65 protein-coding genes (1 of these 65 running past the window's edge) are annotated in these 52,705 nt (G+C 71.5%); 58 read left to right on the top strand and 7 right to left on the bottom strand.

Features of this window, described 5'->3' with window-relative positions; all coding sequences use genetic code 11:
* Positions 1 to 235 precede the first annotated feature (235 nt).
* Positions 236 to 835, bottom strand: a complete 600-nt coding sequence (rfbC, locus tag ACIP60_RS23170) for a dTDP-4-dehydrorhamnose 3,5-epimerase (protein ID WP_100837821.1) — start codon at positions 833 to 835, stop codon at positions 236 to 238.
* Positions 832 to 1,710, bottom strand: a complete 879-nt coding sequence (rfbA, locus tag ACIP60_RS23165; RefSeq protein ID WP_400687307.1) for a glucose-1-phosphate thymidylyltransferase RfbA — start codon at positions 1,708 to 1,710, stop codon at positions 832 to 834. Before rfbA ends, rfbC begins: the two co-directional genes overlap by 4 nt.
* Before the next feature lie 82 nt (positions 1,711 to 1,792).
* On the opposite strand from rfbA, the gene rfbB reads away from it, so the two are divergent.
* The 46 genes from rfbB to ACIP60_RS22935 all read left to right on the top strand — a co-directional run bounded on the left by rfbB (position 1,793) and on the right by ACIP60_RS22935 (position 36,600).
* Complete coding sequence (rfbB, locus tag ACIP60_RS23160) at positions 1,793 to 2,770, top strand: dTDP-glucose 4,6-dehydratase (RefSeq protein WP_100837823.1); 978 nt, start codon at positions 1,793 to 1,795, stop codon at positions 2,768 to 2,770.
* Positions 2,767 to 3,699: a dTDP-4-dehydrorhamnose reductase gene (gene rfbD, locus ACIP60_RS23155; RefSeq protein WP_400687305.1), complete on the top strand. Its 933-nt coding sequence runs from the start codon at positions 2,767 to 2,769 to the stop codon at positions 3,697 to 3,699. The genes rfbB and rfbD overlap by 4 nt, the downstream gene beginning before the upstream one ends.
* Complete coding sequence (locus ACIP60_RS23150; protein WP_400687303.1) at positions 3,696 to 5,021, top strand: hypothetical protein; 1,326 nt, start codon at positions 3,696 to 3,698, stop codon at positions 5,019 to 5,021. Before rfbD ends, ACIP60_RS23150 begins: the two co-directional genes overlap by 4 nt.
* Positions 5,022 to 5,023: 2 nt before the next feature.
* Positions 5,024 to 5,788, top strand: a complete 765-nt coding sequence (locus tag ACIP60_RS23145) for a glycosyltransferase family 2 protein (RefSeq protein ID WP_282205975.1) — start codon at positions 5,024 to 5,026, stop codon at positions 5,786 to 5,788.
* Positions 5,788 to 6,183: a DUF2304 domain-containing protein gene (locus tag ACIP60_RS23140; RefSeq protein ID WP_100837827.1), complete on the top strand. Its 396-nt coding sequence runs from the start codon at positions 5,788 to 5,790 to the stop codon at positions 6,181 to 6,183. The genes ACIP60_RS23145 and ACIP60_RS23140 overlap by 1 nt, the downstream gene beginning before the upstream one ends.
* A 3-nt stretch (positions 6,184 to 6,186) precedes the next feature.
* On the top strand, positions 6,187 to 7,101 hold the full coding sequence (locus tag ACIP60_RS23135; RefSeq protein ID WP_400687300.1) for a glycosyltransferase family 2 protein: 915 nt from the start codon (positions 6,187 to 6,189) through the stop codon (positions 7,099 to 7,101).
* A gap of 13 nt (positions 7,102 to 7,114) precedes the next feature.
* On the top strand, positions 7,115 to 9,037 hold the full coding sequence (locus ACIP60_RS23130; RefSeq protein ID WP_400687298.1) for a hypothetical protein: 1,923 nt from the start codon (positions 7,115 to 7,117) through the stop codon (positions 9,035 to 9,037).
* Positions 9,038 to 9,463: 426 nt separating this feature from the next.
* Entirely contained in the window at positions 9,464 to 9,772 is a 309-nt protein-coding gene (rpsJ, locus tag ACIP60_RS23125; protein WP_012785157.1) for a 30S ribosomal protein S10, read from the top strand.
* Between the two features lie 14 nt (positions 9,773 to 9,786).
* On the top strand, positions 9,787 to 10,434 hold the full coding sequence (rplC, locus tag ACIP60_RS23120) for a 50S ribosomal protein L3 (protein WP_100837830.1): 648 nt from the start codon (positions 9,787 to 9,789) through the stop codon (positions 10,432 to 10,434).
* 5 nt (positions 10,435 to 10,439) lie between these two features.
* Positions 10,440 to 11,117, top strand: a complete 678-nt coding sequence (gene rplD / locus ACIP60_RS23115; RefSeq protein WP_100837831.1) for a 50S ribosomal protein L4 — start codon at positions 10,440 to 10,442, stop codon at positions 11,115 to 11,117.
* The gene (gene rplW, locus ACIP60_RS23110; RefSeq protein ID WP_099899929.1) at positions 11,117 to 11,434 is read left to right on the top strand and encodes a 50S ribosomal protein L23; all 318 of its coding nucleotides are present in this window, start codon (positions 11,117 to 11,119) and stop codon (positions 11,432 to 11,434) included. The genes rplD and rplW overlap by 1 nt, the downstream gene beginning before the upstream one ends.
* 44 nt (positions 11,435 to 11,478) lie before the next feature.
* Positions 11,479 to 12,315 carry a 50S ribosomal protein L2 gene (rplB, locus tag ACIP60_RS23105; RefSeq protein WP_100837832.1) on the top strand — a complete coding sequence of 279 codons (837 nt, stop codon included), beginning with the start codon at positions 11,479 to 11,481 and terminating at the stop codon, positions 12,313 to 12,315.
* A gap of 11 nt (positions 12,316 to 12,326) precedes the next feature.
* A complete protein-coding gene (gene rpsS, locus ACIP60_RS23100; RefSeq protein ID WP_014136283.1) occupies positions 12,327 to 12,608 on the top strand; it encodes a 30S ribosomal protein S19 in 282 nt (93 codons plus the stop codon).
* Between the two features lie 59 nt (positions 12,609 to 12,667).
* Positions 12,668 to 13,015, top strand: coding sequence for a 50S ribosomal protein L22 (gene rplV / locus ACIP60_RS23095; protein ID WP_014136282.1), 348 nt, complete (start codon positions 12,668 to 12,670; stop codon positions 13,013 to 13,015).
* Entirely contained in the window at positions 13,015 to 13,851 is an 837-nt protein-coding gene (gene rpsC / locus ACIP60_RS23090) for a 30S ribosomal protein S3 (protein ID WP_100837833.1), read from the top strand. The genes rplV and rpsC overlap by 1 nt, the downstream gene beginning before the upstream one ends.
* Positions 13,852 to 13,856: 5 nt before the next feature.
* Positions 13,857 to 14,276, top strand: a complete 420-nt coding sequence (gene rplP / locus ACIP60_RS23085; protein WP_030457415.1) for a 50S ribosomal protein L16 — start codon at positions 13,857 to 13,859, stop codon at positions 14,274 to 14,276.
* On the top strand, positions 14,276 to 14,500 hold the full coding sequence (rpmC, locus tag ACIP60_RS23080; RefSeq protein WP_014136279.1) for a 50S ribosomal protein L29: 225 nt from the start codon (positions 14,276 to 14,278) through the stop codon (positions 14,498 to 14,500). The genes rplP and rpmC overlap by 1 nt, the downstream gene beginning before the upstream one ends.
* On the top strand, positions 14,500 to 14,772 hold the full coding sequence (gene rpsQ / locus ACIP60_RS23075) for a 30S ribosomal protein S17 (RefSeq protein WP_014136278.1): 273 nt from the start codon (positions 14,500 to 14,502) through the stop codon (positions 14,770 to 14,772). The genes rpmC and rpsQ overlap by 1 nt, the downstream gene beginning before the upstream one ends.
* Positions 14,773 to 14,874: 102 nt before the next feature.
* A complete protein-coding gene (rplN, locus tag ACIP60_RS23070) occupies positions 14,875 to 15,246 on the top strand; it encodes a 50S ribosomal protein L14 (RefSeq protein ID WP_030300391.1) in 372 nt (123 codons plus the stop codon).
* Positions 15,247 to 15,261: 15 nt separating this feature from the next.
* Positions 15,262 to 15,573, top strand: a complete 312-nt coding sequence (rplX, locus tag ACIP60_RS23065) for a 50S ribosomal protein L24 (RefSeq protein ID WP_033214113.1) — start codon at positions 15,262 to 15,264, stop codon at positions 15,571 to 15,573.
* Positions 15,573 to 16,142, top strand: coding sequence for a 50S ribosomal protein L5 (gene rplE / locus ACIP60_RS23060; RefSeq protein ID WP_030457412.1), 570 nt, complete (start codon positions 15,573 to 15,575; stop codon positions 16,140 to 16,142). Before rplX ends, rplE begins: the two co-directional genes overlap by 1 nt.
* Before the next feature lie 3 nt (positions 16,143 to 16,145).
* Positions 16,146 to 16,331 carry a type Z 30S ribosomal protein S14 gene (locus tag ACIP60_RS23055; RefSeq protein WP_008747480.1) on the top strand — a complete coding sequence of 62 codons (186 nt, stop codon included), beginning with the start codon at positions 16,146 to 16,148 and terminating at the stop codon, positions 16,329 to 16,331.
* A 268-nt stretch (positions 16,332 to 16,599) separates the two neighbouring features.
* Positions 16,600 to 17,007 (top strand): 30S ribosomal protein S8, encoded by a 408-nt coding sequence (gene rpsH, locus ACIP60_RS23050; protein ID WP_100837834.1) that lies wholly within the window; start codon positions 16,600 to 16,602, stop codon positions 17,005 to 17,007.
* A 22-nt stretch (positions 17,008 to 17,029) separates the two neighbouring features.
* Positions 17,030 to 17,569 carry a 50S ribosomal protein L6 gene (gene rplF, locus ACIP60_RS23045; protein WP_100837835.1) on the top strand — a complete coding sequence of 180 codons (540 nt, stop codon included), beginning with the start codon at positions 17,030 to 17,032 and terminating at the stop codon, positions 17,567 to 17,569.
* Positions 17,570 to 17,572: 3 nt separating this feature from the next.
* Entirely contained in the window at positions 17,573 to 17,956 is a 384-nt protein-coding gene (gene rplR, locus ACIP60_RS23040) for a 50S ribosomal protein L18 (RefSeq protein WP_014136272.1), read from the top strand.
* 48 nt (positions 17,957 to 18,004) lie between these two features.
* Entirely contained in the window at positions 18,005 to 18,625 is a 621-nt protein-coding gene (gene rpsE / locus ACIP60_RS23035) for a 30S ribosomal protein S5 (RefSeq protein ID WP_014136271.1), read from the top strand.
* Positions 18,625 to 18,807 carry a 50S ribosomal protein L30 gene (rpmD, locus tag ACIP60_RS23030; protein ID WP_014136270.1) on the top strand — a complete coding sequence of 61 codons (183 nt, stop codon included), beginning with the start codon at positions 18,625 to 18,627 and terminating at the stop codon, positions 18,805 to 18,807. The genes rpsE and rpmD overlap by 1 nt, the downstream gene beginning before the upstream one ends.
* Positions 18,808 to 18,809: 2 nt before the next feature.
* The gene (gene rplO / locus ACIP60_RS23025; protein WP_400687289.1) at positions 18,810 to 19,262 is read left to right on the top strand and encodes a 50S ribosomal protein L15; all 453 of its coding nucleotides are present in this window, start codon (positions 18,810 to 18,812) and stop codon (positions 19,260 to 19,262) included.
* 261 nt (positions 19,263 to 19,523) lie between these two features.
* Positions 19,524 to 20,831 (top strand): preprotein translocase subunit SecY, encoded by a 1,308-nt coding sequence (gene secY, locus ACIP60_RS23020; protein ID WP_100837837.1) that lies wholly within the window; start codon positions 19,524 to 19,526, stop codon positions 20,829 to 20,831.
* The gene (locus ACIP60_RS23015; RefSeq protein ID WP_400687287.1) at positions 20,831 to 21,490 is read left to right on the top strand and encodes an adenylate kinase; all 660 of its coding nucleotides are present in this window, start codon (positions 20,831 to 20,833) and stop codon (positions 21,488 to 21,490) included. Before secY ends, ACIP60_RS23015 begins: the two co-directional genes overlap by 1 nt.
* A 115-nt stretch (positions 21,491 to 21,605) precedes the next feature.
* On the top strand, positions 21,606 to 22,442 hold the full coding sequence (gene map, locus ACIP60_RS23010) for a type I methionyl aminopeptidase (RefSeq protein WP_400687582.1): 837 nt from the start codon (positions 21,606 to 21,608) through the stop codon (positions 22,440 to 22,442).
* A gap of 153 nt (positions 22,443 to 22,595) precedes the next feature.
* Complete coding sequence (gene mscL, locus ACIP60_RS23005; RefSeq protein WP_400687285.1) at positions 22,596 to 23,030, top strand: large conductance mechanosensitive channel protein MscL; 435 nt, start codon at positions 22,596 to 22,598, stop codon at positions 23,028 to 23,030.
* 192 nt (positions 23,031 to 23,222) lie between these two features.
* Positions 23,223 to 23,444: a translation initiation factor IF-1 gene (infA, locus tag ACIP60_RS23000; RefSeq protein ID WP_003956442.1), complete on the top strand. Its 222-nt coding sequence runs from the start codon at positions 23,223 to 23,225 to the stop codon at positions 23,442 to 23,444.
* Positions 23,445 to 23,479: 35 nt separating this feature from the next.
* Positions 23,480 to 23,593 (top strand): 50S ribosomal protein L36, encoded by a 114-nt coding sequence (gene rpmJ / locus ACIP60_RS22995; RefSeq protein ID WP_003956441.1) that lies wholly within the window; start codon positions 23,480 to 23,482, stop codon positions 23,591 to 23,593.
* Positions 23,594 to 23,772: 179 nt separating this feature from the next.
* Positions 23,773 to 24,153, top strand: coding sequence for a 30S ribosomal protein S13 (rpsM, locus tag ACIP60_RS22990; RefSeq protein WP_033250918.1), 381 nt, complete (start codon positions 23,773 to 23,775; stop codon positions 24,151 to 24,153).
* Positions 24,154 to 24,225: 72 nt separating this feature from the next.
* On the top strand, positions 24,226 to 24,633 hold the full coding sequence (gene rpsK, locus ACIP60_RS22985) for a 30S ribosomal protein S11 (protein ID WP_014136257.1): 408 nt from the start codon (positions 24,226 to 24,228) through the stop codon (positions 24,631 to 24,633).
* Between the two features lie 133 nt (positions 24,634 to 24,766).
* On the top strand, positions 24,767 to 25,789 hold the full coding sequence (locus ACIP60_RS22980; protein ID WP_030457404.1) for a DNA-directed RNA polymerase subunit alpha: 1,023 nt from the start codon (positions 24,767 to 24,769) through the stop codon (positions 25,787 to 25,789).
* Positions 25,790 to 25,917: 128 nt separating this feature from the next.
* Positions 25,918 to 26,418, top strand: a complete 501-nt coding sequence (gene rplQ / locus ACIP60_RS22975) for a 50S ribosomal protein L17 (protein WP_100837840.1) — start codon at positions 25,918 to 25,920, stop codon at positions 26,416 to 26,418.
* 91 nt (positions 26,419 to 26,509) lie between these two features.
* Positions 26,510 to 27,484 carry a tRNA pseudouridine(38-40) synthase TruA gene (truA, locus tag ACIP60_RS22970; protein ID WP_400687281.1) on the top strand — a complete coding sequence of 325 codons (975 nt, stop codon included), beginning with the start codon at positions 26,510 to 26,512 and terminating at the stop codon, positions 27,482 to 27,484.
* A gap of 42 nt (positions 27,485 to 27,526) precedes the next feature.
* The gene (locus tag ACIP60_RS22965) at positions 27,527 to 29,185 is read left to right on the top strand and encodes an ABC-F family ATP-binding cassette domain-containing protein (protein ID WP_400687279.1); all 1,659 of its coding nucleotides are present in this window, start codon (positions 27,527 to 27,529) and stop codon (positions 29,183 to 29,185) included.
* 237 nt (positions 29,186 to 29,422) lie between these two features.
* A complete protein-coding gene (gene rplM / locus ACIP60_RS22960; RefSeq protein ID WP_014136251.1) occupies positions 29,423 to 29,866 on the top strand; it encodes a 50S ribosomal protein L13 in 444 nt (147 codons plus the stop codon).
* A 47-nt stretch (positions 29,867 to 29,913) separates the two neighbouring features.
* Positions 29,914 to 30,420: a 30S ribosomal protein S9 gene (gene rpsI / locus ACIP60_RS22955; RefSeq protein ID WP_033213973.1), complete on the top strand. Its 507-nt coding sequence runs from the start codon at positions 29,914 to 29,916 to the stop codon at positions 30,418 to 30,420.
* Between the two features lie 136 nt (positions 30,421 to 30,556).
* Complete coding sequence (gene glmM / locus ACIP60_RS22950) at positions 30,557 to 31,921, top strand: phosphoglucosamine mutase (RefSeq protein WP_400687276.1); 1,365 nt, start codon at positions 30,557 to 30,559, stop codon at positions 31,919 to 31,921.
* A 126-nt stretch (positions 31,922 to 32,047) separates the two neighbouring features.
* Positions 32,048 to 33,124, top strand: coding sequence for a hypothetical protein (locus tag ACIP60_RS22945; RefSeq protein WP_400687274.1), 1,077 nt, complete (start codon positions 32,048 to 32,050; stop codon positions 33,122 to 33,124).
* On the top strand, positions 33,114 to 34,316 hold the full coding sequence (locus tag ACIP60_RS22940) for a glycoside hydrolase family 26 protein (protein WP_400687272.1): 1,203 nt from the start codon (positions 33,114 to 33,116) through the stop codon (positions 34,314 to 34,316). The genes ACIP60_RS22945 and ACIP60_RS22940 overlap by 11 nt, the downstream gene beginning before the upstream one ends.
* Before the next feature lie 124 nt (positions 34,317 to 34,440).
* Positions 34,441 to 36,600 carry an acyltransferase family protein gene (locus tag ACIP60_RS22935; RefSeq protein WP_400687270.1) on the top strand — a complete coding sequence of 720 codons (2,160 nt, stop codon included), beginning with the start codon at positions 34,441 to 34,443 and terminating at the stop codon, positions 36,598 to 36,600.
* A 63-nt stretch (positions 36,601 to 36,663) separates the two neighbouring features.
* Here the strand turns inward: ACIP60_RS22935 and ACIP60_RS22930 are convergent, their stop codons facing one another.
* The 3 genes from ACIP60_RS22930 to coaA form a co-directional block, all read right to left on the bottom strand.
* On the bottom strand, positions 36,664 to 37,827 hold the full coding sequence (locus ACIP60_RS22930; protein ID WP_400687268.1) for a glycoside hydrolase family 26 protein: 1,164 nt from the start codon (positions 37,825 to 37,827) through the stop codon (positions 36,664 to 36,666).
* Positions 37,820 to 39,139, bottom strand: coding sequence for a glycosyltransferase family 2 protein (locus ACIP60_RS22925; RefSeq protein WP_111554934.1), 1,320 nt, complete (start codon positions 39,137 to 39,139; stop codon positions 37,820 to 37,822). Before ACIP60_RS22925 ends, ACIP60_RS22930 begins: the two co-directional genes overlap by 8 nt.
* Positions 39,140 to 39,293: 154 nt before the next feature.
* Positions 39,294 to 40,286, bottom strand: a complete 993-nt coding sequence (gene coaA, locus ACIP60_RS22920) for a type I pantothenate kinase (RefSeq protein ID WP_111554935.1) — start codon at positions 40,284 to 40,286, stop codon at positions 39,294 to 39,296.
* Positions 40,287 to 40,424: 138 nt separating this feature from the next.
* Here coaA and glmS point away from each other — a divergent pair, with 138 nt between their 5' ends.
* The 7 genes from glmS to ACIP60_RS22885 all read left to right on the top strand — a co-directional run bounded on the left by glmS (position 40,425) and on the right by ACIP60_RS22885 (position 47,649).
* Positions 40,425 to 42,281 (top strand): glutamine--fructose-6-phosphate transaminase (isomerizing), encoded by a 1,857-nt coding sequence (glmS, locus tag ACIP60_RS22915; RefSeq protein WP_400687580.1) that lies wholly within the window; start codon positions 40,425 to 40,427, stop codon positions 42,279 to 42,281.
* A 61-nt stretch (positions 42,282 to 42,342) separates the two neighbouring features.
* On the top strand, positions 42,343 to 42,711 hold the full coding sequence (locus ACIP60_RS22910) for a holo-ACP synthase (protein WP_100837848.1): 369 nt from the start codon (positions 42,343 to 42,345) through the stop codon (positions 42,709 to 42,711).
* A gap of 166 nt (positions 42,712 to 42,877) precedes the next feature.
* On the top strand, positions 42,878 to 44,317 hold the full coding sequence (locus ACIP60_RS22905; protein WP_400687265.1) for an NAD(P)H-hydrate dehydratase: 1,440 nt from the start codon (positions 42,878 to 42,880) through the stop codon (positions 44,315 to 44,317).
* 115 nt (positions 44,318 to 44,432) lie between these two features.
* Positions 44,433 to 45,617: an alanine racemase gene (gene alr, locus ACIP60_RS22900; RefSeq protein ID WP_400687263.1), complete on the top strand. Its 1,185-nt coding sequence runs from the start codon at positions 44,433 to 44,435 to the stop codon at positions 45,615 to 45,617.
* Between the two features lie 3 nt (positions 45,618 to 45,620).
* On the top strand, positions 45,621 to 46,775 hold the full coding sequence (locus ACIP60_RS22895) for an alpha/beta fold hydrolase (RefSeq protein WP_400687261.1): 1,155 nt from the start codon (positions 45,621 to 45,623) through the stop codon (positions 46,773 to 46,775).
* Between the two features lie 61 nt (positions 46,776 to 46,836).
* Entirely contained in the window at positions 46,837 to 47,346 is a 510-nt protein-coding gene (tsaE, locus tag ACIP60_RS22890) for a tRNA (adenosine(37)-N6)-threonylcarbamoyltransferase complex ATPase subunit type 1 TsaE (protein ID WP_100837852.1), read from the top strand.
* Positions 47,347 to 47,448: 102 nt separating this feature from the next.
* Complete coding sequence (locus tag ACIP60_RS22885; protein WP_400687258.1) at positions 47,449 to 47,649, top strand: hypothetical protein; 201 nt, start codon at positions 47,449 to 47,451, stop codon at positions 47,647 to 47,649.
* A gap of 15 nt (positions 47,650 to 47,664) precedes the next feature.
* On the opposite strand, the gene ACIP60_RS22880 is transcribed toward ACIP60_RS22885, so the two are convergent.
* Positions 47,665 to 48,234 (bottom strand): L,D-transpeptidase, encoded by a 570-nt coding sequence (locus tag ACIP60_RS22880; RefSeq protein WP_400687256.1) that lies wholly within the window; start codon positions 48,232 to 48,234, stop codon positions 47,665 to 47,667.
* A gap of 147 nt (positions 48,235 to 48,381) precedes the next feature.
* On the opposite strand from ACIP60_RS22880, the gene tsaB reads away from it, so the two are divergent.
* The 5 genes from tsaB to ACIP60_RS22855 all read left to right on the top strand — a co-directional run bounded on the left by tsaB (position 48,382) and on the right by ACIP60_RS22855 (position 51,944).
* Positions 48,382 to 49,029, top strand: coding sequence for a tRNA (adenosine(37)-N6)-threonylcarbamoyltransferase complex dimerization subunit type 1 TsaB (gene tsaB / locus ACIP60_RS22875; RefSeq protein ID WP_400687254.1), 648 nt, complete (start codon positions 48,382 to 48,384; stop codon positions 49,027 to 49,029).
* Between the two features lie 132 nt (positions 49,030 to 49,161).
* Entirely contained in the window at positions 49,162 to 49,650 is a 489-nt protein-coding gene (gene rimI, locus ACIP60_RS22870) for a ribosomal protein S18-alanine N-acetyltransferase (protein WP_100837855.1), read from the top strand.
* The gene (gene tsaD, locus ACIP60_RS22865) at positions 49,643 to 50,728 is read left to right on the top strand and encodes a tRNA (adenosine(37)-N6)-threonylcarbamoyltransferase complex transferase subunit TsaD (protein WP_400687252.1); all 1,086 of its coding nucleotides are present in this window, start codon (positions 49,643 to 49,645) and stop codon (positions 50,726 to 50,728) included. Before rimI ends, tsaD begins: the two co-directional genes overlap by 8 nt.
* Before the next feature lie 11 nt (positions 50,729 to 50,739).
* Positions 50,740 to 50,985 carry a hypothetical protein gene (locus tag ACIP60_RS22860; RefSeq protein ID WP_400687250.1) on the top strand — a complete coding sequence of 82 codons (246 nt, stop codon included), beginning with the start codon at positions 50,740 to 50,742 and terminating at the stop codon, positions 50,983 to 50,985.
* A gap of 68 nt (positions 50,986 to 51,053) precedes the next feature.
* Positions 51,054 to 51,944 (top strand): polysaccharide deacetylase family protein, encoded by an 891-nt coding sequence (locus tag ACIP60_RS22855; protein ID WP_400687248.1) that lies wholly within the window; start codon positions 51,054 to 51,056, stop codon positions 51,942 to 51,944.
* Here the strand turns inward: ACIP60_RS22855 and ACIP60_RS22850 are convergent.
* On the bottom strand, positions 51,920 to 52,705 hold the 3' portion of the coding sequence (locus ACIP60_RS22850; RefSeq protein WP_400687246.1) for a methyltransferase domain-containing protein. 393 nt of this gene lie beyond the right edge of the window; only the last 786 of its 1,179 coding nucleotides appear in the window; the start codon falls outside the window, past its right edge — the gene reads right to left on this strand; the stop codon is at positions 51,920 to 51,922. The two genes, ACIP60_RS22855 and ACIP60_RS22850, sit on opposite strands and share 25 nt — an antisense overlap.

The raw sequence follows: 52,705 nt of genomic DNA, 5'->3' as shown, positions 1-52,705 counted from the left end.
TCCTCGGGCGACGCGTACGGCGGGTCGTGAGGCTCCGGACCCGGACGGGCAGCGGGACCGCAGCCGAGCGGAGCGGGTTCCGAGAGCGGTCGGCGAGCCTACCAAGGGCGTCCGGCTCCCCTGCCGACCGGGTCGGCACAGCGCCCGTTCGTGTCCGTCCGCGCCGCCGTGCCTCACCGGAACGGGGAAGGGGACCGACCCGGAGGCCGGTCCCCTTCCCCGTCGGCGCGACGGGTCAGACGGCGCGCAGCGAGGCGTAGTACGCCTGGCACTCGTCCCAGCGCGGCAGCAGGCCGGAGGCCAGGGCCTCGGCCAGGGTGGGGGCCTGCTCGTCCTTGGCGGAGAGCTGCGGGGCCCCGGTCGGCCAGTCGATGCCGAGGTCCGGGTCCAGCGGGTGGATGCCGTGCTCGCCGGTCGGGTTGTAGGTCTCCGAGCAGACGTACGACAGCGTGGCGTCGTCGGTCAGTGCGCAGAAACCGTGGCCCAGGCCCTCGGGGAGGTACACCGCGCGGCGGTCGTCCTCGTCGAGCCGGACGAACTCCCAGCGGCCGAAGGCGGGGGAGCCGACCCGCAGGTCCACCACGACGTCCAGCACCGCGCCGCGCACGCAGCTGACGTACTTGGCCTGGCCGGGCGGCACGTCGGCGAAGTGCACGCCGCGCACCACGTCCTTCGCGGACACCGACAGGTTGCCCTGGGCCAGCCGCAGCGGGTGGCCGACCACCTCGGACAGCTTGTCGAAGCGGTACCACTCCATGAACAGGCCACGGGGGTCGCCGTGCTGCTGCGGGGTCACCTCGAAGGCGCCCGGGATCGACAGCTCGCGGAACTTCACCGCTCGTTCTCCTCCTCTTCCAGCAGACGGACCAGGTACTGGCCGTAGCCGCTCTTCAGCAGCGGCTCGGCGAGCCCGCGCAGCTCGGCGGCGCCGATCAGGCCGGCCCGCCAGCAGGCCTCCTCGATGCAGCCGATCTTGAAGCCCTGGCGCTCCTCGATGACCCGGACGAACTCCGACGCCTGCACCATCGAGACGTGCGTGCCGGTGTCCAGCCAGGCGGTGCCCCGGTCGAGGATGGTGACGTGCAGCTCGCCGGCGTCCAGGTAGGCCTCGTTGACGGCGGTGATCTCCAACTCGCCGCGGGCACTGGGCCGCAGGCCGCGGGCGATCTCCACGACCCGGTTGTCGTAGAAGTAGAGGCCCGGCACCGCGTACCGGGACTTCGGCTCGGCCGGCTTCTCCTCGATGGAGATCGCCTGGCCCCGCTCGTCGAACTCGACCACGCCGTACGCCGTCGGGTCGGCCACCGGGTACGCGAACACCCGACCGCCCTTGGCCTCGGTGTGCTCGGCGAGCCTGGTGCCCAGGCCGCTGCCGTGGAAGATGTTGTCGCCGAGGATCAGCGCCACCGGCTGGTCGCCGATGAAGTCCGCGCCCAGCAGGAAGGCCTGGGCGATCCCCTCGGGCTTCTCCTGGACGGCGTACTCCAGCCGCAGCCCGAGCTGGGAGCCGTCGCCGAGCAGCCGCTCGAACTGGGCTCGGTCCTCCGGCGTCGTGATGATCAGGACCTCGCTGATCCCGGCCATGACCAGGGTGGAGAGCGGGTAGTAGATCATCGGTTTGTCGAAGACGGGGAGCAGCTGTTTCGAGACTGCCCGGGTCAGCGGCCACAGGCGCGATCCGGTGCCGCCGGCCAAAAGGATTCCACGCATGGGTGCACCCTATGCGAAAGCGCCCGACGCCTCCGGGCCCGCCGCCGGGGCCTGCTCCACGGACGGTTAGACTCGCCCCACTATGCGCATCCTCGTGACCGGCGGTGCCGGCTTCATCGGTTCTGAATTCGTCCGCCAGCAGTTCGCCGCGGACGCGACGGCCCAGATCACCGTCCTCGACAAGCTGACCTACTCGGGCGTCGAGGAGAACCTCGCCCCGGTCGCGGGCCTGCCGGGCTACCGCTTCGTCAAGGGCGACATCTGCGATCCGCAGGTGGTCGGCGAGGTGATGGCCGGCCATGACGTGGTGGTCCACTTCGCCGCCGAGTCGCACGTCGACCGCTCGATCGCCGGCGCCGGCCCGTTCGTGATGACCAACGTGGTCGGCACCCAGGTGCTGCTGGACGCGGCCCGCGAGCACGGCGTCGGCCGCTTCGTCCACGTCTCCACCGACGAGGTCTACGGCTCGATCGACGAGGGCTCCTGGACCGAGGAGTGGCCGCTGCGGCCGAACTCCCCGTACTCCTCCTCGAAGGCCGGCTCCGACCTGCTGGCGCTCGCCTACCACCGCACCCACGGCATGGACGTGGTGGTCACCCGCTGCTCCAACAACTACGGGCACTACCAGTTCCCGGAGAAGGTCATCCCGCTGTTCACCACCAACCTGATCGACGGGCTGAAGGTGCCGCTGTACGGCAACGGCGGCAACATCCGCGACTGGCTGCACGTCTCCGACCACTGCCGGGGCATCGACCTGGTGATGCGCGGCGGTCGGGCCGGCGAGGTCTACAACATCGGCGGCGGCACCGAGGTCACCAACAAGGAGCTGACCGGCCTGCTGCTGGACGCGGCCGGCGCCGGCTGGGACATGGTCGAGCACGTCGAGGACCGCAAGGGCCACGACCTGCGCTACTCCCTGGACATCTCCAAGATCCGCACCGAGCTGGGCTACGAGCCGCAGGTCCGGTTCGAGGACGGCCTGGCCGCCACCATCGCCTGGTACCGCGACAACCGCGCCTGGTGGGAGCCGCTGAAGGCGAAGGCGGCGCTGCAGAAGTGACCGCCGCCCCGGACCTCTCCACCACCCCGGACGCCCCGGCCGGCCGCTGGCTGGTCACCGGCGCGGCCGGCATGCTCGGCCGGGACGTGCTCCGCGTCCTGGCCGCCGCCGGCGTCGGGGCCACCGCGCTGACCCGCGCCGAGCTGGACGTCACCGACCCGGCCGCCGTCGCGGCCGCCGTCCGCGGCCACGCCGTGGTGGTCAACTGCGCGGCCTGGACGGACGTCGACGGCGCGGAGGCCGACGAGGCCGCCGCCACCGCCGTCAACGGCACCGCCGTGCGCCACCTGGCCGCCGCCTGCGCCGCCTCCGGCGCCCGCCTGGTGCACGTCTCCACCGACTACGTGTTCCCCGGCGACGGCACCGAGCCCTACGCCGAGGACGCTCCGACCGGCCCGGTCAACGCCTACGGCCGCTCCAAGCTGGCCGGCGAGCTGGCCGTCCTGGAACTGCTGCCCGACACCGGCTACGTGGTGCGCACCGCCTGGCTGTACGGCGCCGGCGGCAACAACTTCGTCGCCACCATGCTCCGCCTCGGCGCCCAGCGCGACACCCTCGACGTGGTCGACGACCAGCAGGGCCAGCCCACCTGGACCTACGCGCTGGCCGAGCGGCTGGTCGAACTGGGGTGCAACCTCCGGGCCCCGGCGGGCGTCTACCACGGTACGGCGAGCGGCCGCACCACCTGGTTCGACCTGGCCCGGGCGGCCTACCGCCTCGGCGGGCTGGACCCCGAGCGGATCCGGCCCACCACCTCGGCCGCCTTCGTCCGGCCCGCCGTCCGGCCCGCGTTCAGCGTGCTGGGCCACGCGCGCTGGGCCGAGGCCGGACTGCCCCCGCTGCCCGACTGGCGGGAGCAGCTCGCACAGGCGCTCACCGACCCCGTCTTCACCGACCTCGCCGCTGCCGCGGGGAAGAACGACAGATGACATCCCTCCTCCGCAAGCTCGCCTCCGTGCTGCCTCCGGGGACCCTCGCGGTCGCCGGGGGCACCGTCGTGCTCGGCGCCGCCTCCTACGTCCACCTCGGGGTGGCCGGGCACAGCCTCGACACCGAGGACATGGCCAACGTCTCGGTGCTGTGGACCATCGTGATGTCGGTCGGCATCGGCGTGTTCTTCCCGATCGAGCAGGAACTCACCCGGATCGTCGCCGCCCGCGCGGTGCTCGGCCACGGCGCCGCCCCGGTGCTGCGCCGGGCCGCCGTGATGACCGCGGCGATCCTCGGCACCGTGCTGCTGGTGTTGGCCGTCGCGGCCGGCCCGATCGCGGACGGCCTGTTCCACGGCGACCGCGGCCTGGTGGCCGCGCTCGGCGGCGCCTTCGCCGGCATGGCGGTCTGCTACCTGACCCGCGGCGTGCTGGCCGGCCTCGGCCGGTTCGGCGCCTACGGCACCCAGCTGGGCGTCGACGGCGGCCTGCGGATGGTGCTGGCCTTCGGCTGCGCGGCGTTCGGCCTGCACTCCGCGCTGGCGTTCAGCCTGGTGCTGGCCGTCGCCCCGGTGATCGCCACGCTGGTCACCCTGCCGCCGCTGCTGCGCGCGGTCGGCCCCGGCGAGCGGATCGGCTGGCGCGAGCTGACCTCCGGCCTCGGCCTGCTGGTGTGCTCCACCCTGCTGTCGCAGGCGGTGGTGAACGCGGCGGTGCTGAGCACCAAGCTGCTGGCCCCGACCGACAGCGTGCTGATCGCCGCCCTGCTGAACGCCCTGGTGCTGGCCCGCGTCCCGCTGTTCGTCTTCGGCTCGCTCCAGGCCTCGCTGCTCAACGGCCTGTCCGCGGCCTTCGCGGCCGGCGACCGGGCGGCGTTCTCGGCGATGCTCCGCAAGATCGCGGTGGTGGTCGGCGGACTGGGCCTGCTCGGCGGCATCCCGGCGACCGCGCTCGGCCCCTGGCTGATCCAGGTGCTGTTCGGCGCCCAGCCGCGGCTCGGCTGCCTGGACTTCCTGCTGCTCTCGGCCGGCACCGTGGCCTACATGTTCGCGATGGTGCTGGGCCAGGCCCTGATGGTGTTCGAACGACACAACCTGCAGCTGGCCTGCTGGGGCCTGGGCACCGCGGTGCTGGTCGGCGTCACGGCCGTCCCCGGGGACGTCGCGACCCGGGTGATCCTGGCCTACGCGCTTGGATCGCTCGCCACCGTGCTCGGTATGCTGGCCGCGCTCAGGAGGAGTTTCCCGAGCGCACCGGAGCGTCGGCCGTCACCCCTCTCGGCGGACCCGGGTCGCCTGGTCGGCAACCCCATGGCGGACTGACCATGCAGAGCGACGCGAACCCCCCGATCAACCCGATCAACCCGGCCGACCAGGCCCGACTAGCCGATGCTGGAGCCACTGTGTCCGACTACGACGACGTCTGGCTGGTCATTCCGGCTTACAACGAGGGCCAAGTGATCGCCGAGGTGGTGGAGGCGGCCCGCAAGACGTTCCCCAACATCGTGGTGGTCGACGACGGCAGCGCGGACAACACCGGCGAGCACGTCGAGGGCACCGGCGCCCACCTGGTCCGGCACCCCGTCAACCTCGGCCAGGGCGCCGCCCTGCAGACCGGCCTGCGCTACGCCCTGGCCCAGCCCGGCGCCGAGTACTTCGCGACCTTCGACGCCGACGGCCAGCACCAGACCAAGGACGTCGAGGTGATGGTGCAGCTGCTGCGCACCGGCCAGGCCGACGTCGTGCTGGGCTCGCGGTTCATCGAGCAGAACGGCCAGGTGCCGTGGATCAAGCGGGTGGTGCTGCGCACCGCCGCCGCGGTCAGCCCCACCGCCCGCAAGCTCAAGCTCACCGACGCCCACAACGGCCTCCGGGTGCTCAACCGGGAGGCCGCCGGACGGCTCCGGATCACCATGAACGGCATGGCCCACGCCTCGGAGATCGTCAGCTTCCTCGCGGGCTCCGACCTGAAGGTCGCCGAGGTCCCGGTGGACGTGCTCTACACCGAATACTCCCGCGCCAAGGGGCAGTCCCTGATCAACGGCGTGAACATCCTCTTCGACATCTCGCTCCGGGAGCGTGGCCGGTAATGAAGTACTTCTGGATCCAGCTGGTCCTCATCCTGGGCTCGCTCTCCCTGGCACTGATGTTCATCCGCCGCTGGGACCGGGCCAACACCCGCGCCTGGAAGCGCATCGCCTTCTCGATCTTCGTGATCGTCAACATCTTCGCGGTGCTCCGCCCCGGCGACGTCACCTGGCTGGCCAAGCAGATGGGCGTCGGCCGCGGCACCGACCTGGTGCTGTACGTGATGGTGCTCGGCGTGGGCTTCCTCACCCTGAACACCTTCCTGCGCTTCCGCTCGCTGGAGAAGAAGATCACCGACCTGGCCCGCACCGTCGCCATCAACGAGGGCGCGCGCGCCAACGACGAGCGCCTCGGGGCCGACGAGGACCCCCGTCCCTCCGGCACCCTCAAGGTCTGAGCGATGGCCGGCTTCGACTTCATGCTCCCCTACTACGGGGACGTCAGGCAGATGCAGGACGCGGTGCGCAGCGTCCTCGCCCAGACCGACCCCGACTTCCGGCTGGTCGTCATCGACGACGGCCGGGAGCCGGAGGTCCCGGGCTGGTTCGCCCGGCTCGGCGACGACCGGGTGGAGTACCTGCGCAACGAGCAGAACCTCGGCATCACCAAGAACTTCCAGAAGTGCGTCCGGCTCTCCGAGGCCGACCACGTGGTGATCATGGGCTGCGACGACCTGCTGCACCCGCACTACCTGGAGACCGTCCGCAAGATCCTCGCCGACCACCCCGGCGTCGGCATGGTGCAGCCCGGCGTCGAGGTGATCGACGGCGACGGCCGGCCGGTCTCCGGCCTGGTCGACCAGACCAAGCGGCGGCTGTACGCGCCCAAGGTCGAGGGCCGGCGGCTGATGGGCGGCGAGGAGCTGGCCGCCAGCGTGCTGCGCGGCAACTGGCTGTACTTCCCCTCGATCACCTGGCGGGGCGAGGCGCTGCGCGCGGTCAACTTCCGCGACGAGTACTCGGTGATCCAGGACCTCGCGCTCGTCGTCGACCTGCTGGAACTGGGCGAGCAGATGGCGGTGGACACCAGCACCACGGTGTTCCAGTACCGCCGGCACGCGGTCTCCGAGTCCTCGGTGCAGGCCTACTCGGGCACCCGCTTCAGCGAGGCCGAGCGCTACTTCGCCGCGGTCGCCGAACGGATGGACGCCCGCGGCTGGACCAAGGCCGCCAAGGCCGCCCGGGTGCACAGCGCCTCCCGGCTGCACGCGATGACGATGCTGCCCGGCGCGCTGCGCCGCGGCCGGTCCGACGGCGTGAAGGTGCTGGCCCGGCACGTGTTCACGGCCGGCGAGCGCCCGTCGCCGCGGGCCTGACTCAAGGATGATGATGACGGACCTGGCCTCCCACCCGGTGGGCTCCCACCCGGCACCCGGCACCCCGGGCGCCGCCGACCCCGGCCGCCCCTGGTGGCGGCGGCGCTGGGCGCCCGTGCTGGGCGAGGCGGTCGTGAGCGTGGGCGCCGCCGGCCTCTACACCCTGCTGTGCACCAGGATCAGCGTCAATCCGATCAACCGGATCGGCCAGGTCAGCGGCCTCGCCAAGCTCCAGGAGTACGTGGCCGTCCTCGGCCTGCCGCTGCTCGCGGTGCTGCTCTTCACCGCCTACCGCGGCAGCGCGCTCCGGCACCAGCTGACCAAGCGCCTGGTCTGCGCCGCGCTGGCCGGCCTGGCCACCGGCGTGGTGGCCGGCGGCGTGGTGGTCGCGCTGCGCGGCACCCCCTGGCCGCTCGGCGGCCAGGAGGGCGACCCGGGCGTCCTGATGGCGATGGCCACCACGATCATGGACGGCAAGGGCCTGCCCGGGGTCTACCCGCCCGGCTTCCCGGCGGTCATGGCCCTCTGGTCGGAGCTGTTCTACGGCGGCCGCACCGGCGCCGGCTTCGCCCTGCACGACCTGCAGATCCTGTTCACCGCGCTGTTCGGCCCGATGGCGTACCTGTCCTGGCGGCTGGTGCTGCGCCCGTTCTGGGCGCTGCTGATCGCGCTGCCCGCCTCGGTGGTCTTCCTCGACCCGATCCGCCCGTACAGCCACATCGTGATGGTCATGCTCGTCCCGGTGCTGGTGGCGTTCTTCCGCGCGATGGGCCGGGCCCCCGAACGCCGGCCGCGCACGGTGCTGCTGCTCGGGGCGGCCTTCGGGGCGGCCTTCGGCGCGCTGTTCCTCTGGTACTCCGGCTGGTTCCTGTGGGCCGCGCCCGGCGTCCTGCTGCTGGCGCTGTTCTGCTTCCCGTGGCGCCGGGGCGGCCGGTCGGCCAAGGCGCGGACCGGGCTGTACCTGGCCGGGGCGGCCGCGGGCTTCGCCGTGGTCGGCTCGCCGCTGCTCTACGAGCTGGCCAAGGCGAGCGGCTCGGTCCCCGACCGGTACGCCTTCCTGGCGGTCTACGCCGACCCGTCCTACGTGCTGAACTTCGTCTCCGACCGCAGCGGCGACCTGACGTACGACACCTGGCCCGGCACCGGCGACCTGGCCGGGCAGAGCGGCATCTCGCTGCTGCTGCTGCTCGGCGCCGGCCTGGCCCTGGGCCTGGCGCTGCGCCAGCTGACGGTGCGGGTGGCGGCGGCGGTGCTGATCGGCTCCTGGCTGCTGCGCTTCTACTACGCGGGCAGGATGGCGCACGACCGGGCGGTGCAGCTGTACCCGCGGACCACCTGGATCATCATGTACTGCCTGATGATCCTGGCGGTGTTCGGCGTGATGGCCCTGGTCAACCGGGGCAGCGGCTGGGGCGACCGGGTGCTCGCGGTGCGCGGCGCGGCGACCGAGGCGATCCCGCGCCGGGTGGTGCGGCAGGTCGCGGCCGGCATGGTCTGCGCGCTCGCGGTGTTCGGCACGATGGCGGCCGGCTGGTCGATCAACCGGTACATGCCGGAGGACCCGGCCAAGAACACCATGGGCATGGATGCCTGGCGGGCCCACCTGCTGCAGAAGCCGGACGGGAAGTGCCCGAAGTACGCCCCGAACGGCAAGTGCGTGGTGCACGAGGTCAAGGACCGCACCCAGTACCCGGACGACGGCGTGCTCTGGTGCGCCGGGATCGTCGCGGCGGAGTGGCCGACGGTCTGCGGCCGGAAGGCGCCCTTCGACGACCTGTCGACCAAGCCGTCCCCGACCCCGGCGCCCGCCCCGCCGGCGGCCCCGTCCGAGTCGCCGCAGCCGAGCGGCGCGGCGCAGGACCCGGCCAAGTCGGGGGAGTCGGCCAGGTCCGCGGAGTCCGCCAAGCCGTCCGCGACGAAGTCCGGCACCCGGTAGGCCCGGTCCGCCGGCCGATCGGCCCCCGACCAGGTGACCTGGCCGGGGGCCGATTGGCGTACGGCCCGCTTTCTGTGGCAGGATGTCCGGGTTGCTCGGTTGAGTACCGATGCTGCGCGCCTCCCGCCGGGAGGACCGGAAGCGAGTCCCATGTACTCGTCGTTCCCGTGAATGGCCGTTCATGTGCCCACGTGCTGTGTGTGGGTGCAGTGGTGTGTAAGCGACACCGCGGCAGCTGCGGGGCGAAAGTACGGGAATCTTCCGGGAAGCGTGTGCGGGGTACCGGCCCGGCTCACCCCATCCCAGCAGTCCGAACCGACGAGATGTCTCGCCGGTTTTTGCAAGCGCAAGGGCGACACGCCCGAGCGCGGGGGTCGGAGGAGGAGTCGTGCAGCAACGGACGACACAAAGGACTACGAAGTAGCCATGGCGGGACAGAAGATCCGCATCCGGCTCAAGGCCTACGACCACGAGGTCATCGACTCTTCGGCGAAGAAGATCGTCGAGACGGTGATCCGTACTGGTGCGCAGGTCGCGGGCCCGGTGCCGCTGCCCACTGAGAAGAACGTGTACTGCGTCATCCGCTCGCCGCACAAGTACAAGGACTCGCGCGAGCACTTCGAGATGCGCACTCACAAGCGTCTGATCGACATCCTCGACCCCACGCCGAAGACGGTTGACTCGCTGATGCGTCTCGACCTGCCGGCGGGCGTCGACATCGAGATCAAGCTCTGAGAGGCGCACCGAAGATGGCTAAGCAGATTAAGGGCATCCTGGGCGAGAAGCTCGGCATGACCCAGGTCTGGGACGAGAACAACCGGGTCGTCCCGGTGACCGTCGTCAAGGCTGGGCCCAATGTCGTGACCCAGGTCCACACCGCCGACAGCCCGGCCGGCTACGACGCCGTCCAGATCGGCTTCGGCGAGATCGACCCCCGCAAGGTGAACAAGCCCCTCCAGGGCCACTTCGCCAAGGCCGGCGTCACCCCCCGCCGCCACCTGGTCGAGCTCCGTACCGCGGACGCGTCCGAGTACACCCTGGGCCAGGAGATCACCGCCGAGACCTTCGAGGCGGGTGTCAAGGTCGACGTGACCGGCACCTCCAAGGGCAAGGGCTTCGCCGGTGTCATGAAGCGTCACAACTTCAAGGGCCTCGGCGCCGGTCACGGCACCCAGCGCAAGCACCGCTCGCCCGGCTCCATCGGTGGCTGCGCCACCCCGGGCCGCGTGTTCAAGGGCATGCGCATGGCGGGTCGGATGGGCCACGAGCGTGTGACCACCCAGAACCTGACCGTGCACGCGGTCGACGCGGAGAAGGGCCTGCTCCTCATCAAGGGCGCGATCCCGGGTCCGAACGGCGGCCTCGTCCTCGTCCGCACCGCGGCGAAGGGGCTGTGAAGGATATGAGCACCATTGACATCCTGTCGCCGGCCGGCGACAAGGCCGGCAGCGTCGAGCTGCCCGCCGAGATCTTCGACGCCAAGGTCAGCGTCCCGCTGATGCACCAGGTCGTCGTGGCGCAGCTCGCCGCGGCTCGCCAGGGCACCCACAAGGTCAAGCGTCGTGGCGAGGTCCGCGGTGGCGGCAAGAAGCCGTACCGCCAGAAGGGCACCGGCCGCGCCCGCCAGGGCTCGACCCGCGCCCCGCAGTTCGCCGGTGGTGGCGTCGTGCACGGTCCCGTGCCGCGCGACTACTCGCAGCGGACCCCGAAGAAGATGATCGCCGCCGCCCTGCGCAGCGCGCTCACCGACCGGGCCCGCCACGAGCGCATCCACGTCGTGACCGGCGTGACCGCGACCGAGGCTCCGTCGACCAAGGCCGCCAAGGTCCTGTTCGGCAAGATCTCCGAGCGCAAGAACCTCCTCCTGGTGGTCGAGCGCGAGGACGAGCTGGGCATCCTGTCCGCTCGCAACCTGCCGAACGTGCACATCCTGGACGCCGGCCAGCTGAACACCTACGACGTGCTCGTCTCCGACGATGTGGTCTTCACCCAGGCCGCCTTCGAGCGTTTCGTGGCCGGTCCGGCCGCGTCCGCCAAGGCCGTTGCTGCTGAGGGCGAGCTCGAAGGGACTGCCGCCTGATGAGCGAGATCACCTCCAAGACGTTCACGGACCCCCGTGACGTCCTGATCAAGCCGGTTATCTCCGAGAAGAGCTACTCGCTCCTCGACGAGAACAAGTACACGTTCGTCGTGGCTCCCGGTGCCAACAAGACCCAGATCAAGCAGGCCGTCGAGGCGGTCTTCTCGGTCAAGGTCGAGGCCGTGAACACGCTGAACCGCCAGGGCAAGCGCAAGCGCTCCCGCACCGGTTTCGGCAAGCGCAAGGACACCAAGCGCGCGATCGTGACGCTGGCCGAGGGCAACCGCATCGACATCTTCGGTGGTCCGGTCTCCTGACGTTGCGTCAGGGACCGCGATCGTCGTAAAGGACGAGGACAGAAATGGGTATCCGCAAGTACAAGCCGACTACGCCGGGCCGCCGTGGCTCCAGCGTGGCCGACTTCGTCGAAATCACGCGGTCCACGCCGGAGAAGTCGCTGGTTCGCCCGCTGCACAGCAAGGGCGGCCGTAACAACGCCGGTCGTATCACCGCTCGCCACCAGGGTGGCGGTCACAAGCGCGCCTACCGTCTGATCGACTTCCGTCGTCACGACAAGGACGGCGTGCCGGCCAAGGTCGCGCACATCGAGTACGACCCGAACCGCACCGCGCGCATCGCGCTCCTGCACTACGCGGACGGCGAGAAGCGCTACATCATCGCCCCCCGCGGCGTCGCGCAGGGTGACCGGATCGAGAACGGCGCGGGCGCCGACATCAAGCCGGGCAACAACCTGCCGCTGCGCAACATCCCGGTCGGTACCACCATCCACGCGGTGGAGCTCCGTCCCGGCGGTGGCGCCAAGCTGGCCCGCTCCGCGGGTGCCGGCATTCAGCTGCTCGCCCGTGAGGGCCGCATGGCGCACCTGCGCATGCCCTCCGGTGAGATCCGCCTGGTGGACGCGCGCTGCCGCGCGACCGTCGGCGAGGTCGGCAACGCCGAGCAGTCGAACATCAACTGGGGCAAGGCCGGCCGTATGCGCTGGAAGGGCGTCCGCCCGACCGTGCGTGGTGTGGCCATGAACCCGATCGACCACCCGCACGGTGGTGGTGAGGGTAAGACCTCCGGTGGTCGCCACCCGGTCTCGCCGTGGGGCAAGCCCGAGGGCCGCACCCGTCGCCCGAACAAGGCGTCGGACAAGCTCATCGTGCGCCGCCGCAAGACCAACAAGAAGCGCTAGGAGCAGGTCAGATGCCGCGCAGTCTCAAGAAGGGCCCCTTCATCGACGACCACCTTCAGAAGAAGGTGGACGTGCAGAACGAGGCGGGCACGCAGAACGTCATCAAGACCTGGTCCCGTCGTTCCGTGATCTCGCCGGCCATGCTCGGCCACACGATCGCGGTTCACGATGGCCGCAAGCACGTCCCGGTGTTCGTCACCGAGTCGATGGTCGGCCACAAGCTCGGCGAGTTCGCTCCCACGCGCACCTTCAAGGGGCACGTGAAGGAAGACCGCAAGTCGAAGCGTCGCTAATCGCTTCCGAGCTGTAGCGCCAGAACGACAAAGTGACTTACTCCATTAAGGGGACAACCATGGAAGCCAGGGCCCAGGCGCGGTACATCCGCGTCACGCCCATGAAGGCCCGCCGCGTGGTGGACCTCATCCGTGGCCTGCCGGCCACGGAGGCCCAGGCGGTCCTGCGTTTCGCTCCGCAGGCCGCCACCGTGCCGGTCGGCAAGGTGCTCAACAGCGCCATCGCCAACGCCGCGCACAACTACAACCACTCCAACGTGGACGACCTCTACATCTCCGAGGCGTACGTTGACGAGGGTCCGACCCTGAAGCGGTTCCGTCCGCGTGCCCAGGGCCGTGCCTACCGGATCCGCAAGCGGACCAGCCACATCACCGTGGTCGTCAGCAGCAAGGAAGGGACCCGGTAATGGGCCAGAAGGTTAACCCGCACGGGTTCCGCCTCGGCATCAGCACGGACTTCAAGTCCCGCTGGTACGCCGACAAGCTGTACAAGGACTACGTCAAGGAAGACGTCGCCATCCGGCGTCTCATGACGCAGGGCATGGAGCGCGCCGGCATCTCGAAGGTGGAGATCGAGCGCACCCGTGACCGCGTCCGCGTGGACATCCACACCGCCCGCCCGGGCATCGTGATCGGCCGCCGTGGCACGGAGGCCGACAAGATCCGCGGCAAGCTGGAGAAGCTGACCGGCAAGCAGGTCCAGCTGAACATCCTCGAGGTCCGCAACCCCGAGATGGACGCCCAGCTCGTGGCCCAGGGCGTCGCGGAGCAGCTGTCCTCCCGCGTCTCCTTCCGTCGCGCCATGCGCAAGAGCATGCAGTCGACCATGAAGGCCGGCGCCAAGGGCATCAAGGTCCAGTGCTCCGGTCGTCTCGGCGGCGCCGAGATGAGCCGTTCGGAGTTCTACCGCGAGGGCCGTGTGCCGCTGCACACCCTGCGCGCGAACGTCGACTACGGCTTCTTCGAGGCCAAGACCACCTTCGGCCGCATCGGCGTGAAGGTCTGGATCTACAAGGGCGACGTCAAGAACATCGCCGAGGTCCGCGCTGAGAACGCCGCCGCCCGCTCCGGCAACCGCCCGGCCCGTCCCGAGGGCGGCCGTCCCGCCCGCGGTGGCGAGCGCGGTGGCCGTGGTGGCGAGCGCGGTGGCCGTGGCCGTCGTCCCGCCGCTGCCGAGGCCCAGGCCCCGGCCGCCGCGGTGGAGGCTCCGGCCGCCGCTGAGAACACCGGAACGGAGGCCTGACCGCAATGCTGATCCCCCGTCGGGTCAAGCACCGCAAGCAGCACCACCCGAAGCGCCGCGGCGCGGCCAAGGGTGGCACCGAGCTGGCGTTCGGCCAGTTCGGCATCCAGGCCGTGACCCCGGCCTACGTGACGAACCGCCAGATCGAGTCCGCTCGTATCGCGATCACCCGTCACATCCGTCGTGGCGGCAAGGTCTGGATCAACATCTACCCGGACCGCCCGCTCACCAAGAAGCCGGCCGAGACCCGCATGGGTTCCGGTAAGGGTTCGCCGGAGTGGTGGATCGCGAACGTGCACCCGGGTCGGGTCATGTTCGAACTGTCGTACCCGAACGAGAAGATTGCTCGCGAGGCGCTCACCCGTGCCGCGCACAAGCTTCCGATGAAGTGCCGGATCGTTCGGCGCGAGGACGGTGAGAGCTGATGTCGGCCGCTACCAAGGCTGCTGAGCTTCGCGAACTGGACAACGAGGGCCTCGTTGCCAAGCTCCGTGAGGCCAAGGAGGAGCTGTTCAACCTCCGCTTCCAGGCGGCGACCGGGCAGCTCGACAACCACGGACGGCTCCGGCTGGTCCGTAAGGACATCGCGCGGATCTACACCCTGATGCGCGAGCGCGAGCTGGGCATCGAGACGGTGGAGAACGCCTGATGACTGAGAACACCAACGAGACGCGCGGCTTCCGCAAGACCCGTGAGGGTCTCGTCGTCAGCGACAAGATGGACAAGACCGTCGTCGTCGCCGTCGAGGACCGCGTCAAGCACGCGCTGTACGGCAAGGTCATCCGCCGTACCAACAAGCTGAAGGCGCACGACGAGCAGAACGCGTGCGGTGTCGGCGACCGTGTCCTCCTGATGGAGACCCGGCCGCTGTCCGCGACGAAGCGCTGGCGCGTCGTCGAGATCCTCGAGAAGGCCAAGTAACAAGGTTGTTCGCGGTACGGCCGTATGTGCACCAGGCCCCCAGGGGCGCGGGTGTGAGCAGCGGCCGGCCCGTCAACACTTGTTGACGATCAGGAGAAAGCTGTGATCCAGCAGGAGTCGCGACTGCGCGTCGCCGACAACACGGGTGCCAAGGAGATTCTCTGCATCCGCGTTCTCGGTGGCTCCGGTCGCCGCTACGCCGGTATCGGGGACGTCATCGTCGCCACCGTCAAGGACGCGATCCCCGGCGGTTCGGTGAAGAAGGGCGACGTCGTCAAGTGCGTCGTCGTTCGCACCGTCAAGGAGCGCCGCCGTCCGGACGGTTCGTACATCCGCTTCGACGAGAACGCCGCTGTGGTTCTCAAGAACACCGATGGCGACCCCCGCGGTACCCGCATCTTCGGCCCGGTGGGCCGCGAGCTGCGTGACAAGAAGTTCATGAAGATCATCTCGCTGGCGCCGGAGGTGCTCTGACCCATGGCGAACAGCATGAAGATCAAGAAGGGTGACCTGGTCCAGGTCATCACCGGCAAGGACAAGGGCAAGCAGGGCAAGGTCATCCAGGCCATCCCCGCCGAGAACAAGGTCCTGGTCGAGGGTGTCAACCGGGTCAAGAAGCACACCAAGCCGGGCCCCGGCACCCAGGGTGGCATCGTGACCGTCGAGGCCCCGGTGCACGTCTCCAACGTCCAGCTGGTCGTGGAGAAGGACGGCAAGAAGGTCGTCACCCGCGTCGGCTACCGCTTTGACGACCAGGGCAACAAGATCCGCGTTGCCAAGCGGACCGGTGAGGACATCTGATGTCTGAGACGACTGTTGAGAAGGTGACCCCCCGCCTCAAGGAGAAGTACCTCTCCGAGGTCAAGGGTCAGCTGCACGAGCAGTTCTCGTACGAGAACGTCATGCTGATCCCCGGCCTGGTCAAGGTCGTGGTCAACATGGGTGTCGGCGAAGCCGCCCGTGACAGCAAGCTGATCGAGGGTGCCATCAAGGACCTGACCGCGATCACCGGTCAGAAGCCGGCCGTCACCAAGGCCCGCAAGTCCATCGCGCAGTTCAAGCTGCGCGAGGGTCAGCCGATCGGCGCCCACGTCACCCTCCGCGGTGACCGCATGTGGGAGTTCGTGGACCGTCTGGTGTCGCTGGCGCTGCCGCGTATCCGTGACTTCCGCGGCCTCTCGCCCAAGCAGTTCGACGGCCGTGGCAACTACACCTTCGGTCTGACCGAGCAGGTCATGTTCCACGAGATCGACCAGGACAAGGTCGACCGTCAGCGCGGTATGGACATCACCGTCGTGACCACCGCTCAGACCGACGATGAGGGCCGGGCGCTCCTGCGCGCTCTGGGCTTCCCGTTCAAGGAGGCGTGAGCCATGGCGAAGAAGGCCCTGATCGCTAAGTCCGAGCGCAAGCCGAAGTTCGGCGTCCGGGCGTACACCCGGTGCCAGCGCTGCGGCCGTCCGCACTCGGTGTACCGCAAGTTCGGCCTCTGCCGCGTGTGCCTCCGTGAGATGGCGCACCGCGGCGAGCTGCCGGGCGTGACCAAGAGCTCCTGGTAGTCACTACCGGTCGTTCTGACATCGGCGAGCAGCGTGCCCGACCTCGACGCTTTTGGGTTCCCGGAGGGGATCCCGTAAGGTGTTGGGGTCGGGCCCCTGCTGCGGCGTCCCCTCCGGGGCGATCCGCGGCCCTCATCCGAGGGTCCGCACACACCCAGTCTTACTACGTCGCAGGTCCCCTGCGCTTGTGCCCCTTTCGCACTCCAGCGAGTGCGCGGAGGGGGACCTGGCGCGGAGAAACCACGGCGGGAGAGGCCTGAGGCCATCCATGACCATGACCGACCCCATCGCAGACATGCTCACTCGTCTGCGTAACGCGAACTCGGCGTACCACGACTCCGTGGCGATGCCGGCCAGCAAGATCAAGGCGCACGTCGCCGAGATCCTGCAGCAGGAGGGGTACATCTCCTCCTACAAGGTTGAGGAGCCCGCCGAGAACGAGGTCGGCAAGAAGCTGACCATCGAGCTCAAGTTCGGCCCCAACCGCGAGCGTTCCATCGCCGGCATCAAGCGCATCAGCAAGCCGGGTCTGCGTGTGTACGCAAAGTCCACCAACCTGCCGAAGGTGCTCGGCGGCCTGGGCGTGGCGATCATCTCCACGTCCTCCGGCCTCCTCACCGACAAGCAGGCCGCCAAGAAGGGCGTAGGCGGAGAAGTTCTCGCCTACGTCTGGTAATTCGGGAAACGGAGGTACAGCAATGTCGCGCATTGGACGGCTGCCCATCCAGGTTCCCGCTGGTGTGGACGTCACCATCGACGGCCAGACGGTCTCGGTGAAGGGCCCCAAGGGTTCGCTCACCCACGTCGTCGCCGCGCCGATCGAGATCGGCAAGGGCGAGGACGGCACGCTGCTCGTCACCCGCCCCAACGACGAGCGTCAGTCGAAGGCCCTGCACGGCCTGTCGCGCACGCTGGTGGCGAACATGATCACCGGCGTGACCGCGGGCTACCGGAAGTCGCTGGAGATCAGCGGCGTCGGCTACCGAGTCACGGCGAAGGGCTCCGACATGGAGTTCGCGCTGGGCTACAGCCACCCCATCCTGGTCACCGCGCCGGAGGGGATCTCCTTCGTCGTCGAGACGCCCACCAAGTTCCACGTGGACGGCACCGACAAGCAGAAGGTCGGCGAGGTCGCCGCGAAGATCCGCAAGCTGCGCAAGCCCGACCCGTACAAGGCCAAGGGCGTCAAGTACGCGGGCGAGGTCATCCGCCGCAAGGTCGGAAAGAGTGGTAAGTAAGCGATGAGCGTCTCTGTCAAGATCGGCAAGGGCAACGCCTACAAGAACGCCGCCCGCAAGCGCCGCGCCATTCGCGTTCGCAAGCGCGTCGTCGGCACCGAGGTGCGTCCGCGCCTCGTCGTGACGCGTTCGAACCGCCACATGGTCGCCCAGGTCATCGACGACGCCAAGGGTCACACCCTGGCGTCGGCGTCCACCCTCGACGTGTCCATCAAGGGCACCGAGGGCGACAAGACCGAGCTGGCCAAGAAGGTCGGAAGCCTGGTCGCCGAGCGCGCCAAGGCCGCCGGCGTCGAGTCGGTCGTCTTCGACCGCGCGGGCAACCGGTACGCCGGCCGCATCGCCGCCCTGGCGGACGCGGCCCGCGAGTCCGGGCTCGACTTCTAAGCCGCTCGTCGACCCTGTCGACGGACGTAAACGAGAGAGGTAATTCCAATGGCTGGACCCCAGCGCCGCGGTAGCGGCGCCGGCGGCGGCACCGGTGGCGAGCGGCGCGACCGCAAGCGTGACGACCGGGGCGGCGCCCCCGTCGCCGAGAAGACCGCTTACGTCGAGCGCGTCGTCGCGATCAACCGTGTCGCCAAGGTTGTCAAGGGTGGTCGTCGTTTCAGCTTCACCGCGCTGGTCGTGGTGGGCGACGGTGACGGCACCGTGGGTGTCGGTTACGGCAAGGCGAAGGAGGTTCCGGCCGCCATCGCCAAGGGTGTTGAGGAGGCCAAGAAGAACTTCTTCAAGGTCCCCCGTATCCAGGGCACCATCCCGCACCCGATCCAGGGCGAGAAGGCCGCCGGCGTCGTGCTGCTGAAGCCGGCGTCCCCCGGTACCGGCGTCATCGCCGGTGGCCCGGTGCGTGCCGTCCTGGAGTGCGCCGGCGTTCACGACATCCTGTCGAAGTCGCTCGGCTCGGACAACGCGATCAACATCGTGCACGCCACCGTGGCCGCTCTGAAGGGCCTCGTGCGCCCCGAGGAGATCGCCGCCCGCCGTGGCCTGCCCCTGGAGGACGTGGCCCCGGCCGCGCTGCTCCGGGCCCGTGCGGCTGGGGTGAGCGCCTGATGGCTCGCCTGAAGGTCACCCAGACCAAGTCGTACATCGGTAGCAAGCAGAACCACCGTGACACCCTGCGTTCGCTCGGCCTGAAGCGGCTGAACGACACCGTGGTGAAGGAGGACCGCCCGGAGATCCGCGGCATGGTCCACACCGTTCGCCACCTCGTCACGGTCGAGGAGGTGGACTGATCATGACGGACTCGCCGATCAAGCTCCACAACCTGAAGCCCGCCCCGGGTGCCAAGAAGGACAAGATCCGTGTTGGTCGCGGTGAGGGCTCCAAGGGCAAGACTGCAGGTCGTGGTACCAAGGGCACCAAGGCCCGCTACCAGGTTCCGCAGCGCTTCGAGGGTGGCCAGATGCCGCTCCACATGCGCCTGCCGAAGCTGAAGGGCTTCAAGAACCCGGCCCACAAGCAGTTCCAGGTCGTGAACCTGGACAAGCTGGCCGAGCTCTACCCGAACGGTGGCGAGGTCACCGTGGCCGACCTGATCGCGAAGGGCGCCGTTCGCAAGAACGAGCTCGTCAAGGTCCTCGGCCAGGGCGACATCGCGGTGGCGCTGCAGGTGACGGTCGACGCCGTCTCCGGCTCCGCGGCCGAGAAGATCGCCGCGGCCGGCGGTTCGGTCACCGAACTGCTCTGACGCGGTAGATCCGACGCACGGAACGACACCGGGCCCCGCGCCCCTCTTGCGAAAGGGGGGCCGGGGCCCGGTGCCGTTCCGGCCGGAGCCGCCGCTCCGTATTTGTGTGTCAAACCCGGGCAAGCCGTACCCCGTGAGTGGGGGAGCGGCCGCACGCGCTTCTTTCCGGGACCCGGGCACTGTTAGAGTCCGTGAAGTTCCCTTTCCCCACATCAGGACCGACCCTTCCGCCGACGACGCGCGGGAGGCGCAGGAGGCACCGTGCTCAGTGCGTTCGCGCGGGCGTTCCAGACGCCCGACCTGCGCAAGAAGCTGCTGTTCACGCTGGGCATCATGGTGCTGTTCCGGCTGGGCGCCCACGTCCCCATGCCCGGAATCAACTTCCAGGCCGTCCACGCGTGCGTCAACGGGCAGAAGGAAGGCCTGTTCGGGCTGGTCAACCTGTTCAGCGGCAACGCGCTGCTACAGCTGACCATCTTCGCGCTCGGCATCATGCCGTACATCACGGCCAGCATCATCCTGCAGCTCCTCACCGTGGTCATCCCGCGGCTGGAGGCCCTGAAGAAGGAGGGGCAGGCCGGCACCGCGAAGATCACCCAGTACACCCGCTACCTGACGATCGCCCTCGCCGTGCTCCAGGGCACCGGCATCCTGGCGACCGCCTCCAGCGGCGCGCTGTTCTCCGGCTGCGCCGAGGGCAACAACATCGTGCCGGACCAGTCGATCTTCCGGATCGCCACCATGGTCATCATCATGACCGCCGGCACCACCGTGATCATGTGGCTGGGCGAGCTGATCACCGACCGCGGCATCGGCAACGGCATGTCGATCCTGATCTTCACCTCGATCGCGGCGGGCTTCCCCGGCTCGATGTGGGCGATCAAGCAGTCCGGCAAGCTGCTGGACGGCTGGGGCGAGTTCGCCTCGGTCATCGCGGTCGGCATCATCGTGGTCTGCCTGGTCATCTTCGTCGAGCAGGCCCAGCGCCGGATCCCGGTGCAGTACGCGAAGCGGATGGTGGGCCGCCGGTCCTTCGGCGGCACCTCGACCTACATCCCGCTGAAGGTCAACCAGGCGGGCGTGATCCCGGTCATCTTCGCCTCCTCGCTGCTGTACATCCCGGCGCTGGTGGTGCAGCTGACCAACTCCCAGTCGGGCTGGGCGGTCTGGATCCGGAACCACTTCGTCAAGGGCGACCACCCGGTCTACATGGCGACCTACTTCGTGCTGATCGTCTTCTTCGCCTTCTTCTACGTCGCGATCTCCTTCAACCCCGAAGAAGTTGCGGACAACATGAAGAAGTATGGTGGGTTCATCCCGGGCATCCGGGCCGGCCGACCGACGGCCGAGTACCTGAACTACGTGCTCACCCGCATCACGTGGCCGGGTTCCCTCTACCTGGGCCTCATCGCGTTGATCCCGATGGTCGCCCTGGTCGCCTTCGGACAGCAGACCAACTTCCCGTTCGGCGGCACCTCCGTGCTCATCGTCGTCGGTGTCGGACTCGAAACTGTGAAGCAGATCGAGAGCCAACTCCAGCAGCGCAATTACGAAGGGTTCCTCCGCTGATGCGAATCGTCCTCGTCGGACCCCCCGGGGCCGGGAAGGGTACTCAGGCGCACGTCCTGGCCAAGACCCTGTCCATTCCCCACATCTCCACCGGTGACCTGTTCCGTGCCAACATCAGCCAGGGCACCCCCCTGGGTGTCGAGGCGAAGTCCTACATGGACGCCGGGCGCCTGGTGCCCGACGAGGTCACCATCGGGATGGCCAAGGACCGCATGCTCCAGCCGGACGCCGCCAAGGGCTTCCTGCTGGACGGCTTCCCGCGCAACCTGGGCCAGGCGGAGGCGCTCGACGCCTTCCTGGCCGAGCAGGGCATCGCGCTGGACGGCGTGCTGGACCTGGAGGTCTCCGAGGACGAGGTCGTCAAGCGGATTGCCGGCCGCCGGCTGTGCCGCAACGACGGCTCCCACGTGTTCCACGTGGTGTACAACCCGCCGAAGACCGAGGGCGTCTGCGACGAGTGCGGCGGCGAGCTGTACCAGCGCTCGGACGACACCGAGGAGGCCGTGCGGGTCCGGCTGGAGGAGTACCACTCCAAGACCGAGCCGATCATCGGCTACTACCAGGAGCAGGGCCTGCTGGTCACCATCCCCGCCCTCGGCAAGGTGGACGAGGTGACCGAGCGCGCGGTCGCCGCCCTGGAGCAGAAGAAGAGCGCCTGACGCCGCACGGCGCCGCGTGAGACGGCCGGGTCGCCCCGAAGCGGGCGGCCCGGCCGTCTCGTGCGTCGTACGGTGGAGGGCAGTCCGAATTCAGAACGTGGAAGGCGTGGACCAGATGGTGGAGATCAAGACCCCCGAGCAGATCGCCAAGATGCGGGCGGCCGGGCTGGTCGTCGCCGAGGCGCTGAAGGCCTGCCGCGAGGCGGTCGCCCCGGGGGTGACCACCGGCGAGCTGAACGAGGTCGCCGACGCGGTCATCGCCAAGCACGGCGCCACCTCCAACTTCCGCGCCGACCACGGCGGTCTCTGGTTCCCGGGCGTGATCTGCGCCTCGGTGAACGAGGAGGTCGTGCACGGCATCCCCGGCGAGCGGGTGCTGAAGGCCGGCGACCTGATCTCGATCGACTGCGGCGCGATCCTGGACGGCTGGCACGGCGACGCGGCGATCACCGTCGCGGTCGGCGGGACCGCCGCCGAGAACGTGATGCTGTCGAAGGTCACCGAGGGCTCGATGTGGGCCGGCATCGCCCAGATGAAGAAGGGCAACCGGCTGGTCGACGTCTCCCGGGCGATCGAGGGCTTCATCCGCCGCCAGCCGCTGCCGCCCAAGGGCAAGTGGGGCATCACCGAGGGCTACGGCGGCCACGGCATCGGCACCGCGATGCACATGGAGCCGCACGTGCTGAACTACGTCGCGGGCCGCGGCAAGGGCATGAAGCTGGTGCCCGGCACGGTGCTGGCGATCGAGCCGATGGTCTCGCTGGGCACCCCGCACACCGCGGTGCTGGAGGACGACTGGACGGTCGTCACCACCGACGGCACCTGGGCCTCGCACTGGGAGCACTCGGTGGCCGTCACCGAGCAGGGCCCGCTGGTGCTGACCGCCTTCGACGGCGGCAGGGCCGAGCTGGCCAAGCTGGGCGTCACCGCGGCGCCGGACCCGCTGGGCTGAGCGCCCCGGCGGGGGAGCGGACGGGTGCGGGCGCGCCGGGCTGAGGGACTTCTCTCACCGCGGCCGGATCGGGGCCCGGGGGTTTGGTCCTCCGGGCCCCTTGTCCTATTTTCGTCAGCTGACACCCGCAGCAACCCCAGGGGAGAGAAGACAGTGCTCAAGGGCTTCCGCGACTTCATGATGCGCGGCAACGTCATCGACATGGCCGTCGGTGTGGTCATCGGTGCCGCGTTCACCGGCGTGGTGACCGGCTTCGTCAGCGCGTTCCTGACCCCGGTGCTCGGCGTGGTGGTCGGCGCGGCCGGCGACTTCAGCGCCTACAAGTTCCACGTCGCGGGCGTCATCTTCCCGTACGGCCAGTTCCTGAACGTGCTGATCGCGTTCGTGCTGACCGCCGCGGTGCTGTACTTCTGCGTGGTGCTGCCGGTCTCCAAGGCCACCGCCCGGTACCTGCCGAAGAAGCCCTCGGTGCCCAAGCGCCCCTGCCCCGAGTGCCTGACCGAGATCCCGGAGGCGGCCCGCCGCTGCTCGGCGTGCACCGCCGTGGTCGAGCCGGCCGTCCCGGTCCAGGTCGCCGCGAAGCGCTGAGCCGGTGCGCGGCGCCGCCGGGCGCTGATTTCGCTCCGGCGCGGTGCTTGGTTTACGATGGTGCGTCGGCTCTCTCGTAGCGTGTTCCCGCACGCCCTCAGCCCAGGGGAATCCCCCGGGCGGAGGTGAAGCCTGGTTCGCACGAGCGTTCCGCATACGGTAGCCGGACCCGAAGGGTGGATCTCGCAGTTCATGGCTAAGAAGCAAGGCGCCATTGAGATCGAGGGCACCGTGATCGAGTCTCTTCCGAACGCGATGTTCAAGGTCGAGCTGCAGAACGGTCACAAGGTCCTCGCGCACATCAGCGGCAAGATGCGCATGCACTACATCCGCATCCTCCCGGATGACCGGGTCGTGGTGGAGCTCAGCCCCTACGACCTGACCCGCGGCCGGATCGTCTACCGCTACAAGTAACAACCGCCAGATCTAGACCCCGGAGAACCTGAATCATGAAGGTCAAGCCGAGCGTCAAGAAGATCTGCGACAAGTGCAAGGTGATCCGCCGCCACGGCCGGGTCATGGTGATCTGCGACAACCTGCGCCACAAGCAGCGCCAGGGCTGACGCCACCCCCCCAGCATTTCTCGTAGGACCTTCGCGCGACGCGCACCAACGTCATACGCGGGCCGCCCGATCCGTCCGATGGACGGACTGCCACCCCCGGTCAGAGGCCGGGGCTCCCTGTCGAGAGACAGCGAGTAGGCGGCACGTCAGACCTCTGAAAAGAACCACAGGAGCCTTGAATGGCACGCCTTTCCGGCGTTGATCTCCCCCGCGAGAAGCGGATCGAGATCGCCCTCACCTACGTCTACGGCATCGGCAAGACCCGCGCCCAGCAGGCGCTCGCCGAGACCGGCGTGAGCGGTGACATCCGCGTCCGCGACATCAGCGAGGACGACCTCGTCAAGCTGCAGAAGTTCGTGGACGCGAACTTCGAGGTCGAGGGTGACCTCCGCCGCCAGGTCGCCGCCGACATCCGCCGCAAGGTCGAGATCGGCTGCTACGAGGGCCTGCGCCACCGTCGCGGTCTGCCCGTCCGCGGCCAGCGCACCCACACCAACGCGCGTACCCGCAAGGGCCCGCGTCGCGCGATCGCCGGCAAGAAGAAGCCGGGCAAGAAGTAGTCCGTCCCGTCACCGGACATCCCTCCGGCCCGCGGGTCAGCGGACCGACCACCTCAGTAGGAGAACAGACTTATGCCCCCCAAGGGTCGTCAGGCTGCCGGCGCGAAGAAGATCCGCCGCAAGGAGAAGAAGAACGTCGCCCACGGGCACGCTCACATCAAGAGCACGTTCAACAACACCATCGTTTCGATCACCGACCCCTCGGGCAACGTGATCTCCTGGGCCTCGGCCGGCCACGTCGGTTTCAAGGGCTCGCGCAAGTCCACCCCGTTCGCCGCGCAGATGGCCGCCGAGGCCGCTGCCCGTCGCGCGCAGGAGCACGGCATGCGCAAGGTCGACGTCTTCGTCAAGGGTCCGGGCTCCGGCCGTGAGACCGCGATCCGCTCGCTCCAGGCCACCGGCCTGGAGGTGGGCTCGATCCAGGACGTCACCCCCACCCCGCACAACGGCTGCCGTCCGCCGAAGCGCCGCCGCGTCTGACGCGACGCCTGGGATCACCAGGCGGTCGGTGTTTTAAACCTGGTACGGGGTCCCGTTCTTCGCGGGACCCCGTACGCTTGAGTTCTGTCGGCATCAAATAGTGGGTGCCGAAGACAACTGGAGGATCCAGAACATGCTGATCGCTCAGCGTCCGTCGCTGACCGAAGAGGTCGTCGACGAGTTCCGCTCGCGGTTCGTGATCGAGCCGCTCGAGCCGGGCTTCGGCTACACCCTCGGCAACTCGCTCCGCCGCACGCTCCTCTCCTCGATCCCCGGTGCCGCCGTCACCAGCATCCGGATCGACGGCGTCCTGCACGAGTTCACCACCGTGCCGGGCGTCAAGGAGGACGTCACCGACCTCATCCTGAACATCAAGCAGCTGGTCGTCTCCTCGGAGCACGACGAGCCGGTCGTGATGTACCTGCGCAAGCAGGGCCCGGGTGTGGTCACCGCCGCCGACATCGCGCCCCCGGCCGGTGTCGAGGTGCACAACCCCGAGCTGGTCCTCGCCACCCTGAACGGCAAGGGCAAGCTGGAGATGGAGCTGACCGTCGAGCGCGGTCGCGGCTACGTCTCCGCCGTGCAGAACAAGGCCTCGGGCCAGGAGATCGGCCGCATCCCGGTCGACTCCATCTACAGCCCGGTGCTCAAGGTCACCTACAAGGTCGAGGCGACCCGTGTCGAGCAGCGCACCGACTTCGACAAGCTGATCGTCGACGTCGAGACCAAGCCTGCCATGCGTCCGCGCGACGCGATGGCCTCGGCCGGCAAGACCCTGGTCGAGCTGTTCGGCCTGGCCCGCGAGCTGAACGTCGACGCCGAGGGCATCGACATGGGCCCGTCCCCGACGGACGCCGCCCTGGCCGCGGACCTGGCGCTGCCGATCGAGGAGCTGGAACTCACCGTCCGCTCCTACAACTGCCTCAAGCGCGAGGGCATCCACACCGTGGGTGAGCTCGTCGCCCGCTCGGAGGCCGACCTGCTCGACATCCGCAACTTCGGTGCGAAGTCGATCGACGAGGTCAAGGCGAAGCTGGCCGGCATGGGCCTGGCCCTCAAGGACAGCCCGCCCGGGTTCGACCCGACCGCCGCCGCCGACGCCTTCGGCGCCGACGACCTGGACGACCAGGGCTACGCGGAGACCGAGCAGTACTGAGTTTCGGCACCGGAGGCGGCCCGCTGAGGACCGCCTCCGGTGGCGCGAGAAAGTCGTGCGGACGCGGTGTCCGCACGCCCGCCGCGGTACCTGGTACGGCCGCGGTCGGAGATTCGAGGAGCTAAGTCATGCCCCGTCCCACCAAGGGCGCCCGCCTCGGCGGCGGCCCGCACCACGAGCCGCTGCTGCTGGCCGGCCTGGCCCGCGAGCTGTTCCAGTACGGCCGCATCACCACCACCGAGGCCAAGGCCCGCCGCCTGCGCCCGCTGGCGGAGAAGCTGATCACCAAGGCGAAGAAGGGCGACATCCACAACCGTCGCCTGGTGCGCAAGACCATCACCGACGTGTCGGTCCTGCACACCCTCTTCACCGAGATCGCCCCGCGGTTCGAGAACCGCCCCGGCGGCTACACCCGCATCACCAAGATCGGCGGTCGCCGCGGCGACAACGCGCCGATGGCCGTGATCGAGCTGGTCGAGGGCGAGATCGCCACCAAGGCGACCGTCGCCGAGGCCGAGGCCGCCACCAAGCGCTCCGTCAAGGAGGCCGAGACCAAGGCCGCCGAGACCAAGGCCGCCGAGGCCGAGGAGACCAAGGCCGACGAGGCCGCCGAGACCACCGAGGCCTGAGCCTCCCGGTAGGTCTTCGTCCGGGCCCGCCCTCCCGCTCGTCGGGGGAGCGGGCCCGTTCGCTTTCCGCTTGTCAGACAGGGGAGTTGGAGTGGTGAACGACTGCGCCGAGCTGCCGCCGGTGAAGGACGGCCCGGCGGACGGGCACACCCGGGTCCGGCTGGACCTCGCCTACCACGGCGCGGAGTTCTCCGGCTGGGCCCGGCAGCGCGAACGGCGCACCGTGCAGGGCGAGTTGGAGGACGCGCTGCGGATCGTGCTGCGCAGCGAGGAGAACTTCCCGCTGACCGTGGCCGGCCGCACCGACGCCGGGGTGCACGCCCGCGGCCAGGTCGCCCACGTCGACCTCCCCGACGGGCTGTGGGCCCAGCACGGCGCCAAGCTGCTGCGCCGGCTGGCCGGCCGGCTGCCGGCCGACGTCCGGGTGTACCGGGTCGCCGAGGCGCCGCACGGCTTCGACGCCCGGTTCGCGGCGGTCTGGCGGCGCTACGCGTACCGGGTGGCCGACCACCCCGGCGGGGTCGACCCGCTGCTGCGCGGCCACGTCCTCTGGCACGACCGGCCGCTGGACCTGGAGCGGATGAACGAGGCGGCGGCGCTGCTGGTCGGCGAGCACGACTTCGCGGCGTACTGCAAGAAGCGCGAGGGCGCGACCACCATCCGCACCCTGCTGGAGCTGCGCTGGGACCGGGTGCCGATCGACCCGTACGCGGCCCAGGAGGGCTCGCTGGCGGTGGCCACGGTGCGGGCGGACGCCTTCTGCCACAACATGGTGCGCGCCCTGGTCGGGGCGATGCTGCTGGTCGGCGACGGGCACCGGCCGGTGGGGTTCCCGGGCGAGGTGCTGGCCGGCGGGGTGCGCAACTCCGCGGTCAACGTGATCCGGCCGCACGGGCTGACCCTGGAGGAGGTCGGCTACCCGGCCGACGAACTGCTCGCGGAGCGCAACCGCGTCTCGCGCCGGCTGCGGACGCTGGGCGAACCGGCCGGGAACGCCGCCGGGGGCGCCGTCGGGGACGCGACCGGGGGCGCCGCCGCGCGGACGCCGGGCGAACCGGCCGGGTAATCCGTTTTGTCGCGGGGTGGGGGCTTGGCACAATTCCGTGGCATGGGACACGTCGAGATTTCGCACCTTGAGTACTACCTGCCGGACGGGCGGGTGCTGTTCGACGACGCGTCCTTCCGGGTCGGCGAGGGCGCGGCCGTCGCGCTGGTCGGCGCGAACGGCGCGGGCAAGACCACGCTGCTGCGGATGATCGCGGGCGACACCCAGCCGCACGGCGGCTCGGTGACGGTCACCGGCGGCCTGGGCGTGATGCGCCAGTTCGTCGGCACCACCGGCCGGGAGAGCGCCGCCGACGCCCCGGGCGCGCTGCCCGCCGACGCCTCGGTGCGCGACCTGCTGGTCTCCGTCGCCCCGAAGCGGATCGCCGACGCGGCCCGCGCGGTGGACGCCGCCGAGCTGGCGATGATCGCGCAGGACGACGAGAAGTCGCAGATGGCCTACGCCCAGGCGCTGTCCGACTGGTCGGACGCCGGCGGCTACGAGTACGAGGCCGACTGGGACGTGTGCACCACGGCCGCGCTCGGCATGCCCTTCGACCGGGCGCAGTGGCGCGGCCTGAACACCCTCTCCGGCGGCGAGCAGAAGCGCCTCGTCCTGGAGGCCCTGCTGCGCGGCCCCGACGAGGTGCTGCTGCTGGACGAGCCGGACAACTACCTGGACGTGCCGGGCAAGCGCTGGCTGGAGGAGGCGATCCGGGCCACCTCCAAGACCGTGCTGTACATCTCGCACGACCGCGAGCTGCTCTCCCGCACCGCCGAGAAGATCATCGCGGTGGAGTCCGGCGCGGCCGGCTCCAGCGTCTGGGTGCACGGCGGCGGCTTCGAGTCCTTCCACCAGGCCCGCCAGGACCGCTTCGCGCGCTTCGAGGAGCTCGGCCGTCGCTGGGACGAGGAGCACGCCAAGCTGAAGAAGCTGGTGGTCAACCTGCGGCAGGCGGCCTCGGTCAGCCACGCCCTGGCGACCCGCTACGCCGCCGCGCAGACCCGGCTGAAGAAGTTCGAGGAGGCCGGCCGGCCGGAGGAGCCGCCGCGCGAGCAGTCGATCACCATGCGGCTCAAGGGCGGCCGCACCGGCGTGCGGGCGTTCACCCTGCAGGGCCTGGAGCTGTCCGGCCTGATGAAGCCGTTCGACCTGGAGGTCTACTACGGCGAGCGGGTCGCGGTGCTGGGCTCCAACGGCTCCGGCAAGTCGCACTTCCTGCGGCTGCTGGCGGGCGACGAGTCGGTGGAGCACGGCGGCAGCTGGAAGCTCGGCGCCCGGGTCGTCCCCGGCCACTTCCGGCAGACCCACGCGCACCCGGAGCTGCTCGGCCGGACGGTGCGCTCGATCGTCGAGGAGGAGCACGCGCTCTCCCGCGGGGCGGCGATGTCCGCGCTGCGCCGCTACGAGCTGGACCGGCAGGAGGAGCAGAAGTTCGAGTCGCTCTCCGGCGGCCAGCAGGCCCGGCTGATGATCCTCAAGCTGGAGCTGTCCGGCTCGACCGCGCTGCTGCTCGACGAGCCGACCGACAACCTGGACCTGGAGAGCGCCGAGGCGCTCCAGCAGGGCCTGGAGGCGTTCGAGGGCACCGTGCTGTGCGTCACCCACGACCGCTGGTTCGCCCGCAGCTTCGACCGCTTCCTGGTGTTCGGCTCGGACGGCCGGGTCTACGAGTCCCCGGAGCCGGTCTGGGACGAGGCCCGGGTGGTCCGGGACCGCTGATCCGCGGCTCCGGAACCCGCGCTGCCGGGCCGGTTTGGAATCCGCCCCACCGGCCCGGTATCGTTGGCCGCTGTTGTGCGTATTGGCTCGCTCTATCTCACGTGAGAGGTCGGTACGCCGGAGACGACAGGCCGAACTCCAGCGGCTGCCCGAATTGCGTCCGGGCGGATCGGCTGGAGGCCCCGGGCCTTGGTGCTCCTGTCAGGACCCACTCACTGAAAAGCGAAGGCTACGACCGTGCGTACGTACAGCCCCAAGCCCGGCGACGTCCAGCGTCAGTGGCACGTCATCGACGCGACCGACGTCGTGCTCGGCCGCCTGGCCTCCCAGGCCGCCAACCTCCTGCGGGGCAAGCACAAGGCGATCTACGCGCCGCACGTTGACACTGGTGACTTCGTCATCATCATCAACGCCGACAAGGTGCACCTCTCGGGCAACAAGAAGACCCAGAAGCTGGCCTACCGCCACAGCGGCTTCCCGGGCGGCCTCCGCTCGGTCCGCTACGACGACCTGCTCGCGAACAACCCGGAGAAGGCCGTCGAGAAGGCCATCAAGGGCATGGTTCCGAAGAACAGCCTGGGCCGTCAGATGCTCTCGAAGCTGAAGGTCTACTCGGGCGACCAGCACCCGCACGCTGCGCAGCAGCCGGTGCCGTTCGAGATCACCCAGGTCGCGCAGTAATTCCGGCCACCCGCACCCCGACTGACGTAGAAGAGCTGAGGAACACCGTGGCCGAGACTGCCATCGAGAGCACCCTCGAGGTCGACTTCGACGACGAGAACGTCGACGAGTACACCACCGAGACCGAGTACACCACCGAGTCGCTGGCCGGCCGCTTCGGCGAGGCCGTCCCCGGCGCCGGCCTCGGCCGCCGCAAGGAGGCGATCGCCCGCGTGCGCATCGTCCCCGGCACCGGCCAGTGGAAGATCAACGGTCGCACCCTGGAGAACTACTTCCCCAACAAGGTGCACCAGCAGACCGTGAACGAGCCCTTCAAGCTCCTCGAGCTGGACGGCCGTTACGACGTCATCGCCCGCATCGCCGGCGGCGGCGTCTCCGGTCAGGCCTACGCGCTGCGCCTCGGCGTGGCCCGTGCGCTGAACGAGGCGGACGTGGACAACAACCGCGGCCCGCTCAAGAAGGCCGGCTTCCTGACCCGCGACTCGCGCGCCGTCGAGCGCAAGAAGGCCGGTCTGAAGAAGGCCCGCAAGGCGCCGCAGTACAGCAAGCGCTAATCGCACCCTTCATGCGATCCTCGCCCCGGAGCACTCCCGTGCTCCGGGGCGTTGTGCCTCCCGGACCGGTGCGGAGTCCGCGGGGGCGGCACCACCCGAGCCAAGCACAGGCGCGACAGGACGGACGAACGCGAACATGACACGACTCTTCGGTACCGACGGAGTGCGCGGGGTGGCCAACGAGGGCCTCACCGCGGAACTGGCCCTGGGCCTGTCGGTGGCCGCCGCCCACGTGCTCGGCGACGCGGGCGCGTTCGAGGGCCACCGGCCGGTGGCCGTGGTCGGCCGGGACCCGCGGGCGTCCGGAGAGTTCCTGGAGGCCGCCGTGATCGCCGGCCTGGCCAGCGCCGGCGTCGACGTGCTGCGGGTCGGCGTGCTGCCCACCCCCGCGGTCGCCTACCTGACCGGCGCGCTCGGCGCCGACTTCGGCGTGATGCTCTCCGCCAGCCACAACGCGATGCCCGACAACGGCATCAAGTTCCTCGCCCGCGGCGGCCACAAGCTGGACGACGCGATCGAGGACGCGATCGAGGAGCACTACCGCCGCTACGGCGTCGGCGACGAGACCTGGCACCGCCCGACCGGCGCCGCGGTGGGCCGGGTCCGCCAGTACAACGAGGGCTTCGACCGGTACGTGGCGCACCTGGTCGCGGTGCTGCCCAACCGGCTCGACGGCGTGAAGGTCGTCATCGACGGCGCGCACGGCGCGGCCGCCCGGGTCGCCCCCGAGGCGTTCGCCCGGGCCGGCGCCGAGGTGGTGCACACCCTGGGCACCGAGCCGACCGGCCTGAACATCAACGACGGCGTCGGCTCCACCCACCTGGACAAGCTGCGCGCCGCGATGAAGGAGCACAAGGCCGACCTGGGCATCGCCCTGGACGGCGACGCCGACCGCTGCCTGGCCGCCGACGCCGACGGCAACGAGGTCGACGGCGACCAGATCATCGCCGTCCTCGCGGTCGCCATGAAGGAGGCCGGCACGCTGCGCCGCAACACCGCGGTCGCCACCGTGATGTCCAACCTGGGCTTCAAGCTGGCGATGGAGCGCGAGGGCATCGAGCTGGTGCAGACCGCGGTCGGCGACCGGTACGTGCTGGAGGAGATGAAGCAGCACGGCTACGCGCTCGGCGGCGAGCAGTCCGGGCACGTCATCCTGCTCGACCACGCCACCACCGGCGACGGCACCCTGACCGGCCTGATGCTGGGCGCCCGGCTGGCCGCCACCAAGCAGCCGATGGCCGACCTGGCCGCGGTGATGACCCGGCTGCCGCAGGTCCTGATCAACGTCAAGGGCGTGGACAAGAACCGGGTCGAGTCCTGCGTCGAGCTCCAGGCCGCGGTCGCCGCCGCCGAGGCCGAACTCGGCGCCACCGGCCGGGTGCTGCTGCGCAAGTCCGGCACCGAGCCGCTGGTGCGGGTGATGGTCGAGGCGGTCGGCCACGAGCAGGCCCAGGACGTCTGCCAGCGCCTCGCCGACGCGGTCCGGCTGCACCTGGGCTGAACGGCCGCCGGTCGCGGCTTTGGTGACGGAACGACAACGCTTTACCCGTGCTTCGGACAGGCTGTCGAGGCACGGAGCACTACCGATAGCATTCGGGACTGTGATCGAAGCGTGGAGGGGGCGTTGATGTCCGAGGACCAGCCGCAGCCGCCGGCGTCGGGACCGGGAGTCCCGCCGCAGCCGGGCCCGCCGCAGCCCGCGTACGGCTACCCGCAGCAGGGGCCGCCGCCGGCGCCGGGGCAGGGAGCTCCGCCGCAGTCCGCGTACGGCTACCCGCAGCAGGGGCCGCCGGCCGCCGGCTACCAGCCGCCGCCGCAGCAGCCCTACGGCCCGGGGTACCCGCCGCCGCCCGGGCAGCAGCAGCCCTACCAGGGCCGGTACGGCGCCACCACGTTCCGGGGCGACGCGGAGTCGCCGGACTGGTCGGCGCTGGCGAGCCAGCACGAGGAGGAGCGGCGCCGGCGCAAGCGCAACCTGGTGGCGCTCAGCACGCTGGGCGCGCTGCTGCTGATCGGCGGCATCGTCACCGCGGCGATGCTGCTCACGCCGAAGGACAAGCCGGTGGACCCGGTGGCCGGCCCTTCGACGAGTGCGTCCGCGAAGGCCTCGGCGAGCGCGTCCGCGTCGCCCAAGGCCTCGGACCCGTCGTCCGCCGCGCCCGCGCCGAAGTCCGCGGAGGAGGCGCTGAGCCGGGCCTCCACCGACAAGGCGCCGGTGTCGCTCGACGCGCTGTTCCCGAACGCCACCCTGACCGTCGACGGGCAGACGCTGCAGAAGGCGGCGACCGAGCACGGCGACCAGTGCGGCGCGGGCACCGTCAACGGTCTGGGCGTGGTGCTGGAGAAGGAGAACTGCCGGGACATCTACCTGGCCACCTACCTCTCCGACAAGGCCGCGGTGACCGTCGGTGTCGTGGTGTTCGACTCCAAGACCCAGGCCGACCGGGCCCAGTCCAAGGTCGTCGGCAACATCAAGCCGCTGCGTTCCGCGCAGACCCCGCGGTTCTGCCCGGACCTGGCCCAGTGCGCGTTCTCCAACAAGGCGTTCGGCCGGTACATCGTGTTCACCACGGCGGGCAACGCCGACATGACCCCGGTGACCGACGGGAACCCGGCGACCAAGCAGGCCGCGGCGGGGGTGTCCAAGCAGGTGTTGGACGACCTGCAGGCCCGCGGTCAGGCCGCCCTGTCGAATGCGGGTTAAGCGGTTCCGGATCCCGCGCCCGCAGCCGCTCCGGCAGTGGCCGCAGCGGCTGCGGGCGCTCCCGGCCGCCCGGCTGTGGCCGGAGCGGCTGCGGGCGCTCCCTGCTGCCCGGCCGTGGCGGAGCTGCCCGCCGTTGGCGCTGGCGGGGCTGGCGATCGTCCTCGTCCTGGGGTGCACCGCGCTGCTGCTGGACGACGGCGCGCCGAACCAGGCGGCCGCGCAGACCGGACCGCCCACCGCCCCGGCGCCCACCGTGCCCGGGGGCACCGTTCCGGCCGAGCCGCCGGAGGAGTCCGGCACCGTCGCCCGGCGGGAGCAGCTGATGAGCCCCCCGGGCGTGCTGTTCGGCATCGCCACGCCGAGCGCGCCGTCCGCGGAGGAGGCCGCGGACATGGCACAGGCGGTCGGGGTGCGGTCGACGGTCCAGGAGTACTTCCTGAAGTGGAACCAGGACTTCGACCGGAAGGCGTTCGACGCGTCGTACCGGCTCGGCGGGGTGCCGCTGCTCACCTGGGAGCCGTGGTCGGGCGGCGACAAGGCCGTCGACCAGCCGGAGTTCGCGCTGGCGAGGATCGCCGCGGGGGCGCACGACGACTACGTGCGGCGCTTCGCCCAGGACGTGAAGAAGGCCGGCCGGCCGGTGGTGCTGCGCTTCGCGCACGAGATGAACGAGCCCTGGTACACCTGGTCGGAGGAGCGCAACGGCAACCGGCGGGGTGACTACGTCGCGGCCTGGCGGCACATCCACGACGTCTTCGAGCAGCAGGGCGTGACCAACGCCGTCTGGTTCTGGTGCCCGGACCTGCAGAGCCCCGGGAAGCCCCCGCTGTCCCGCTACTACCCGGGCGACGACTACGTGGACTGGATCGGGACGGAGGCGTACAGCACCGAGGGGGAGACCACGGCCGAGCAACTGCTGGGCGCCACCTACCGGGAGTTGACCGCGCTGTCGGACAAGCCGCTGTTCATCGGCGAGGCCGGGGTGCGGCCCTCGGACGTCAAGGCCGCGCTGATCCGGGACTTCTTCTCCTGGCTCTCGGCGCACCCGCGGGTCATCGGGTTCGTCTGGTTCCAGTTCTCCGACGCGGACGGCTCCCGTTACGACTGGCGGTTCACCACCTCGCCGGAGGCGCAACGCGCCTTCCGGGAGGGCCTGTCGTCGCTGCTGCTGGTCCCGGCACCGATGCGTTGACGGCCCGCACACACATCGTGCACGCCGCACCCATATGATCTGGACCCAGTCAGTGACAGGGGAGTACTTTCGGCGGCTCGGCGAACTGCTTCGCGCGAGGACCGGGGGCAGAGGAAGAGAGCTCATGAGCAGTTACCAGCAGCCCGCCCACGGGAACCTCGCGACCGAGGTCCGGGTGGGGCGGCAGGCCGGGGGCGGGCCGGCGCATCCGAGCGGCGGCCGGAGAGGGGCCCGGCGCAAGGAGCACGGCGGGAAGTCGTTCCGCCCGGACATCGAAGGCCTGCGGGCGGTGGCGGTCCTGCTGGTCCTCGCCTTCCACGCCGCGCCGAAGTACGTGTCCGGCGGCTTCGTCGGAGTCGACGTCTTCTTCGTCATCTCCGGGTTCCTCATCACCTCGCTGCTGGTGCACGAGATAGCCAGGACCGGTCGGCTCTCGCTGGCCGGGTTCTACGCCCGCCGGGCGAAACGGCTCCTGCCCGCCGCCTGCCTCACCCTGCTCGCCGCAGCGGCGCTCACCTACCTCTACCTGCCGGTCACCCAGCGCTCCACCTTCGGCGGCGACATCGTGGCCGCGGCGGCCTACTTCGTCAACTGGCGGCTGGCCGACCGCTCCGTCGACTACCTGGCCGCGGACATCCTGCCCTCGCCCGTCCAGCACTTCTGGTCGCTCGCGGTGGAGGAGCAGTTCTACCTGATCTGGCCGGTGCTCATCGTGCTGGCGCTCTGGCTCGCCCCGAAGGTCCGCTGGTCGCTGAGCCGGATGCTGGGCGTGGTCATCGCGCTGGTGGCCGGTGCCTCGCTGGCCTACTCGGTGATCCACACCGCGCTGTCCCCGGAGGCGGCGTTCTTCGTCACCCCGACCCGGCTGTGGGAACTGGCCGTCGGCGCGATCATCGCCCTGGCCGCGCCGCACCTGGCGGTGTTCGGACGGGGCGCCGGCGCGGCGTTCGCCACGGTCGGCCTGCTGATGATCCTGGGCGGCGGCTACTTCCTCGACGGCACCTTCGCCTGGCCCGGGTCCTGGGCGCTGCTGCCCACCCTGGGCGCCGCCGCCGTGCTGGCCGGCGGGATCAACGGCCCGTCCGGTGCCGGGAACCTGCTGGCCCTCCGGCCGCTGGTGTGGGTCGGCGGCATCAGCTACTCGCTCTACCTGTGGCACTGGCCGCTGCTGGTCGCCGCCCAGGCCGAGTGGGGCGACGGGACGAAGGTCAGCGCCCTCGCCGTGCTGGTGTCCGTCGTCCCGGCCTGGCTGTCGCACAAGCTGGTCGAGAACCCGATCCGGTTCTCCGCCGCCCTGGCCAAGCCGTTCAAGGCGGTCTGGGCGGTGGGCCTGCCGTTCACCGCGCTCGCCGTTGCCTGCGGCCTGCTGCTCACCACCCTCTCCTCGGGCGCCGAGGACGGCGGCGGCCCGGTGGCCGGCGCCGCCGCGCTGAACGGGATGAGCGCCCAGCAGCAGGCCGACCTGTGGAAGGTCAACAGCTCACCCACCGTCAAACCCGATCCGCTGAAGGCGCTGGCGGACGTGCCGGAGGCCTACGGCAAGGGCTGCCAGGCCAACCAGGACACCACCAACGTGTCCAGCTGCGACTTCGGCGACACCACCGCCTCCACCGTGGTCGTGATGGCGGGCGACTCGAAGATGCTGCAGTGGCAGCCGGCCCTCGACACCATCGGCAAGGCGCACGGCATCCACGTCGTCACGGTGACCAAGTCGACCTGCGCCTTCGCGGACACCACCGCGGTGCTGAACGACAAGCCCTACAAGAGCTGCGTCGAGTGGAACCGCAAGGCGATGGCCAAGATCCTCGCACTGCACCCGGCCCTCGTGCTCACCTCGCAGAACGCCGCCGTCGCGCTGCCCGACGCCTCGGCGAGCGGGCCCGGCGACGTGCCGCCGATGCGCGGCGGCATGGAGCGCACCTGGACCCAGCTGCAGAAGGCGGGCATCCCGGTGACGGTCGTGCTGAACAACGTCAACGGCGTGCCCTCGCCGGTCTACGAGTGCGTCGCCAACCACCGGTCCAAGCTGTCCGAGTGCTCCTTCGGCTCGCCGGACTACCGGACCGCGGACCTGCAGACCGACCTGGCCAAGGCGCTCGGCGCGGGCGTCATCGACCTCAACCCGATGATCTGCCCGGGCGGGCACTGCCCCGCGGTGATCGGCTCGGCGCTGATCTACCGCGACGGCTCGCACGTCACCGCGACCTACGTGAGGACCCTGGCGCCGGCCCTCCAGGAGCAGCTGGAGCGGGAGTTCGCCCGCAACAAGATCGCCTGGAAGTAGCGGGCGGAACGCGGACGGGCCCGGAGGCGATCCGCCTCCGGGCCCGTCCGCGTTCCCGGCGGGTCAGCCGGAGAGTCCCCTGGCCAGTTTGACCGAGGCGATGCCGTTCGCGAAGGCGCGCAGGGCCTCGGGGGTCTCGTCGAAGCGCCAGTCCGCCTTGGCGCCGTGGTCGGTGTCGCGTTCGAACCAGACGAAGCCGATCACGTCGGGCTGCTGGTTGAGCCAGTCGAAGAAGTCCGAGACCCACTGCGCCTTGAGGGCGGTGGACGGTTCGCGGCCGGTCTCGGTGATCAGGATCGGCTTCGCGGTGAGGCCGCGCAGGACGGTCAGGGTCGGGCCGAAGGTGTCGTCGGCCGTCTTCTCCCCCTTGGTGCCGTAGCCGGTCACGCCGACCCAGTCCACGTAGGCGTCACCGGGGTACAGCGGGGGCAGGGCCACCTTCGGCACCGGGCGGGTGATGTTGGGGCTCCATATCCAGATCACGTTCGCCGCGCCGGCCTGCGCGAACACGTCGTGGACGTGCTGCCAGGCCTGCACGTACTGGCCCGCCTGGTTGCCGTTCTGGCTCTCCGACCACGGGTACCAGACGCCGTTCATCTCGTGCGCGAAGCGGATCGCCACCGGCCACTTCTGGGCGGCGACGGCCTGGGCGAAGCGCCGGATGTAGTCGTCGTGCTGCCCGTCGATGATGGTGGACAGCGCGTACTTCGGCTGGTCGGTGTGGCCGGCCTCCTCGCCCTCCCAGGGCTCCCAGGAGAGCACGGGCAGGGTGCCGTGCTCGTAGGCCTGGGCGACCGCCTTCGGGTCGAACTCGGCGTCCCAGCGCACGAAGTACTCGGTCATGGTGGGCCGGGTGCCGCTCTTGTCGGCGAGCGAGTCCAACTCGGCGGAGGACCAGGGGGCTTCGGCGGTCGCCACCCCGAAGTACTTGCCGTCGGGGTTGGCGAACACCGACTTGTCGGGCACCGGCGGAGGCTGCGGGTGCACCAGCTGCTGTATGCCGGGGGCATCCGCCGGGTGCCCGAGGCCGGCGTACCGGGGGCCCATGCCGTCCAGCCGCAGCGCCGCCATGACGCCCCAGCAGAGGGCGCTCAGCAGCACGACGTTGACGACCATCCAGACCCGCAGCCGGATGCCGCTGCCGCGCGACCACCAGTGCATCTTCTTGCGCCGCCGGGGGACGGTGACCTCCCGGGCCGCGCTCTCCGCGGCTGTCGTCTCAGACACTCATCATCACCGATCCGACCAGCATGGCGCTGCCCAGCAGATAGGGGATGACCACTTTGGCGCTGCGGACGCGCTCACCCGCGAAGCTGTCCTCGCGGGTGCCCCAGGACGCGTTGTGGCCCATCCGGAAGAAGCCCAGCAGCCGGACCGGCAGCAGGATGAAGGTGTTGATCACCATGAAGACCGGCAGGAAGACCAAGTCCTGTATCCGGTAGGCGAAGTGACGGCCGAACCGGATGCAGAGCGACAGCAGCGACATCACCGCGGCGAGCACCAGGATGGTGGCGACGGCCCGCCAGTGCACCGCGGGCAGCGGCAGCTCCATGTACAGGCTGGGCCCCGTCCGGTGCCACAGGGCCTCGCCCCAGGAGGCGAAGGAGCCGAGCAGCACGAACGGCACCAGGATGTCGACCAGGTAGAACAGCGCCAGCATCCGGGCCCGGCGCAGCATCCACGGCAGCATCCGCAGGGTGTTGTACTGCGAGCCGCGGGCCCAGCGGTACTGCTGCTTGGCGAGCTTGCCCAGCCGCAGCGGGGCGTCCGTGTACACCAGGGAGGTGGACTGGTACACCGTGCGGTAGCCCTGCTTGAGGGCGTAGTTGGTCAGCGTGCGGTCGTCGCTGACCTCCAGGAAGACCCCGAGGAACTTCTCCGACAGGAAGTCGTCCATGCACTCCAGCAGGATCTTCCGGCGGAACGCGATGGTCCGGCCCGGCAGGCAGCCGACGGTGCCGAGCACGCTCATCGCCGGCAGCGAGTACTGGCAGCGCACGCTCTCCAGCCAGTCCGCCCAGCGGGTGAGCACGGACCGGCCGGGCTCCAGGATGCGCTGACGGGTCGTCACCCCGCCGACGTCCTCGTCGCGGAACGGCTTGACCAGCTCCGGCAGGGTGGTGGGGGTCCACACGGTGTCGGAGTCGACCAGCACCGCGATGTCACCGGTGCAGGCCTCCAGGCCGACCTTCAGGGCGTTGCGCTTGCCCGGCGTCCGGGTCCACAGCCAGTACACGCCGAGCTGGTCGCAGACCTGCTCCAGGACTTCGTTGCGCCTGCCGTTGATGACCACGACCATCTCGGTGGGCTGCTGGTCGATGATCCGGTCCAGCACCGAGTAGAAGAGGTCCGGTGGTTCGTCGACCACCGGGATGATCACGGAGGTGGTCACCTCGTAGGGCCGCTTCCAGGGGCGGTAGCGGCGGGCCAGGCCGAGCCTGACGAACCACAGGGCCCACACGCCGGTCATGAAGACGGCGAAGGGGTAGACGGTGCCGACAGTCCACCACTGGCGGAGCTGGAGCAGGAAAGCGAGCATGGCCCCCGAAACCGTCCCGACTTGGCTGTGTGCTTAGGCCGTCCTGATGATAGACGCTCGGCCAAGGGGTAAAACGCTGCAATAGCGGGCATACGCGCCCCCCTCGTGAGGAGGGCCGCGCCAATCGGGACCAAGCCGTAATGTCGAAGGGGCGTCAGAGCTTGCGCAGCAGCGCCCGGCGGACCTTGTGGTCCGGCCCCTTCTGGAGCACCAGGGTGGCCCGGCCGCGGGTGGGCAGCACGTTCTCCAGCAGGTTGGGCTTGTTGATGGTCCGCCAGACCTGGCGGCCGTAGTCCATCGCCTCCTCCTCGGGCACCTCGGTGAAGCGCCGGAAGTAGGAGTTCGGGTCCTGGAAGGCGGTCTGCCGCAGCTTGCGGAAGCGGTCCAGGTACCAGGCCTCGATGTCGTCGGTGCGGGCGTCGACGTAGATCGAGAAGTCGAAGTAGTCGGCGACGGCCATCCTGGTCCGGCCGTCGGTGCCGGGCAGGGCCGGCTGGAGCACGTTCAGGCCCTCGACGATCAGGATGTCGGGGCGCTCCACCACCAGCCGCTCGCCCGGCACGATGTCGTACACCAGGTGGGAGTAGACCGGCGCGGTGACCCGGTCCTTGCCGGCCTTCACGTCGGCGACGAAGCGCATCAGCGCCCGCCGGTCGTACGACTCGGGGAAGCCCTTGCGGGCCATCAGGCCGCGCCGGCGCAGCTCCGCGTTGGGCAGCAGGAAGCCGTCGGTGGTGACCAGTTCGACCCGGGGGTGCTCGGGCCAGCGGGCCAGCAGCGCCTGGAGCAGGCGGGCGGTGGTGGACTTGCCGACCGCGACGGAGCCGGCCACGCCGATGATGAACGGGGTGCGCACCCGTTCGGTGTCGGGCGTGTCCAGGAAGCTCCCGATGGCGCCGCGCAGCTCGTGGGTGGCGTGCACGTAGAGGTTGAGCAGCCGGGACAGCGGCAGGTAGACGTCCCGGACCTCGTCGAGGTCCAGGGCGGTGCCGAGTCCGCGCAGGCGCTCGACCTCCTCGGCGGTCAGCGGCAGGGGGGTGCGCTCGCGCAGCGCGCTCCACTCGGCGCGGTCCAGATCCACGTACGGGGAGGGAGTGGGCGCGGGCGGCGCACCCTTCGTACAGAGTTCGGTCAGCACGGTGTCCATTGTGGGCCGTGTCCGGGTCGACGGGTGTTGTGGTGTCGGTCACCCGGCGCGGCCGGCCCGTGCCGCCGCCCCGTGCGGTCACCCGGTGTGGTCATCCGGCGCACCGGGGGCCGAACGTCCGCACTTATGCTGGCGCACATGTGCGGAATTGTTGGATATACCGGGCCTCAGGAGGCCCTCGACGTAGTGATCGCAGGTCTGCGGCGGCTGGAGTACCGGGGCTACGACTCGGCCGGCGTCGCGGTGCAGACCGCAGGAGCCGACGGGCAGTGGCTCCTGTCCACCGACAAGCGGGCCGGAAAGCTCGTCAACCTCGAGAAGTCGCTGGCCGAAACCCCTCTCCCGGCCGGCACCACGGGCATCGGACACACCCGGTGGGCCACCCACGGCGGCCCCACCGACGCCAACGCCCACCCCCACCTGGACGACCACCGCAAGGTCGCGGTGGTCCACAACGGCATCATCGAGAACTTCGCCCGGCTGCGCGCCGACCTCACCGACCGGGGCCACACCCTCCGCTCCGAGACCGACACCGAGGTCGTCGCCCACCTGCTCGCCGAGGCCTACGACGGCGACCTGGCCGAGGCCATGCGCGCCGTCTGCCGCCAGCTCGACGGCGCCTTCACCCTGGTCGCGGTGCACGCCGACGCCCCCGGCACGGTGGTCGGCGCCCGCCGCAACTCGCCGCTGGTGGTCGGCGTCGGCGACGGCGAGAACTTCCTCGCCTCGGACGTCGCCGCGTTCATCGCGCACACCCGCGAGGCGATCGAGCTCGGCCAGGACCAGGTCGTCGAGCTGCGCCCCGAGGGCGTCACGGTGACCGACTTCGACGGCGCCCCCGCCGAGGTCCGCGAGTACCACGTGGACTGGGACGCCTCGGCCGCCGAGAAGGGCGGCTACGACTACTTCATGCTCAAGGAGATCGCCGAGCAGCCGAAGGCCGTCGCCGACACCCTGCTCGGCCGGATCGGCACCGACGGCCGGCTCACCCTCGACGAGCTGCGCATCCCCGACCAGGTGCTGCGCGAGGTCGACAAGGTGGTGATCGTCGCCTGCGGCACCGCGTTCCACGCCGGCATGATCGCCAAGTACGCGATCGAGCACTGGACCCGGGTCCCCTGCGAGGTCGAGGTCGCCAGCGAGTTCCGCTACCGCGACCCGATCATGGACGACCGCACCCTGGTGATCGCCATCTCGCAGTCCGGCGAGACCATGGACACCCTGATGGCGCTGCGGCACGCCCGCGAGCAGGGCGCCAAGGTGCTGGCGATCTGCAACACCAACGGCTCGACCATCCCGCGCGAGTCCGACGCCGTGCTGTACACCCACGCCGGCCCCGAGGTCGCGGTCGCCTCCACCAAGGCGTTCCTGACCCAGCTGGTCGCCTGCTACCTGGTCGCCCTCTACCTGGGCCAGGTGCGCGGCACCAAGTGGGGCGACGAGATCTCCTCCGTCATCCGCGAGCTCGGCGACGCCCCCCGGCAGGTCGAGCAGGTGCTCGGCACCATGGAGCCCGTCCGGGCGCTGGCCCGCTCGCTGGCCGGCGCCCGCTCGGTGCTCTTCCTCGGCCGGCACGTCGGCTACCCGGTGGCCCTGGAGGGCGCGCTCAAGCTCAAGGAGCTCGCCTACATGCACGCCGAGGGCTTCGCGGCCGGCGAGCTCAAGCACGGCCCGATCGCCCTGATCGAGGAGGGCCTGCCGGTGGTCGTGGTGGTGCCCTCGCCGCGCGGCCGCTCGATCCTGCACGACAAGATCGTCTCCAACATCCAGGAGATCCGGGCCCGCGGCGCGCGCACCATCGTGATCGCCGAGGAGGGCGACGAGGCCGTCGTCCCCTACGCCGACCACCTGATCCGCATCCCGGTCACCCCGACCCTGCTCCAGCCCCTGGTCTCCACCGTCCCGCTCCAGGTCTTCGCCTGCGAGCTGGCCACCGCCAAGGGCCACGAGGTCGACCAGCCGCGCAACCTGGCCAAGTCCGTCACGGTCGAGTAGCGCGCGTATCGTCCGTGCCGGTGCGGAGCGCTCCGCACCGGCACGGACGAGGGAGCGGGACGTGATCATCGGGGTCGGCATCGACGTGGCGGACATCGGGCGGTTCGGGGAGTCCCTGGAACGCACCCCCGGGCTGGCCGAACGACTCTTCACCCCCGCCGAACTGACCCTCCCCTCCGGACAGCGCCGCGGCACGGCCTCGCTGGCGGCCCGGTTCGCCGCGAAGGAGGCCGTCGCCAAGGCCCTCGGCGCGCCCCCCGGCCTGCGCTGGGAGGACGCCGAGGTCCGGGTCGAGGAGTCCGGCCGCCCGCTGCTGCACGTCACCGGCACCGTCGAGGCCCGCGCCGCCGCCCTCGGCGTGACCTCCTGGCACCTCTCCCTCAGCCACGACGCGGGCGTCGCCTCGGCGGTCGTCATCGCCGAGGGCTGAGGACGCCGGAGCCGGGGAAGGAGCGGCAGGCCGCCACCAGGGGGCAGGGTGGGAACGGCGGGCCCCGCACCGGGGGCCCCGGCCCCTCCCGGGCCGTCCGCCGAGAACCGCCGAGCACGTCGAGAACCGCCGAGCACGCCGAGAACCGCCGAGCAGGGGAGCCGCCATGCGCCACGCCCACACCGTCGAGCAGGTCCGTTCCGCCGAGGCCGCCCGGATGGCCGGACTGCCGGAGGGCACCCTGATGCAGCGGGCCGCGGCCGGGCTGGCCGCGGTCTGCGCGGGGCTGCTGCCCCGGGTGTACGCGAGCCGGGTGCTGGTGCTGGCCGGCTCCGGGGACAACGGCGGCGACGCGCTGCACGCGGGCGCCCGGCTGGCCCGCCGGGGCGCCCGGGTGGAGGCGCTGCTGCTCGACCCGGCCAAGGCGCACGCCGGGGGGCTGGCCGCGCTGCTGGCGGCCGGCGGCCGGACCACCGCGGACCCGGACGCGTTCACCCGGGCCGACCTGGTGCTGGACGGCGTCGTCGGCATCGGCGGCCGCGGCCCGCTGCGCCCGGCCGCCGCCCCGTTCGCCGAGCTGCCGCGCCGCGGCCGGGTGGTCGCCGTGGACGTCCCCTCCGGCGTCGACCCCGACAGCGGCGAGGTCGCCGGGCCCGCGCTCCGCGCCGACGTCACGGTCTGCTTCGGCACCCACAAGCCCGGCCTCCTGATCGACCCCGGCGCGCGGTACGCGGGCGTCGTCCACCTGGTCGACCTCGGGCTCGACCTGCCGCCCGCCCCCGTCGAGTCGCTCCAGCACGCCGACGCGGCCGCGCTGCTGCCCGCCCCCGGCGCGGAGAGCGACAAGTACCGGCGCGGCGTGGTCGGCGTCGCCGCCGGGTCCGCCCGCTACCCGGGCGCGGCCGTGCTGGCCGTCACCGGGGCGCTGTACGGCGGGGCCGGCGCGGTCCGCTACACCGGGCACGCGGCGGCGGAGGTGGTCCGCCGCCACCCCGAGACGCTCGTCACCGAGGACGGCCCGGCCCGCGCCGGGCGGGTGCAGAGCTGGGTGGTCGGCCCGGGCGGCGGCCAGGACGCGGAGCGCGCGCTGCGCGAGGCGCTGGACACCGAGGTGCCCGTCCTGGTCGACGCCGACGCGCTCACCGAACTCGCCCGGCTCGGCCCGTCCGTCCTGGCCGGCCGCCCCGCGCCCGTCCTGCTCACCCCGCACGCCGGGGAGGCCGCCCGGCTGCTCGCGGGCGTCGACGAGTCCGCCGACGCCGAGCAGGTCGCCGCCGGCCGGCTCCGGGCGGCCCGGCTGCTCGCCGCCCGCTACGGGGCGACCGTGCTGCTCAAGGGCTCCACCACGGTGGTCGCCGACCCGGACGGCCGGGCCCGGGTCAACTCCACCGGCACCGGCTGGCTCGGCACCGCCGGCAGCGGCGACGTCCTCTCCGGCCTGACCGGCTCGCTGCTCGCCACCGGGCTCGCCCCGCTGGACGCCGGGTCCGCCGCCGCCTACCTGCACGGCCTGGCCGGCCGCCGCGCGGCGGGCCCCGGCGCCCCGATCACCGCCGTCGACCTCGCCGCGGCCCTGCACCCGGCCTGGGCCTCCCTCGTCGAGTAGCCCGCGGACAGGAGAGCCCCGGCGGGCCTTCGGCGGGCCCCGGCCGCGTTCCGGACCCGCCGTTGCCCGGGCCCCTGACGGGGCTTTCCGCCGCGGTCTGGGAGACTGATACGCGATGACGACTGCGAACACCGCCGGGACGCCCGCGCTGACCCAGGGGGCGCGGGCCGAGGCGACCATCGACCTGGCCGCGCTGCGCGACAACCTGGCCGCGCTGCGCGCCCGCACGGCCGGGCCCGAGCTGATGGCCGTGGTCAAGGCGGACGCCTACGGCCACGGCGCGCTGCGGTGCGCCCGGGAGGCGGTCGCGGCCGGCGCGGGCTGGCTGGGCACCGCCACCCCGGAGGAGGCGCTCGCGCTGCGGGCCGCCGGGATCGGCCCCGAGCAGGCCCGCATCCTGTGCTGGCTGTGGACGCCGGGCGGCCCGTGGGCGCGGGCGCTGCGCGAGTCGGTGGACGTCTCGGTGAGCGGCCAGTGGGCGCTGGACGAGCTGCTGGCGGCCGTCCGGGAGACCGGCGTCCCGGCCCGGGTGCACCTGAAGGCGGACACCGGGCTGGGCCGCAACGGCTGCCAGCCGCGCGACTGGCCGGACCTGGTGGAGAACGCGGTGCGGGCGCAGGCCGAGGGCCTGCTGCGGGTGGTCGGCGTCTGGTCGCACTTCGCGGCGGCCGACGAGCCGGGCCACCCCTCGATCCAGGCCCAGCTCGACCTGTTCGCCCAGGTCCTGGCGTTCGCCGAGCGGGCCGGCGTCGACCCCGAGGTGCGGCACATCGCCAACTCCCCGGCGACGCTGCTGCTGCCGCAGTCGCACTACGACCTGGTCCGGCCGGGCCTGGCCATGTACGGCCTGTCGCCCGTCCCGGAGGTCGGCGGGCCCGCCGACTTCGGCCTGCGGCCGGTGATGTCGCTGTCGGCCCGCCTCGCGCTGGTCAAGCACGTGCCCGGCGGCCACGGCGTCTCGTACGGGCACCACTACACGACGCCGGGCCCGACCACGCTCGGCCTGGTCCCGCTCGGCTACGGGGACGGCGTGCCGCGGCACGCCAGCAACACCGGGCCGGTGCAGATCGGCGCCACCCGCTACCGGGTGGCCGGGCGGGTCGCGATGGACCAGTTCGTCGTCGACCTCGGCGGGGACACCCCGGAGACCGGCGCGGAGGTCCTGCTGTTCGGGGCCGGCGACCGGGGCGAGCCCACCGCCGAGGACTGGGCGGTGGCCTGCGACACCATCGCGTACGAGATCATCACCCGGATCGGGGGCCGGGTCGCCCGACGCTACGTCGGCGGACTGCGGGGGTGAGCGGTGGCTGAGGAGTCCTCTTCCGGCGGGGTGTCCCGGGCCGGGCTGATCGGCATATCGCTGGGCGTGCTGGCCGCCGGGGCCGCCGCCGGGGTGGCCGTGGAACGGCTGACGGTCGGGCGGGCGATGCGCCGGCGGGCCCGCGAGGAGCTCGACGCGGCGGCCGCCTTCGGCTCGCTGCGCGGCACCGCCACCACCGTGCCCGCCGCCGACGGCACCGGACTGTACGTCGAGGTCGACGAGGCCCCGGCGGGCGGCGGGCCGACCGTGGTGTTCTGCCACGGCTACTGCCTCAACCAGGACGGCTGGCACTTCCAGCGGGCCGCGCTGCGCGGCGCGCTGCGCACCGTGTTCTGGGACCAGCGCAGCCACGGCCGCTCCGAGCGCTCCCGCTCGTACGCGGGCGGCGAACCGGCCTCGATCGACCAGCTCGGCGCGGACCTCGAGGCGGTGCTGGACGCGGTCGTCCCCGAGGGGCCGATCGTGCTGGTCGGGCACTCGATGGGCGGCATGACCGTGATGGCGCTGGCCGACCGGCGCCCCGAGCTGTTCGGCCCGGGCGGCCGGGTGGCCGGCGTCGCGCTGATCGGCACCCTGGCGGGCGACTGGGACGCGGTGCCGCTGGGCCTGCCCGCGGTCGGTGCCAAGGTGGTCAAGCGGGTCGTCCCCGGGGTGATACGGCTGCTGGGCCGCCAGGTCGAGCTGGTCGAGGCCACCCGGCGCTGGGGCGCCGACCTGGCCGCGGTCTTCTACCGGCGGTTCTCGTTCGGGAGCCGGGACGTCGACCCGGCGGTCGCCCGGTTCGCCGAGCAGCTGCTGGACGCCACCCCCATCGACGTGGTCGCCGAGTTCTACCCGACCTTCTCCGCGCACGACAAGCGCGCCGCGCTGGCCGCCCTGGACGGCCTGCCCGTCCTGGTGCTGGCCGGCACCAGGGACCTGCTGACCCCGCCCGAGTACTCGGAGGCGATCGCCGCCGCGCTGCCCGGCGCCCGGCTGGTGCTGGTGCCGGACGCCGGGCACCTGGTGATGCTGGAGCGCCCCGGCACCGTCGACCGGGAGCTGGCCGCGCTGCTGGAGCGGGCCGCCGAGCGGGCCGGGACGGGCCCGCTGCCGGAGGCGCTGCGGGAGCTGGCCCGGGAGCGGCCGGAGGGCTGAGCGGCGGGCGCCGCGCGGTGTGGCACCTTAGGGGTGGCCGCATCGATCGAAGAAGGACGCCATGGGTTCGCAGACCACTCTGACCGTCGACACCGCGGAGCGGATGACCGGCCTCGGCCGGCGGCTCGCCGCGCTCCTGCGCCCCGGCGACCTGGTCCTGCTGTCGGGGGAGCTGGGCGCGGGCAAGACCACGCTGACCCGCGGCCTGGGCGAGGGCCTGGGCGTGCGCGGCGCGGTCACCTCGCCGACCTTCGTGATCGCCCGGGTGCACCCCTCGCTGACCGGCGGCCCCGCGCTGGTGCACGTGGACGCGTACCGGCTGGGCGGCGGCCTGGACGAGATGGAGGACCTCGACCTGGACGTGTCGCTGCCCGAGTCGGTGGTCGTCGTCGAGTGGGGCGAGGGCAAGGTCGAGCGGCTGTCCGAGGACCGGCTGGAGATCCGGATCGAGCGGACCCTGGGCGGCGAGGCGGCGGACGCGCTGGGGGAGTCGGACGGGCGGCGGGTCACCCTGACCGGGCTGGGCGGCCGCTGGGACGCCGCGGACCTCACCGGTTTGGGTGAGAACTGAACCGGGTTTCCGACAGCGCGTCGGGAAACGGTTGCGGCGCACCGCGCGGGCGTGATGGGATGGCGTCAGCAGGTTAGGTATGCCTAACTAGGGAGGCGCCCCATGGTGAGCACACCCCCCAGGACCACCGAGGACCGTTCCGCCGCCCCGGCCGCCGTGCCGGAGCGCACCGCCGGAGCACCGGCCGCCGGAGCCGCCGCCGCCGGGGCCCCGGCCGCCGCGCCGGTGCCGATGCGCGCCCTGCTGGCGGCCTGCCGGGCCGCCGAGGCCGTCTCCACCCCGCCGGAGCGCCGCGCCGCCTGACCGGGCCGCGGCCGGTCAGGCGACCACGACCACCCGGGTGCCGTTCGGCGCGAAGTCCCACAGCGCCTGGCCGTCCGCCCGGGACGCCCGGATGCCGCCGGTCCTGGTCCCCGGGTCCACCGACGGGGCCGGCGCCTTCTCGTCCACCAGCGCGCTGAACCCGAACACCGTGCCGGACTGCTGGGCGAACCGCACCACGTGCTCGATCTGCCGCCCGTCCGTGCCGGTGCCCGAGGCGGTGCGGCTGGTGACGGTGTAGGTGCCCGCCGCGGGCAGCGTGTTGCCCGGCACCACCTTGAACGCGGCCACCACCGGGTCCGGCTTCTTCGGGTCGACCAGCCAGACCTGCTGCGCCTGCAGCGCGAGCACCACCCGCAGGCCCGAACCGGACTCGGCGGGCAGCGGCGGCACGCTCGGCCGGGCGCTCTCCGGGGCGGAGGCCGACGGGGCGGCGCTCGACGCGGACGGCGCCGCCGCGACCGCGCGCGAGGCCGCGCCGTTCGCCTGGAAGGCCAGCAGCCCGATCACCGCCACGGCCCCCAGGGTCAGCCCGCCGACCACCGCACCAGGACCCAGCTTCGCCACGTCAGCTCCTCAACGCTCCGCGTCTCACCTTCGGGAAGGCCCATCGTGCCAGGTGCGGCGCGCGGTTCCGGACTCCTGGCGATCGTGTGTTCCCGACCGGTCCGGGGCGGTGCGGGCCCGCGCGCCGAACCCTCTAACCTTGGACCCGTGCTCCTCCTCGCCTTCGACACCGCCACCCCCGCCGTCACCGCCGCCGTCCACGACGGCGCGCGGGTGCTCGCCGAGTCCTACGAGGTCGACGCCCGCCGGCACGGCGAGCTGCTGCTGCCCACCATCGCAGCCGTGCTGCGCGCCGCCGGCGCGGACAAGCGCGACCTGACCCACCTGGCGGTGGGCGTCGGCCCCGGCCCGTACACCGGCCTGCGGGTCGGCCTGGTCACCGCCGCCGCCCTCGGCGACGCGCTCGGCCTGCCCGTACACGGCGTCTGCACCCTCGACGCGATCGCCCACCAGGCGCGCGCCGAGGGCCTGGCGGGGGCGTTCGCGGTGGCCACCGACGCCCGGCGCAAGGAGGTCTACTGGGCCTCCTACGACGCCGACGGCACCCGGGTGGGCGGCCCCGCGGTGGACCGCCCGGCCGAGATCGACCCCGGCCCGCGGACGGTCGGCGCGGGCGCCCTGCTGTACGCGCTGCCCGCGGCCAGCGGCCCCGAGCACGTCTCGGCGGGCGCGCTGGCCGACTTCGCGGTCCGCGAGCTGGCCGCCGGCCGGGAGCTGCTGCCGAACGCGCCGCTGTACCTGCGGCGGCCGGACGCCCAGGTCCCCGCCGGGTACAAGGCGGTGCTTCCGGCGTGAGGCGCGTGCGCCGCCCGGAGGGCCACGGCTCGCCGTCCGCGGACCCGGCCGGCCGTGCCCTACCGCTCCGCGCGGTTCGCCGCGCTCTCGCCGGGGCGGTCGGCCGGCGTGGCTAGGTACGCGCTGCGGCCGATGCGGTGGTGGGACATCGAGCCCGTCATGGTGCTGGAGCACCGGCTGTTCCCCGAGGACGCCTGGTCGCGCGGGATGTACTGGTCGGAGCTGGCGGAGGCGTTCCCCGGCGGGAGCCGGCACTACGTGGTGGCCGTCGACGGCGGCGGCGCGCCGGTCGGCTACGCCGGGCTGATGGCGGTCGGCCCGGACAGCGACGTGCAGACCATCGCGGTGGACTCCGAGCACCAGGGGGCGGGGCTCGGGGCACTGCTGCTGGCGGAGCTGGTCGAGGAGTCGGTCCGGCGCGGCTGCGCCGAACTGCTGCTGGAGGTGCGGGTGGACAACCTGCGCGCGCAGCGGCTGTACGAGCGGTTCGGGTTCGAGCCGGTCGGCATCCGGCGGGGCTACTACCAGCCGGCCAACGTGGACGCACTGGTGATGCGTCTGGACCACCTGGCAAGCGACGCAAGTGAAGCAAGCGATCTGAAGGATCATCACAATGGCTGACGAACCCCTCGTCCTCGGCATCGAGACCTCCTGCGACGAGACCGGCGTCGGCATCGTCCGCGGCACCACCCTGCTGGCCGACGCGGTCGCCTCCAGCGTCAACGACCACGCCCGGTACGGCGGCGTCGTCCCGGAGATCGCCAGCCGGGCGCACCTGGAGGCGATGGTGCCGACCATCCGGCGGGCGCTGGACACCGCCGGGGTGAAGGCGAGCGACCTGGACGGCATCGCCGTCACCGCCGGGCCGGGCCTGGCGGGCGCGCTGCTGGTCGGCGTGAGCGCGGCCAAGGCGTACGCGTGGGCGCTGGACAAGCCGCTGTACGGCGTCAACCACCTGGCCTCGCACATCTGCGTGGACCAGCTGGAGCACGGCCGGCTGCCGGAGCCGACGATGGCGCTGCTGGTCTCCGGCGGGCACTCCTCGCTGCTGCTCAGCGGCGACATCACCTCCGACGTGCGGCCGCTGGGCGCGACCATCGACGACGCGGCCGGCGAGGCGTTCGACAAGGTGGCGCGGGTGCTCGGGCTGGGCTTCCCGGGCGGGCCGGTGGTGGACCGGATGGCCCGGGAGGGCGACGGCTCGGCGATCGCCTTCCCGCGCGGGCTGAACAACGCGGGCGACCCCGCGTACGACTTCTCGTTCTCCGGGCTGAAGACCGCCGTGGCGCGCTGGGTGGAGGCCCGGCGGCGGGCCGGCGAGCCGGTGCCGGTGGCGGACGTCGCGGCGTCCTTCCAGGAGGCGGTGACCGACGTGCTGACCCGCAAGGCGGTCCGGGCCTGCAAGGACAACGACGTCGACCACCTGATGATCGGCGGCGGCGTGGCCGCCAACTCCCGGCTGCGCGAGATGGCGCAGCAGCGCTGCGACCGGGCGGGCATCGTGCTGCGGGTGCCGCGGCCGGGCCTGTGCACCGACAACGGCGCGATGGTGGCGGCGCTCGGCGCCGAGATGGTGCGGCGCAATCGCACCCCGTCCTCCTTCGACCTGTCGGCGGACTCCTCGCTGCCGGTCACCGAGACGCACGTGCCGGGCGAGCACGGCGGCTTCCACGCGCACGCGCACGAGGCCCTGAAGTGACCCTGGCGGCCATGTGGGAGGCCCGGGCGGCGGCCGGCCGGGGGGCCGAACTGCACGCCTGGGCCCGGGAGTCCGCGCTGCCCGCGGTGCGCGGCGCGGCCGGCCTGGAGCGGGTCGAGCTGTTCACCGCGCCGGGCGAGCGGGTGCTGCTGATCGCGCTGTGGGCGGGCGAGCCGCGGCCGGTGCCGGAACCGCCCGCGCACCTGCTGGCCCGCCCGGTGCACCGCTGGACCTTCACCCGCACGGACGCGGGGTAGCAACCGGGCAGCCAAATCCGATCGTCCTATGATCGACACGCGTGTCGAGGACGAGCGGGGGACAACCGGTGAAGCAGCGGGTACGGGTCGGGTACGGGGCGGGCGCCCTCGCGGTACTGCTGGCGGCGAGCGGGTGCGGCAGCGGCTCCGGGGCGGCCGACCGGCCCCCCGTCCCGGCCGCGCCGGTCGCCGCCCCCGGCACCCCGGCCCCCTCCGGCACCGGCACCCCGTCGGCCCCCGCGCAGGACGCGGTGCCCGAGGCCGCCTGGGCCAAGTGGGGCCTCAAGCCGATGCCCAAGGCGCCCGCGCCGCCCGCCGACCGGCCGATCAAGCTCACCGGGTCCGGCCAGGTGCCGGTGTTCAGCGAAGTCCCGACCACCGACAAGGTCGTCTTCATCACCCTCGACGACGGGGCCGAGAAGGACCCGAAGTTCGTCGAGATGCTCACCGAACTCAAGGTCCCGGTCACGATGTTCCTGACCAAGGACATCGTCAAGAACGACTACGCCTACTTCAAACCGCTCCAGGCGCTCGGCAACAGCATCCAGAACCACACCGTCAGCCACCCGGTGATGAGCAAGCTCGGCCCCGCCCAGCAGAAGGCCCAGGTCTGCGACGACCAGGCCGCCCTCACCGAGCAGTACGGCACCGCCCCCTACCTGTTCCGCCCGCCCTACGGCGACGGCGCGAACACCCCCGCCCTGAACACCGCCGTCCAGGAGTGCGGGCCGCGCGCCGTCGTGCTCTGGCGGGAGTCCATGCAGATCCACGACATGCAGTACCAGGCCGCCGACAAGAAGCTCCGCAACGGCGACATCATCCTGGCCCACTTCCGCGGCCCGTCCGAGCTCAAGGGCGAGACCATGACCGGGATGTTCGGCGAACTGCTCGCCCGGATCCAGGAGCAGGGCTTCGCGGTCGCCCGCCTCGACGACTACCTGGCCGGGCCCACCGGCTGACCCAGCATCATCACCGGCCCGCCCGCCGTCCGGGCCACGATCACCGTCACCGCGTTCGGCCCGGCCGGCCTCACCTGCCGCCGCAGCTCCTCCGGCACCACCGACGCCCCGCGCTTCTTGATCACCACGGTGCCGATCCGGCGCTCCCGCACCAGCGCCCGCAGCCGCTTGACCTGGAACGGCAGCACGTCGGTCAGCTCGTACGCCTGCGCGTACGGCGTCGGGCGCAGCTCGTCCGAGGTGACGTACGCGATCATCGGGTCGATCAGCCGGCCGCCCGTCAGCTCCGCCACCTCCGCGACCATCCGGCCCCGGATCACCGCCCCGTCCGGCTCGTACAGGTAGCGCCCCACCGGGCCCACCGGCGGGTCCGGCAGCGCGCCGCCGGACAGCGAGTGCGGGCCCGGCAGCAGCGTCGCCCGGTACGGCTCGGCGGCGGCCGTGCCGAACCACAGCACCGCCTCCTTGACCTCGCCGCGGTCCGACACCCACTCCGCCTCGGCGCCCGCCGGCACCAGCTCGTGCGGGATGCCCGGCGCCACCTTCAACGCCCCGAACGGGGTGCGCCGGGCCGCCTCCACCGCCCAGGACAGCGGCGGCGAGTACGCCTCCGGGTCGAACACCCGGCCCTTCGAGGTGCGCCGCGCCGGGTCGGTGAACACCGCGTCGAAGCCCGCGGTGTCGACGTCCGCGACGTCCGCGCGGCGCACCTCGACCAGCTCCGCCACGCCCAGCGCCGCCGCGTTCGCCCGCGCCACCTC

It is taken from the genome of Kitasatospora sp. NPDC088783 (assembly GCF_044750705.1).
GTDB classification, from domain to species: domain Bacteria; phylum Actinomycetota; class Actinomycetes; order Streptomycetales; family Streptomycetaceae; genus Kitasatospora; species Kitasatospora fiedleri.
This window is presented reverse-complemented; position numbering and strand designations above follow the sequence as displayed.

What these genes read in the sequence shown, in the direction of transcription:
- rplQ (WP_100837840.1), top strand. Translation starts at nt 25,918, where the DNA reads ATGCCCCGTCCCACCAAGGGCGCCCGCCTCGGCGGCGGCCCGCACCAC.
- rpsK (WP_014136257.1), top strand. Translation starts at nt 24,226, where the DNA reads ATGCCCCCCAAGGGTCGTCAGGCTGCCGGCGCGAAGAAGATCCGCCGC.
- ACIP60_RS22940 (WP_400687272.1), top strand. Translation starts at nt 33,114, where the DNA reads ATGCGGGTTAAGCGGTTCCGGATCCCGCGCCCGCAGCCGCTCCGGCAG.
- rplD (WP_100837831.1), top strand. Translation starts at nt 10,440, where the DNA reads ATGAGCACCATTGACATCCTGTCGCCGGCCGGCGACAAGGCCGGCAGC.
- rpsS (WP_014136283.1), top strand. Translation starts at nt 12,327, where the DNA reads ATGCCGCGCAGTCTCAAGAAGGGCCCCTTCATCGACGACCACCTTCAG.
- rplB (WP_100837832.1), top strand. Translation starts at nt 11,479, where the DNA reads ATGGGTATCCGCAAGTACAAGCCGACTACGCCGGGCCGCCGTGGCTCC.
- rpmC (WP_014136279.1), top strand. Translation starts at nt 14,276, where the DNA reads ATGTCGGCCGCTACCAAGGCTGCTGAGCTTCGCGAACTGGACAACGAG.
- ACIP60_RS22905 (WP_400687265.1), top strand. Translation starts at nt 42,878, where the DNA reads ATGCGCCACGCCCACACCGTCGAGCAGGTCCGTTCCGCCGAGGCCGCC.
- ACIP60_RS22925 (WP_111554934.1), bottom strand. Translation starts at nt 39,139, where the DNA reads ATGCTCGCTTTCCTGCTCCAGCTCCGCCAGTGGTGGACTGTCGGCACC.
- ACIP60_RS23150 (WP_400687303.1), top strand. Translation starts at nt 3,696, where the DNA reads ATGACATCCCTCCTCCGCAAGCTCGCCTCCGTGCTGCCTCCGGGGACC.
- tsaE (WP_100837852.1), top strand. Translation starts at nt 46,837, where the DNA reads ATGGGTTCGCAGACCACTCTGACCGTCGACACCGCGGAGCGGATGACC.
- rpmJ (WP_003956441.1), top strand. Translation starts at nt 23,480, where the DNA reads ATGAAGGTCAAGCCGAGCGTCAAGAAGATCTGCGACAAGTGCAAGGTG.
- rplE (WP_030457412.1), top strand. Translation starts at nt 15,573, where the DNA reads ATGTCTGAGACGACTGTTGAGAAGGTGACCCCCCGCCTCAAGGAGAAG.
- glmM (WP_400687276.1), top strand. Translation starts at nt 30,557, where the DNA reads ATGACACGACTCTTCGGTACCGACGGAGTGCGCGGGGTGGCCAACGAG.
- rpsM (WP_033250918.1), top strand. Translation starts at nt 23,773, where the DNA reads ATGGCACGCCTTTCCGGCGTTGATCTCCCCCGCGAGAAGCGGATCGAG.
- rfbA (WP_400687307.1), bottom strand. Translation starts at nt 1,710, where the DNA reads ATGCGTGGAATCCTTTTGGCCGGCGGCACCGGATCGCGCCTGTGGCCG.
- rpmD (WP_014136270.1), top strand. Translation starts at nt 18,625, where the DNA reads ATGGCTCGCCTGAAGGTCACCCAGACCAAGTCGTACATCGGTAGCAAG.
- ACIP60_RS22945 (WP_400687274.1), top strand. Translation starts at nt 32,048, where the DNA reads ATGTCCGAGGACCAGCCGCAGCCGCCGGCGTCGGGACCGGGAGTCCCG.
- rimI (WP_100837855.1), top strand. Translation starts at nt 49,162, where the DNA reads ATGCGGTGGTGGGACATCGAGCCCGTCATGGTGCTGGAGCACCGGCTG.
- ACIP60_RS23015 (WP_400687287.1), top strand. Translation starts at nt 20,831, where the DNA reads ATGCGAATCGTCCTCGTCGGACCCCCCGGGGCCGGGAAGGGTACTCAG.
- rplW (WP_099899929.1), top strand. Translation starts at nt 11,117, where the DNA reads ATGAGCGAGATCACCTCCAAGACGTTCACGGACCCCCGTGACGTCCTG.
- rplV (WP_014136282.1), top strand. Translation starts at nt 12,668, where the DNA reads ATGGAAGCCAGGGCCCAGGCGCGGTACATCCGCGTCACGCCCATGAAG.
- alr (WP_400687263.1), top strand. Translation starts at nt 44,433, where the DNA reads ATGACGACTGCGAACACCGCCGGGACGCCCGCGCTGACCCAGGGGGCG.
- ACIP60_RS22860 (WP_400687250.1), top strand. Translation starts at nt 50,740, where the DNA reads ATGTGGGAGGCCCGGGCGGCGGCCGGCCGGGGGGCCGAACTGCACGCC.
- rfbB (WP_100837823.1), top strand. Translation starts at nt 1,793, where the DNA reads ATGCGCATCCTCGTGACCGGCGGTGCCGGCTTCATCGGTTCTGAATTC.
- rpsQ (WP_014136278.1), top strand. Translation starts at nt 14,500, where the DNA reads ATGACTGAGAACACCAACGAGACGCGCGGCTTCCGCAAGACCCGTGAG.
- ACIP60_RS23140 (WP_100837827.1), top strand. Translation starts at nt 5,788, where the DNA reads ATGAAGTACTTCTGGATCCAGCTGGTCCTCATCCTGGGCTCGCTCTCC.
- ACIP60_RS23130 (WP_400687298.1), top strand. Translation starts at nt 7,115, where the DNA reads ATGACGGACCTGGCCTCCCACCCGGTGGGCTCCCACCCGGCACCCGGC.
- rplX (WP_033214113.1), top strand. Translation starts at nt 15,262, where the DNA reads ATGAAGATCAAGAAGGGTGACCTGGTCCAGGTCATCACCGGCAAGGAC.
- ACIP60_RS23145 (WP_282205975.1), top strand. Translation starts at nt 5,024, where the DNA reads ATGCAGAGCGACGCGAACCCCCCGATCAACCCGATCAACCCGGCCGAC.
- tsaD (WP_400687252.1), top strand. Translation starts at nt 49,643, where the DNA reads ATGGCTGACGAACCCCTCGTCCTCGGCATCGAGACCTCCTGCGACGAG.
- rpsE (WP_014136271.1), top strand. Translation starts at nt 18,005, where the DNA reads ATGGCTGGACCCCAGCGCCGCGGTAGCGGCGCCGGCGGCGGCACCGGT.
- map (WP_400687582.1), top strand. Translation starts at nt 21,606, where the DNA reads ATGGTGGAGATCAAGACCCCCGAGCAGATCGCCAAGATGCGGGCGGCC.
- ACIP60_RS22980 (WP_030457404.1), top strand. Translation starts at nt 24,767, where the DNA reads ATGCTGATCGCTCAGCGTCCGTCGCTGACCGAAGAGGTCGTCGACGAG.
- ACIP60_RS22885 (WP_400687258.1), top strand. Translation starts at nt 47,449, where the DNA reads ATGGTGAGCACACCCCCCAGGACCACCGAGGACCGTTCCGCCGCCCCG.
- coaA (WP_111554935.1), bottom strand. Translation starts at nt 40,286, where the DNA reads ATGGACACCGTGCTGACCGAACTCTGTACGAAGGGTGCGCCGCCCGCG.
- rplO (WP_400687289.1), top strand. Translation starts at nt 18,810, where the DNA reads ATGACGGACTCGCCGATCAAGCTCCACAACCTGAAGCCCGCCCCGGGT.
- ACIP60_RS23135 (WP_400687300.1), top strand. Translation starts at nt 6,187, where the DNA reads ATGGCCGGCTTCGACTTCATGCTCCCCTACTACGGGGACGTCAGGCAG.
- infA (WP_003956442.1), top strand. Translation starts at nt 23,223, where the DNA reads ATGGCTAAGAAGCAAGGCGCCATTGAGATCGAGGGCACCGTGATCGAG.
- rpsC (WP_100837833.1), top strand. Translation starts at nt 13,015, where the DNA reads ATGGGCCAGAAGGTTAACCCGCACGGGTTCCGCCTCGGCATCAGCACG.
- rpsJ (WP_012785157.1), top strand. Translation starts at nt 9,464, where the DNA reads ATGGCGGGACAGAAGATCCGCATCCGGCTCAAGGCCTACGACCACGAG.
- rpsH (WP_100837834.1), top strand. Translation starts at nt 16,600, where the DNA reads ATGACCATGACCGACCCCATCGCAGACATGCTCACTCGTCTGCGTAAC.
- ACIP60_RS22965 (WP_400687279.1), top strand. Translation starts at nt 27,527, where the DNA reads ATGGGACACGTCGAGATTTCGCACCTTGAGTACTACCTGCCGGACGGG.
- glmS (WP_400687580.1), top strand. Translation starts at nt 40,425, where the DNA reads ATGTGCGGAATTGTTGGATATACCGGGCCTCAGGAGGCCCTCGACGTA.
- rplF (WP_100837835.1), top strand. Translation starts at nt 17,030, where the DNA reads ATGTCGCGCATTGGACGGCTGCCCATCCAGGTTCCCGCTGGTGTGGAC.
- rplR (WP_014136272.1), top strand. Translation starts at nt 17,573, where the DNA reads ATGAGCGTCTCTGTCAAGATCGGCAAGGGCAACGCCTACAAGAACGCC.
- rplC (WP_100837830.1), top strand. Translation starts at nt 9,787, where the DNA reads ATGGCTAAGCAGATTAAGGGCATCCTGGGCGAGAAGCTCGGCATGACC.
- ACIP60_RS22935 (WP_400687270.1), top strand. Translation starts at nt 34,441, where the DNA reads ATGAGCAGTTACCAGCAGCCCGCCCACGGGAACCTCGCGACCGAGGTC.
- ACIP60_RS23055 (WP_008747480.1), top strand. Translation starts at nt 16,146, where the DNA reads ATGGCGAAGAAGGCCCTGATCGCTAAGTCCGAGCGCAAGCCGAAGTTC.
- rplP (WP_030457415.1), top strand. Translation starts at nt 13,857, where the DNA reads ATGCTGATCCCCCGTCGGGTCAAGCACCGCAAGCAGCACCACCCGAAG.